The sequence below is a fragment of the Kineococcus sp. G2 genome, assembly GCF_037154035.1.
Lineage (GTDB): Bacteria > Actinomycetota > Actinomycetes > Actinomycetales > Kineococcaceae > Kineococcus.
Genome location: NZ_JBBBEM010000021.1, coordinates 1 through 57,671, shown reverse-complemented (window position 1 = coordinate 57,671; position 57,671 = coordinate 1). Strand labels below are relative to the sequence as shown.

Annotated in this window: 51 protein-coding genes and 1 riboswitch (1 of these 52 running past the window's edge); of the genes, 36 read left to right on the top strand and 15 right to left on the bottom strand. The window is 76.4% G+C overall.

The features are described from left to right. From sucC to V9U69_RS05025, 3 genes are all read left to right on the top strand, one after another. Nucleotides 1–990 carry the 3' portion of an ADP-forming succinate--CoA ligase subunit beta gene (gene sucC / locus V9U69_RS05035; protein ID WP_337060214.1) on the top strand. It extends 186 nt beyond the left edge of the window, so 990 of the gene's 1,176 nt are visible here — the last part of the coding sequence; the start codon falls outside the window, past its left edge; the stop codon is at nt 988–990. Nucleotides 991–993: 3 nt separating this feature from the next. Beyond that, nucleotides 994–1,899 carry a succinate--CoA ligase subunit alpha gene (gene sucD, locus V9U69_RS05030; protein WP_337060213.1) on the top strand — a complete coding sequence of 302 codons (906 nt, stop codon included), beginning with the start codon at nt 994–996 and terminating at the stop codon, nt 1,897–1,899. A 123-nt stretch (nt 1,900–2,022) separates the two neighbouring features. After that, complete coding sequence (locus V9U69_RS05025; RefSeq protein WP_337060212.1) at nt 2,023–3,402, top strand: cell division protein PerM; 1,380 nt, start codon at nt 2,023–2,025, stop codon at nt 3,400–3,402. An 88-nt stretch (nt 3,403–3,490) separates the two neighbouring features. On the opposite strand, the gene V9U69_RS05020 is transcribed toward V9U69_RS05025, so the two are convergent. Continuing rightward, nucleotides 3,491–4,342, bottom strand: a complete 852-nt coding sequence (locus V9U69_RS05020; protein ID WP_442907595.1) for a sulfurtransferase — start codon at nt 4,340–4,342, stop codon at nt 3,491–3,493. Between the two features lie 69 nt (nt 4,343–4,411). On the opposite strand from V9U69_RS05020, the gene purN reads away from it, so the two are divergent. The 7 genes from purN to idi all read left to right on the top strand — a co-directional run bounded on the left by purN (nt 4,412) and on the right by idi (nt 9,934). Further along, entirely contained in the window at nt 4,412–4,996 is a 585-nt protein-coding gene (purN, locus tag V9U69_RS05015) for a phosphoribosylglycinamide formyltransferase (protein WP_337060210.1), read from the top strand. Nucleotides 4,997–5,028: 32 nt separating this feature from the next. Beyond that, entirely contained in the window at nt 5,029–6,618 is a 1,590-nt protein-coding gene (gene purH, locus V9U69_RS05010) for a bifunctional phosphoribosylaminoimidazolecarboxamide formyltransferase/IMP cyclohydrolase (protein WP_337060209.1), read from the top strand. Nucleotides 6,619–6,659: 41 nt separating this feature from the next. After that, nucleotides 6,660–6,944: a DUF3017 domain-containing protein gene (locus tag V9U69_RS05005; RefSeq protein ID WP_337060208.1), complete on the top strand. Its 285-nt coding sequence runs from the start codon at nt 6,660–6,662 to the stop codon at nt 6,942–6,944. A gap of 32 nt (nt 6,945–6,976) precedes the next feature. Next, complete coding sequence (locus tag V9U69_RS05000; protein ID WP_337060207.1) at nt 6,977–7,726, top strand: AzlC family ABC transporter permease; 750 nt, start codon at nt 6,977–6,979, stop codon at nt 7,724–7,726. After that, nucleotides 7,723–8,037: an AzlD domain-containing protein gene (locus V9U69_RS04995; RefSeq protein WP_337060206.1), complete on the top strand. Its 315-nt coding sequence runs from the start codon at nt 7,723–7,725 to the stop codon at nt 8,035–8,037. The genes V9U69_RS05000 and V9U69_RS04995 overlap by 4 nt, the downstream gene beginning before the upstream one ends. Nucleotides 8,038–8,098: 61 nt before the next feature. Continuing rightward, nucleotides 8,099–8,187: riboswitch (SAM riboswitch) on the top strand. 9 nt (nt 8,188–8,196) lie between these two features. Continuing rightward, entirely contained in the window at nt 8,197–9,336 is a 1,140-nt protein-coding gene (gene sfnG, locus V9U69_RS04990) for a dimethylsulfone monooxygenase SfnG (protein ID WP_337060205.1), read from the top strand. 43 nt (nt 9,337–9,379) lie between these two features. Continuing rightward, a complete protein-coding gene (gene idi / locus V9U69_RS04985; RefSeq protein WP_337060204.1) occupies nt 9,380–9,934 on the top strand; it encodes an isopentenyl-diphosphate Delta-isomerase in 555 nt (184 codons plus the stop codon). Nucleotides 9,935–10,037: 103 nt separating this feature from the next. On the opposite strand, the gene V9U69_RS04980 is transcribed toward idi, so the two are convergent. Continuing rightward, on the bottom strand, nt 10,038–11,066 hold the full coding sequence (locus tag V9U69_RS04980; protein ID WP_337060203.1) for a LacI family DNA-binding transcriptional regulator: 1,029 nt from the start codon (nt 11,064–11,066) through the stop codon (nt 10,038–10,040). Between the two features lie 132 nt (nt 11,067–11,198). Between V9U69_RS04980 and V9U69_RS04975 the strand changes: the two genes are divergently transcribed. The 3 genes from V9U69_RS04975 to V9U69_RS04965 are packed head-to-tail and all read left to right on the top strand — an operon-like array spanning nt 11,199 to nt 14,421. Then, the gene (locus tag V9U69_RS04975) at nt 11,199–12,389 is read left to right on the top strand and encodes a phytanoyl-CoA dioxygenase family protein (protein WP_337060202.1); all 1,191 of its coding nucleotides are present in this window, start codon (nt 11,199–11,201) and stop codon (nt 12,387–12,389) included. Then, nucleotides 12,386–13,384, top strand: coding sequence for a Gfo/Idh/MocA family protein (locus V9U69_RS04970; protein WP_337060201.1), 999 nt, complete (start codon nt 12,386–12,388; stop codon nt 13,382–13,384). The genes V9U69_RS04975 and V9U69_RS04970 overlap by 4 nt, the downstream gene beginning before the upstream one ends. Then, nucleotides 13,381–14,421: a Gfo/Idh/MocA family protein gene (locus V9U69_RS04965; protein WP_337060200.1), complete on the top strand. Its 1,041-nt coding sequence runs from the start codon at nt 13,381–13,383 to the stop codon at nt 14,419–14,421. The genes V9U69_RS04970 and V9U69_RS04965 overlap by 4 nt, the downstream gene beginning before the upstream one ends. Nucleotides 14,422–14,443: 22 nt before the next feature. On the opposite strand, the gene V9U69_RS04960 is transcribed toward V9U69_RS04965, so the two are convergent. From V9U69_RS04960 to V9U69_RS04945, 4 genes are read right to left on the bottom strand one after another with little or no spacing between them, the layout of a single operon-like run. After that, nucleotides 14,444–18,097 carry an AAA family ATPase gene (locus V9U69_RS04960; RefSeq protein ID WP_337060199.1) on the bottom strand — a complete coding sequence of 1,218 codons (3,654 nt, stop codon included), beginning with the start codon at nt 18,095–18,097 and terminating at the stop codon, nt 14,444–14,446. After that, nucleotides 18,097–19,359, bottom strand: a complete 1,263-nt coding sequence (locus V9U69_RS04955) for a metallophosphoesterase family protein (RefSeq protein ID WP_337060198.1) — start codon at nt 19,357–19,359, stop codon at nt 18,097–18,099. Before V9U69_RS04955 ends, V9U69_RS04960 begins: the two co-directional genes overlap by 1 nt. An 18-nt stretch (nt 19,360–19,377) precedes the next feature. Further along, the gene (locus V9U69_RS04950) at nt 19,378–19,644 is read right to left on the bottom strand and encodes an acyl-CoA carboxylase epsilon subunit (RefSeq protein ID WP_337060197.1); all 267 of its coding nucleotides are present in this window, start codon (nt 19,642–19,644) and stop codon (nt 19,378–19,380) included. Next, complete coding sequence (locus V9U69_RS04945; protein WP_442907600.1) at nt 19,641–21,266, bottom strand: acyl-CoA carboxylase subunit beta; 1,626 nt, start codon at nt 21,264–21,266, stop codon at nt 19,641–19,643. The genes V9U69_RS04950 and V9U69_RS04945 overlap by 4 nt, the downstream gene beginning before the upstream one ends. Before the next feature lie 176 nt (nt 21,267–21,442). Between V9U69_RS04945 and V9U69_RS04940 the strand changes: the two genes are divergently transcribed. The 6 genes from V9U69_RS04940 to V9U69_RS04915 all read left to right on the top strand — a co-directional run bounded on the left by V9U69_RS04940 (nt 21,443) and on the right by V9U69_RS04915 (nt 27,157). After that, entirely contained in the window at nt 21,443–22,657 is a 1,215-nt protein-coding gene (locus V9U69_RS04940; RefSeq protein ID WP_337060195.1) for an NADP-dependent isocitrate dehydrogenase, read from the top strand. 89 nt (nt 22,658–22,746) lie between these two features. Next, a complete protein-coding gene (locus V9U69_RS04935; RefSeq protein WP_337060194.1) occupies nt 22,747–23,541 on the top strand; it encodes a tyrosine-protein phosphatase in 795 nt (264 codons plus the stop codon). A 94-nt stretch (nt 23,542–23,635) separates the two neighbouring features. Further along, on the top strand, nt 23,636–24,724 hold the full coding sequence (locus V9U69_RS04930; RefSeq protein WP_337060193.1) for a CDP-glycerol glycerophosphotransferase family protein: 1,089 nt from the start codon (nt 23,636–23,638) through the stop codon (nt 24,722–24,724). A gap of 71 nt (nt 24,725–24,795) precedes the next feature. Then, nucleotides 24,796–25,518, top strand: a complete 723-nt coding sequence (locus tag V9U69_RS04925; RefSeq protein ID WP_442907599.1) for a phosphocholine cytidylyltransferase family protein — start codon at nt 24,796–24,798, stop codon at nt 25,516–25,518. After that, nucleotides 25,515–26,597 (top strand): CDP-glycerol glycerophosphotransferase family protein, encoded by a 1,083-nt coding sequence (locus tag V9U69_RS04920; RefSeq protein ID WP_337060191.1) that lies wholly within the window; start codon nt 25,515–25,517, stop codon nt 26,595–26,597. The genes V9U69_RS04925 and V9U69_RS04920 overlap by 4 nt, the downstream gene beginning before the upstream one ends. Beyond that, nucleotides 26,594–27,157, top strand: coding sequence for a DUF488 domain-containing protein (locus V9U69_RS04915; protein ID WP_442907598.1), 564 nt, complete (start codon nt 26,594–26,596; stop codon nt 27,155–27,157). Before V9U69_RS04920 ends, V9U69_RS04915 begins: the two co-directional genes overlap by 4 nt. Before the next feature lie 25 nt (nt 27,158–27,182). Here the strand turns inward: V9U69_RS04915 and mprF are convergent, their stop codons facing one another. Next, a complete protein-coding gene (mprF, locus tag V9U69_RS04910) occupies nt 27,183–29,750 on the bottom strand; it encodes a bifunctional lysylphosphatidylglycerol flippase/synthetase MprF (RefSeq protein ID WP_337060190.1) in 2,568 nt (855 codons plus the stop codon). A 64-nt stretch (nt 29,751–29,814) separates the two neighbouring features. Beyond that, a complete protein-coding gene (purU, locus tag V9U69_RS04905) occupies nt 29,815–30,672 on the bottom strand; it encodes a formyltetrahydrofolate deformylase (RefSeq protein ID WP_337060189.1) in 858 nt (285 codons plus the stop codon). Nucleotides 30,673–30,696: 24 nt separating this feature from the next. Here purU and V9U69_RS04900 point away from each other — a divergent pair, with 24 nt between their 5' ends. The 10 genes from V9U69_RS04900 to V9U69_RS04855 all read left to right on the top strand — a co-directional run bounded on the left by V9U69_RS04900 (nt 30,697) and on the right by V9U69_RS04855 (nt 40,617). Continuing rightward, nucleotides 30,697–31,830, top strand: coding sequence for an isochorismate synthase (locus V9U69_RS04900; RefSeq protein WP_337060188.1), 1,134 nt, complete (start codon nt 30,697–30,699; stop codon nt 31,828–31,830). A 175-nt stretch (nt 31,831–32,005) separates the two neighbouring features. After that, nucleotides 32,006–33,310: a serine hydroxymethyltransferase gene (gene glyA / locus V9U69_RS04895; protein ID WP_337060187.1), complete on the top strand. Its 1,305-nt coding sequence runs from the start codon at nt 32,006–32,008 to the stop codon at nt 33,308–33,310. Beyond that, the gene (locus V9U69_RS04890; protein ID WP_337060186.1) at nt 33,307–34,194 is read left to right on the top strand and encodes a bifunctional methylenetetrahydrofolate dehydrogenase/methenyltetrahydrofolate cyclohydrolase; all 888 of its coding nucleotides are present in this window, start codon (nt 33,307–33,309) and stop codon (nt 34,192–34,194) included. Before glyA ends, V9U69_RS04890 begins: the two co-directional genes overlap by 4 nt. Nucleotides 34,195–34,307: 113 nt before the next feature. Beyond that, on the top strand, nt 34,308–34,775 hold the full coding sequence (locus V9U69_RS04885) for a hypothetical protein (RefSeq protein WP_337060185.1): 468 nt from the start codon (nt 34,308–34,310) through the stop codon (nt 34,773–34,775). Nucleotides 34,776–34,819: 44 nt separating this feature from the next. Beyond that, nucleotides 34,820–35,653 carry an exodeoxyribonuclease III gene (locus V9U69_RS04880; RefSeq protein WP_337060184.1) on the top strand — a complete coding sequence of 278 codons (834 nt, stop codon included), beginning with the start codon at nt 34,820–34,822 and terminating at the stop codon, nt 35,651–35,653. Nucleotides 35,654–35,829: 176 nt separating this feature from the next. Beyond that, nucleotides 35,830–36,786 (top strand): ABC transporter ATP-binding protein, encoded by a 957-nt coding sequence (locus tag V9U69_RS04875; RefSeq protein ID WP_337060183.1) that lies wholly within the window; start codon nt 35,830–35,832, stop codon nt 36,784–36,786. Next, complete coding sequence (locus tag V9U69_RS04870) at nt 36,767–37,708, top strand: hypothetical protein (protein ID WP_337060182.1); 942 nt, start codon at nt 36,767–36,769, stop codon at nt 37,706–37,708. Before V9U69_RS04875 ends, V9U69_RS04870 begins: the two co-directional genes overlap by 20 nt. Further along, nucleotides 37,705–38,700 carry an ABC transporter ATP-binding protein gene (locus tag V9U69_RS04865; protein WP_337060181.1) on the top strand — a complete coding sequence of 332 codons (996 nt, stop codon included), beginning with the start codon at nt 37,705–37,707 and terminating at the stop codon, nt 38,698–38,700. The genes V9U69_RS04870 and V9U69_RS04865 overlap by 4 nt, the downstream gene beginning before the upstream one ends. Continuing rightward, on the top strand, nt 38,697–39,494 hold the full coding sequence (locus V9U69_RS04860; RefSeq protein ID WP_337060180.1) for an ABC transporter permease subunit: 798 nt from the start codon (nt 38,697–38,699) through the stop codon (nt 39,492–39,494). The genes V9U69_RS04865 and V9U69_RS04860 overlap by 4 nt, the downstream gene beginning before the upstream one ends. Before the next feature lie 61 nt (nt 39,495–39,555). Then, complete coding sequence (locus tag V9U69_RS04855) at nt 39,556–40,617, top strand: ATP-binding protein (RefSeq protein WP_337060179.1); 1,062 nt, start codon at nt 39,556–39,558, stop codon at nt 40,615–40,617. A 24-nt stretch (nt 40,618–40,641) separates the two neighbouring features. On the opposite strand, the gene V9U69_RS04850 is transcribed toward V9U69_RS04855, so the two are convergent. From V9U69_RS04850 to V9U69_RS04830, 5 genes are all read right to left on the bottom strand, one after another. Then, on the bottom strand, nt 40,642–40,920 hold the full coding sequence (locus tag V9U69_RS04850) for a hypothetical protein (RefSeq protein ID WP_337060178.1): 279 nt from the start codon (nt 40,918–40,920) through the stop codon (nt 40,642–40,644). A gap of 92 nt (nt 40,921–41,012) precedes the next feature. Further along, nucleotides 41,013–42,122 carry a sensor domain-containing diguanylate cyclase gene (locus V9U69_RS04845; protein WP_337060177.1) on the bottom strand — a complete coding sequence of 370 codons (1,110 nt, stop codon included), beginning with the start codon at nt 42,120–42,122 and terminating at the stop codon, nt 41,013–41,015. A gap of 128 nt (nt 42,123–42,250) precedes the next feature. Next, on the bottom strand, nt 42,251–43,450 hold the full coding sequence (gene galK / locus V9U69_RS04840) for a galactokinase (protein ID WP_337060176.1): 1,200 nt from the start codon (nt 43,448–43,450) through the stop codon (nt 42,251–42,253). Beyond that, the gene (gene galT, locus V9U69_RS04835; RefSeq protein ID WP_442907597.1) at nt 43,447–44,547 is read right to left on the bottom strand and encodes a galactose-1-phosphate uridylyltransferase; all 1,101 of its coding nucleotides are present in this window, start codon (nt 44,545–44,547) and stop codon (nt 43,447–43,449) included. Before galT ends, galK begins: the two co-directional genes overlap by 4 nt. 68 nt (nt 44,548–44,615) lie before the next feature. After that, the gene (locus V9U69_RS04830; RefSeq protein ID WP_337060174.1) at nt 44,616–45,419 is read right to left on the bottom strand and encodes a DeoR/GlpR family DNA-binding transcription regulator; all 804 of its coding nucleotides are present in this window, start codon (nt 45,417–45,419) and stop codon (nt 44,616–44,618) included. 152 nt (nt 45,420–45,571) lie between these two features. Between V9U69_RS04830 and V9U69_RS04825 the strand changes: the two genes are divergently transcribed. Next, nucleotides 45,572–48,529 (top strand): glycoside hydrolase family 2 TIM barrel-domain containing protein, encoded by a 2,958-nt coding sequence (locus tag V9U69_RS04825; RefSeq protein WP_337060173.1) that lies wholly within the window; start codon nt 45,572–45,574, stop codon nt 48,527–48,529. 21 nt (nt 48,530–48,550) lie between these two features. Here V9U69_RS04825 and V9U69_RS04820 read toward each other — a convergent pair whose 3' ends face one another. Together V9U69_RS04820 and V9U69_RS04815 are read right to left on the bottom strand one after the other, a co-directional pair. Next, the gene (locus V9U69_RS04820) at nt 48,551–49,765 is read right to left on the bottom strand and encodes a pyridoxal phosphate-dependent aminotransferase (protein ID WP_442907596.1); all 1,215 of its coding nucleotides are present in this window, start codon (nt 49,763–49,765) and stop codon (nt 48,551–48,553) included. Nucleotides 49,766–49,855: 90 nt separating this feature from the next. Then, nucleotides 49,856–51,886 (bottom strand): beta-galactosidase, encoded by a 2,031-nt coding sequence (locus V9U69_RS04815; RefSeq protein ID WP_337060171.1) that lies wholly within the window; start codon nt 51,884–51,886, stop codon nt 49,856–49,858. Between the two features lie 62 nt (nt 51,887–51,948). On the opposite strand from V9U69_RS04815, the gene trpS reads away from it, so the two are divergent. The 6 genes from trpS (at nt 51,949) to V9U69_RS04785 (ending at nt 57,629) form a co-directional block, all read left to right on the top strand. Continuing rightward, nucleotides 51,949–52,983 carry a tryptophan--tRNA ligase gene (gene trpS, locus V9U69_RS04810; protein ID WP_337060170.1) on the top strand — a complete coding sequence of 345 codons (1,035 nt, stop codon included), beginning with the start codon at nt 51,949–51,951 and terminating at the stop codon, nt 52,981–52,983. Between the two features lie 71 nt (nt 52,984–53,054). Next, nucleotides 53,055–53,555: a 2'-5' RNA ligase family protein gene (locus V9U69_RS04805; protein WP_337060169.1), complete on the top strand. Its 501-nt coding sequence runs from the start codon at nt 53,055–53,057 to the stop codon at nt 53,553–53,555. Between the two features lie 17 nt (nt 53,556–53,572). Then, on the top strand, nt 53,573–54,682 hold the full coding sequence (locus V9U69_RS04800; RefSeq protein WP_337060168.1) for a YihY/virulence factor BrkB family protein: 1,110 nt from the start codon (nt 53,573–53,575) through the stop codon (nt 54,680–54,682). Between the two features lie 59 nt (nt 54,683–54,741). Beyond that, on the top strand, nt 54,742–54,972 hold the full coding sequence (locus V9U69_RS04795) for an SCO4848 family membrane protein (RefSeq protein WP_337060167.1): 231 nt from the start codon (nt 54,742–54,744) through the stop codon (nt 54,970–54,972). Between the two features lie 40 nt (nt 54,973–55,012). Further along, nucleotides 55,013–56,029 carry a LacI family DNA-binding transcriptional regulator gene (locus V9U69_RS04790; RefSeq protein ID WP_337060166.1) on the top strand — a complete coding sequence of 339 codons (1,017 nt, stop codon included), beginning with the start codon at nt 55,013–55,015 and terminating at the stop codon, nt 56,027–56,029. A 292-nt stretch (nt 56,030–56,321) separates the two neighbouring features. Further along, nucleotides 56,322–57,629: an ABC transporter substrate-binding protein gene (locus tag V9U69_RS04785; RefSeq protein ID WP_337060165.1), complete on the top strand. Its 1,308-nt coding sequence runs from the start codon at nt 56,322–56,324 to the stop codon at nt 57,627–57,629. Nucleotides 57,630–57,671: the final 42 nt, after the last annotated feature.

Sequence of the window (57,671 nt, the reverse complement as noted above, 5' to 3'; positions counted from 1 at the left end):
GCCCACTCCCCGCAGGAGGCCGCCGAGCGCGCCCGCGAGATCCTCGGCATGGACATCAAGGGCCACACCGTGCACCAGGTGATGATCGCCCAGGGCGCGAAGATCGCCGAGGAGTTCTACTTCTCCGTGCTGCTCGACCGCTCCAACCGCACCTACCTGGCGATGGCCAGCGTCGAGGGCGGCGTGGAGATCGAGCAGCTGGCCGTGGAGCGCCCCGAGGCGCTGGCCCGCGTGCCCGTGGACGCCCGCACCGGCATCGACGCCGCCAAGGCCGCCGAGATCGTGGAGAAGGCCGGGTTCGCACCCGAGCTGCGCGAGGCCGTCGCCGACGTCGTGCAGAAGCTGTGGGGCGTGTTCACCGCCGAGGACGCCACCCTCGTCGAGGTCAACCCGCTGGTGCGCACCGAGGACGGGAAGATCGTCGCCCTCGACGGCAAGGTCACGCTCGACGAGAACGCCGACTTCCGCCACCCCGGCCACGCCGAGCTGGCCGACGCCGCCGCGGCCGACCCGCTCGAGGCCAAGGCGAAGGAGATGAACCTCAACTACGTCAAGCTCGACGGCGAGGTCGGCATCATCGGCAACGGCGCCGGGCTCGTCATGAGCACCCTGGACGTCGTCGCCTACGCCGGCGAGGAGTTCGGCGGGGTGAAGCCCGCGAACTTCCTCGACATCGGAGGCGGCGCCTCCGCGCAGGTCATGGCCAACGGCCTGGACGTCATCCTGGGCGACGCGCAGGTCAAGAGCGTGTTCGTCAACGTCTTCGGCGGCATCACCGCCTGCGACGAGGTCGCCAAGGGCATCGTCTCCGCCCTGGGCATCCTCGGCGACGAGGCCACCAAGCCGCTCGTGGTCCGCCTGGACGGCAACAACGTCGAGGAGGGCCGGCGCATCCTCGCCGAGGCGGACCACCCGCTGGTGACCGTCGTCGACACCATGGACGGCGCGGCCGCCAAGGCCGCCGAACTCGCGAGCACCGGAAAGGCCTGATCCGTGGCGATCTTCCTGAACTCCGACAGCAAGGTCCTCGTGCAGGGCATGACCGGCTCCGAGGGCCGCAAGCACACCCAGCGGATGCTCGCCTCCGGCACGAACGTCGTCGGCGGCGTCAACCCGAGCAAGGCCGGGCAGAGCGTCGACTTCACCGGCGCGGACGGCTCGCCCGTGCAGGTGCCGGTGTTCGGCACCGTCGCCGAGGCCCGCGAGGCCACCGGCGCCGACGTCAGCGTGATCTTCGTCCCGGCGAAGTTCACCAAGGCCGCCGCGGTGGAGGCCATCGAGGCCGAGACGCCCCTCGTGGTCGTCATCACCGAGGGCGTGCCGGTGCACGACAGCGCGGAGTTCTACGCGCTGGCCGCCGCCGGCGGCAAGACCCGCCTCATCGGCCCGAACTGCCCCGGCCTGATCAGCCCCGGCAAGTCGAACGTCGGCATCATCCCCGCCGACATCACCCCGCCCGGGCGCATCGGCCTGGTGTCCAAGTCCGGCACGCTGACGTACCAGATGATGTACGAGCTGCGCGACATCGGCTTCTCCTCCGCCGTGGGCATCGGCGGCGACCCCGTCATCGGCACCACGCACATCGACGCGCTCCAGGCGTTCCAGGACGACCCGGAGACCGACGTCATCGTGATGATCGGCGAGATCGGCGGCGACGCCGAGGAGCGCGCGGCCAAGTTCATCGAGGCCAACGTCACCAAGCCCGTCGTCGGCTACGTCGCCGGGTTCACCGCGCCCGAGGGCAAGACGATGGGCCACGCCGGCGCCATCGTGTCCGGCTCGGCCGGCACCGCGCAGGCCAAGAAGGAGGCCCTCGAGGCCGCCGGCGTCAAGGTCGGCAAGACGCCCAGCGAGACCGCGAAGCTGGCCCGGGAGATCTTCCAGAACCTGGGGAAGTGATCCCCGCGGCGCCCCGCGCCGCCTGATCGAGGGCCCCCGCCGGTCACGCCGGCGGGGGCCCTCGCGCGCGCACCGGGCGCGTCGCGGACCGGAGGGGCCGTGCGCCGGGGGAGCATGGGGACGATGTCCACGCTCGTCGACCGCCCCGCCGGTACCCCGCCGCCGCCCGCCACCCCCGCCGACCTGCTGCCGCTGCTGACCGCGGCCGTGCGCGCCGTGCTGACCCTGCTGCTGCCGATCGCCGTGCTCACGCTCGTGGCGTGGCTCGGCGCCGTGCGCTCGACCTCCTCCCTCGCGGCCGTGGTCCGCGTCGGTGCCGACGTGTGGCTGCTCGGCCACGGCGCCCCCGTGGCCGTCGTCGGCGGCGCCCTCGCCGTCGCCCCGCTGGGCGTGACGCTGCTCGCCGTCGCCTCGGCGGTGCGGGCCGTGCGGACGTGGGTGCGCGACCAGGCCGACGCCGAGCGCGGTGTGCCGTTCTGGCCCGGCGCGGCGGTGTTCGCCGGCGGCTACGGCGTCCTCGCGCTGCTGCTGGCGCTGGTCACCCGCAGCGGCGTGGCCGCGGCAGGCCCCCTGCACGCCCTGCTCGGCGGCCTCGCCGTCGGCGCCGTCGGCTTCGCCGTCGCCGCGCGCGCCCACCGGCCGGCCCCGCCGGCGCGGGTGCCGGCCGTCGTGGCCGCCGCGCTGCGCCCGGCGCTGGCGTGCACGGCGGCGCTGCTGGCCCTGGGCTCGCTGGTGCTGGCCGTCGCGCTCGTGCACGGCCGCGCCGACGTGCTGCTGCTGCACCGCTCGCTGGAGCCGGGCTGGCTGGGCGGGGCGCTGCTGACCCTGGCGCAGCTGCTGCTGCTGCCCACCCTGGCGGTGTGGGCGCTCGCCTGGGTCGCCGGCCCGGGCTTCGCCGTGGGCACCGCCACCTCCGTCGCGCCCGGCGGCACGACCCTGGCGACGCTGCCCGCCGTTCCGGTGCTCGGCGCGCTGCCCCCGCCGGGCGCCACCCCGGTCGCGGCGTGGCTCGTGGTGGCGCTGCCGGTGCTCACCGGAGCCGGTGCCGCGCTGCTGCACCGCCACCGCGCCGCCGCGCCGTCGCACCGCCTCGCCGTGGCCGGTGCGACCGGCGCGCTGACCGGCCTCGCCGTCGCGGTGCTCGCCGCCCTGGCGTCCGGGCCGCTGGGCCGGGACCGGATGAGCGAGCTGGGCCCCGACCCGCTGCTGACGGGCCTGGCCGTGGCGGTGGAGGTCGCCGCCGGCGGCGCGCTGGCGGTGCTGCTGCACCGAGCCTGGACCTCGTGGCGCGGCACCCGCGTCCCCGCGGACCTGCCCGCCGGCGCGAGCGCCCCCGCCGGCGGCCTGCTGGGCGCAGCGGCCGCCCGCCGCGGCGGGCGCTCCGGCGCGGGAACCGGCGAGGACCCCGGTGCGGGCCCCGCCGAGGGCCCCGCCGACGCCCCGGGCGGGGAACCGGGTCGGGGAGCGCGCCCGGCCGGCCGGCGCCCCCGGAAGCGCACCTGACACCCCGCCCCACCCCCTGCGGTGATCAAGGAAGTGGCAACTTCCTTGATCACCGCAGGGGGTGGGGTGGGGTGGGGGTGAGCAGGTGTCAGGGGGTGGGGCCGGTGGCGACGGGACGCGCAGGGTCCGCCGACCACTGCGACCACGACCCCGGCCACAGCGCCGCGTCCACCCCCGCCGCCGCGAGCTGCGCCACGGTCAGGCTCGCGAACACCCCGGACCCGCACGACGCCACCACCGGCACCCCCGGCCCCACGCCCGCGGCCGCCAGCCGTTCCCGCAGCGCCGCCGGCGGCAGCAGCAGCCCCGCACCGTCCACGAGGGAACCCGGCGGCAGGTTGCGCGCCCCCGGCACGTGCCCGGCGCGCGGGTCCACCGGTTCCACCTCACCGCGGTAGCGCTCCGGGGCCCGCGCGTCCAGCAGCACCCCGCGGGCGGGAGCGGCGGCCGCCTCCTCCGCGTCGACCGCGGGCAGCGCACCGCCCGGCCCCAGCTCCACGTCACCCGGCGCGGGCACCACCTCCCCGCCCTCCAGCGGCAGCCCCGCCGCCCGCCACGCCGCCAGCCCGCCGTCCAGCAGCTCCACCCGGGCGAAGCCCGCCCAGCGCAGCACCCACCAGGCGCGCGCGGCCGCCGCGCCACCGGAGTCGTCGAGGGCCACGACGCGCGAACCGGCGCGCAGCCCCCACCGGCGGGCGGCGCGCTGCAGGTCCGCCACCGCCGGCAGCGGGTGCCGGCCCGCCGCGGGCGAGGGCGGTGCGGACAGCTCGGCGTCCAGGTCCACGAACACCGCGCCGGGCAGGTGCCCGGCGCGGTGCTGCTCGCGGCCGGTGGTCTCGCCGAGGCGCCAGCGCACGTCCAGCAGGACCAGGTCGGGGTCGTCCAGGCGCGCCGCGAGGTCGGCGGCGCTCACGAAGGGCGGGGTGCTCACCCGCGACATCCTGGCCCCCGCCCGCCCGCGGGGCCGCGCGTCGGGGTGCGCTCACCGCGACGGCTATCGTCTGCGCACGTGCCAGCGCGCGTCGTCGTCCTCGCCTCCGGATCCGGGTCCACCCTCCAGGCGCTCCTCGACGCCCGCGGGGACGCCTTCACCGTCGTCGCCGTCGGCTCCGACAAGCCCGGTGCCGCCGCCCTGGAGCGCGCCCGCACCGCCGGGGCCGCGACGTTCACCGTCCCGCCCGCCGAGCACCCCGACCGCGCCGCCTGGGACGAGGCGCTGGCCGCCGCCGTCGCCGCCCACCACCCCGACCTCGTCGTCCTCGCCGGGTTCATGCGCATCGTCGGCGCCCCGCTGCTGGACGCCTTCGGCGGCCGCCTCGTCAACACCCACCCCGCGCTGCTGCCGTCGTTCCCCGGCGCCCACGGCGTGCGCGACGCCCTCGCCCACGGCGTGAAGGTCACCGGCTGCACCGTGCACCTCGTCGACGCCGGCGTGGACACCGGCCCGATCCTCGACCAGGCCGCCGTGCGCGTCCTCGACGACGACGACGAGGCGAGCCTGCACGAGCGCATCAAGGACGCCGAGCGCCACCTGCTCGTCGACGTCGTCGCCCGCCTCGCCCGCGGCGAGCTGCCCACCACCCGCCCGAGCTGACCCGCCCCACCCCGAGAGGACGACCCCAGCCGATGGCCGAGAACCCGACCGCCGAGCAGACCGCGCAGCGCCACCCCGTGCGGCGCGCCCTCGTCAGCGTCTACGACAAGACGGGCCTGGAGGAGCTCGCCACCGGCCTGCACGCCGCCGGCGTCGCGATCGTCTCCACCGGCTCCACCGCCTCGCGCATCGCCGCCGCCGGGGTGCCGGTGACGCCCGTGGAGGAGCTGACCGGTTTCCCCGAGTGCCTGGACGGGCGGGTCAAGACCCTGCACCCGCGCGTGCACGCCGGGATCCTCGCCGACCGCCGCCTGCCCGAGCACGTGCGCCAGCTCGCCGACCTCGGCGTGGAGCCGTTCGACCTGGTGGTGGTGAACCTCTACCCGTTCCGCGAGACCGTCGCCTCCGGCGCCGGCTTCGACGACGTCGTCGAGCAGATCGACATCGGCGGGCCCTCGATGGTGCGGGCCGCGGCGAAGAACCACCCCAGCGTCGCCGTCGTCACCGACCCCGCCCGCTACGGCGACGCCCTCGAGGCCGTGGGCGCCGGCGGTTTCACCCTCGCCCAGCGCCGCCGCCTGGCCGCGGAGGCGTTCGCCCACACCGCCTCCTACGACACCGCGGTCGCCGGCTGGTTCGCGCAGCAGACCCTCGACGAGAGCGACGAGGGCTGGCCCGCCGTCACCGGCACCGCGCTGGAACGCACCTCGGTGCTGCGCTACGGCGAGAACCCGCACCAGCGCGCCGCCGTCTACGCCGACCCGGCCGCCGCCCCCGGCATCGCGCAGGCCGTCCAGCTGCACGGCAAGGCCATGTCCTACAACAACTACGTCGACGCCGACGCCGCCCTGCGCGCCGCGTTCGACTTCACCGCCCCGGCGGTGGCGGTCATCAAGCACGCCAACCCGTGCGGCATCGCGGTCGGCGCTGACGTCGCCGACGCGCACGCCAAGGCCCACGCGTGCGACCCGGTGTCCGCCTACGGCGGCGTCATCGCCGCCAACCGCGTCGTCACCGCCGCGATGGCCGCGCAGGTCGCCGACGTGTTCACCGAGGTCGTCGTCGCTCCCGGTTTCGAGCCGGAGGCGCTGGAGGTGCTGCAGCGCAAGAAGAACGTGCGCCTGCTGCAGCTGCCCGAGGGGTACGCGCGCGCCGGCGCCGAGGCCCGTCCCGTCTCCGGCGGCGTCCTCGTGCAGGACCTCGACCGCATCGACGCCGAGGGCGACTCCCCGGCGGACTGGACCCTCGCCGCCGGCGAGGCCGCCGACGAGGCGACCCTGGCGGACCTGGAGTTCGCCTGGCGCGCGGTCCGCTCCGTGCGCTCCAACGCGATCCTGCTCGCCAGGGACGGCGCCTCCGTCGGCGTCGGCATGGGCCAGGTGAACCGGGTGGACTCCTGCCGCCTGGCCGTCGAGCGGGCCGGCGCCGAGCGCGCCCGCGGCGCGGTGGCCGCCTCCGACGCCTTCTTCCCCTTCGCCGACGGCGCGCGGATCCTCCTCGACGCCGGGGTGCGCGCGATCGTGCAGCCGGGCGGTTCCATCCGCGACGAGGAGGTCGTCGCCGCCGCCCGCGAGGCCGGCGTGACGATGTACTTCACCGGCGCGCGCCACTTCGCGCACTGACGTCCACCCCGCCGCGGGTCCCGGTCGGTAGCGTGCGCCCCGTGCCGACCGGGACCGAAGGACCCCCGCCCGCCCCCGGCGGTGCGGTCCTCGGCGCCCTCGCGGCCGGTGCGGGGCTCGCGCTGGTCCTCACCGTCGTCGCCGGGCCCGTCGCCGGCGGCCTCCTGCTCGGCGCCGACCTCGCGGTGGCCGCGGTCCTGCGGCTGGTGCTGCCCGTGCGGGTCGCCGGCGCGCTCGCGGTGCGCTCGCGGGCGGTGGACACCACCGTGCTGCTCGTGCTGTCGGTCTCGTGCACCGCGCTGACCTGGACGCTGCCGACGACGTGAGGCGTCGCTCCCGTCTGGTAGAGCTGTCCGGCGTGCCCGCCGACCCGTCCCGCACCGACCCGCCCCGGACGGCCGGTCCCGTCCGCTCCGCGCGCCGCCAGGGGCTCTCGGTGGGGGTGGCGACCGCCCTGTACGGCGTCAGCCTGGGGGCGCTGGCGGTCGCCAACGGCCTCAGCGTGGCGCAGGCGTGCGCCACGTCGCTGCTGATCTTCAGCGGGGGTTCGCAGTTCGCCCTCGTCGGCGTCCTCGGCGGCGGCGGCAGCGTGGCCGCCGCGGTGGCGGCCTCCTCCCTGCTGGGGGTGCGCAACGCCCTCTACGGCCTGCAGGTCGGCCCGTTCCTGCGGGTGCGCGGCGCGCGCCGGCTGCTCGCCGCCCACCTGACCATCGACGAGTCCACCGCCGTCGGTGCCGCGCAGGGCACGGACCCCGCCCGTCGCACCGGGTTCTGGGTCACCGGGGCGACCGTGTTCGTCGGCTGGAACCTGGCCACCCTGGCGGGGGCGCTGCTGGGTGACGCGCTGGGCGACCCGCGCCGGTGGGGCCTGGACGCGGCCGCGGCGGCGGCGTTCCTGGCGCTGCTGTGGCCGCGGCTGCGGCAGGGGCAGGCCGCCGCGGTCGCCGCGGTGGCCGCCCTGGTGGCGCTGCTGCTCGTGCCGGTGGTGCCGGTGGGGCTGCCGGTCGTCGCGGCGGCCCTGGTGGCGGCCGCCGCCGGGCTGCGCCCCGAGCGGCCGGGGGCGCGCACCGGCGAGCGGGGCGGGGACCGGGCGGGGGAGGACGCGTGAGCACCTGGGTGGCGGTCCTGGCCGCCGGCGCGATCGCCTACGCCCTCAAGCTCGCCGGGCACCTGGTCCCGGCCCGGCTGCTGGAGCACCCCCGCGCCCGCCGCGCCGGGGCCCTGCTGCCGGCGGCGCTGCTCGCCGCGCTCGTCGTGGTGCAGACCGCCAGCGACGGCGACCGCCTCGTCGCGGACGCGCGCCTGGTGGGCCTGGGCGTCGCGGCGGTGGCGCTGGCGCTGCGGGCGCCGTTCCTCGTGGTGATCGTGGCGGCGGCCGCGGCGGCCGCGGGCGTGCGGGCCCTGACCGGCTGGGGGTGAGCGGCCGGGGCGTCGTGCTCGTTCCGTGGCGGGCGCGCTCCGTGGCGGGTTACGCTCCCCGGGACCATCCAGAGCGGCCGAGAGACCTGGCTCGCAGACGTCGCAGCAACCACGGTGAACCGCTGGTGCTACCGCCAGGACCGATGGAGGAGCACGCGCATGCCCGTGAAGTTCGCCTACTGGGTCCCCAACGTCTCCGGCGGTCTCGTCGTCTCCACGATCGAGCAGCGCACGAGCCACGACCCCGCCTACAACGTCGAGGTCGCCCGTGCCGCGGAGCGGGTGGGCTTCGAGTACGCCCTGACGCAGGTGCGCTACCTGGCCTCCTACGGCGCGGACGCCCAGCACGAGTCCACCTCGTTCTCCCTGGCGCTGCTGCTGGCGACCGAGAAGCTGAAGGTCATCGCCGCCGTCCACCCCTTCTTCTGGCACCCCGGCGTGCTGGCCAAGTTCGCCGCGACCGCGCAGGAGATCACCGGCGGCCGCCTGGCCCTGAACGTCGTCTCCGGCTGGTTCAAGGACGAGGCCACGCAGCTGGGCATCACCTGGCACGAGCACGACGAGCGCTACCGGCAGTCCGAGGAGTTCATCAGCCTGCTGCGCGGGGTGTGGTCGCAGGACGGGTACTCCCAGGAGGGTGACTTCTTCTCCGCCCGGGACATCACGTTCCGCCCGCAGCCGAAGGTGCAGCCGGAGGTGTTCCAGGGCGGCAACTCCACCGCCGCGCAGGCGATGGCCGGCCGCGTCAGCGACTGGTACTTCATGAACGGCAGGTCCATCGCCGGCGCGGCCGAGCAGGTGCGCGAGGTCAGCGCCCTGGCCGCCGCGAACGGCCGCTCGATCCGCTTCGGGCTCAACGGCTTCGCGCTCGTCCGCGACACCCGCCAGGAGGCGGAGGCGGTGCTGGAGGAGATCGTCGCCAAGGCCGACGTCGCGAAGGTCGAGGGTTTCGGTGCCGCGGTGCAGGAGGCCGGCAACGCCACGAAGGACCGCAAGGGCATGTGGGCGGACAGCGAGTTCCGTGACCTCGTGCAGTACAACGACGGGTTCCGCACCGGCCTGGTCGGCACCCCCGACGAGGTGGCCCGCCGGGTCCTGGCGTACTCCCTGGTGGGGGTGGACCTGCTGCTGCTGGGGTTCCTGCACGTGAAGGAGGAGGTCGAGGCGTTCGGGGAGCTGGTGATCCCGCGAGTGCGGGAGCTGGAGCAGCGCCTCGCCGACGGCGAGGACCTCGCCCTGGGCGCCGAGCTGGACGAGGCGGTCGCCGCCGCGGGCGGCCGCGTGCCGTCGCCGGCCTGACGCGCGCCGGGCACGCCGCCCACCGGGCGCGTACGGTGCTCCGGTGACCGCCCCCACCACCTGCGCCACCGCCGGGAGCACCGAGCTCGTCGTCCTGCTCACCGAGGACGGCGCCCCGTGCGGGACCGCACCCAAGGCGAGCGTCCACCACGCCGCCACGCCCCTGCACCTGGCGTTCTCCTGCTGGGTCGTGGACGGCGCCGGGCGCACCCTGCTGACGCGACGCGCCGAGGTCAAGCGCACCTGGCCGGGGGTGTGGACGAACTCCTTCTGCGGCCACCCGGGGCCGGGGGAGGAGCCCGTGGACGCCGTGCACCGCCGCGCCGCCGACGAGCTGGGCACCTCGGTGGCGGACGTGCGACCGGTGCTGCCGCGGTTCCGCTACCGCGCCGAGATGGCCGACGGCACGGTGGAGAACGAGGTGTGCCCGGTGTTCACCGCGACCCTGGCCGCCGGCCTGGCGCCCGACCCCGCCGAGGTGGGCGACTGGCGCTGGGTCGGCCTGGACGAGCTGCGCGCCGAGGTGGAGCGCGACCCGTCCCCGTTCAGCCCGTGGCTGCTGCTGCAGCTGCCGCAGCTGCCCACCCCCCTGCGCTGAGTCCTCCCCCCGCCCCCACCCCGGCGGAAACCAGTGTTTCCGCCCTCCGAAGGGCCCCTGCCGGGGCGGAAACACTGGTTTCCGCCCCGGGGTGGGGGAGGGGTCAGGGGGCGGGCAGGGGCAGCGGCGGGTTGAACGGCGTGACGACCTGCACCGACGACGGCCACGAGTGCGGGGCGTCGGGCAGCTCCCCGCGCGCCTGCAGCAGCGCGTGGCAGGCCCGGCGCAGGTCCCCGGGCAGGTCGTGGTGCAGCACCGCGTCCATCTCCCCGGTGCGCAGCAGGTGCTCGTGCTCGGGGTGCAGGTCGTGCCCGACGAACAGCCGGCAGGTGCGCCCCGCCTCCGCGAACGCCTCCCGGACGCCCGCCGAGCTGCCCGAGGCGTACATCGAGTAGACGGCGTCCACACCCGGGTCCTCGCGCAGCGCGGCGCGCACCAGCTCCGCCAGCGGGGCCCCGTCGGCGGCCTGGCGCACCGCGATCCGCGGGGAGCGCTCGGCCAGGGTGCGGCGGAACCCCTCGAACCGGGCGTCCTCCCCCTCGAACGTGGAGCGGCCCCGGGCCACCAGCACCGTCCCCGCGCCCGGCCCGCCCCAGCGGCCCACCAGGTACGCCGCGGTCGCGCCGGCCGCCCGGTTGTCGATGCCGACGTAGGCGACGCGCGCGCTGCCCGGCAGGTCGGTGACCAGGGTGACCACCGGCACCCCGCGCTCGCGCAGGCGGTCCACCGCCGCCACCACGTCCGGGTGCTCGGGCGCCTTGAGCACCACGCCGTGCGAGCCGCGCCGCGCCGCGCGCAGCAGGCGCTGCGCCACCTGCTCACCGGGCGCCTCGTCGGAGAAGTCGAACCGGCAGCGCAGCACGGCCGGGCGCAGCACCGGCAGGGTGCGCTCCAGCGCGTCGCGCACCGCGGAGGTGAAGCGCTCGGGGGCGTCCACGACGACGTCCACGACGAACGTGCGCCCGGTCAGGCGCAGCTGGGTGCGCTGCCGCTGGAGGTCCTCGATCGCCCGGTGCACCTCGTCGACGGTGGTGGCGCGCACCCCCGGCCGGCCGTTGAGGACGCGGTCCACGGTGGTCTCCGACACCCCCGCCTGCCAGGCGATGTCGCGGACGCGGAAGGTGCGGGGCACGGGGCGAGGATGGTGGGAAAATGACGGATCGGCAAGGTCCGCGCCGCTCGTGCGCGCCGTAGCGTCGCCGGCGTGGCCCTCACCGGCGAGCGGCCACCGGCCGCACCGGCCGCCGAGCCGAGGAGGTTCCCCGTGACCGCACCCACCACCCGCCGTCCCACCACCTGGCTGACCCGCGAGGACTGCGACCTGGACGAGTTCCGCCGCCTCGTCGAAGCCGGGACCGACCCGGACGAGGTGCCCCTGGCCGACCGCGTCGAGCGCGGCGTGCCCGTCTACGGCGAGCGACTGCGCGCCCACCTCGCCGGCGGCGGCGAGGCCGCCCGCCGCGAGGCGCAGGACGAGATCGCCCGCGTCCTCGCCGACGGCGCCGGCATCGCGGTGTTCGCCGGTGCGTTCGAGGACGCCGTCGTCGACCGCGCCACCGCCGCCTACCAGCGGATGATCGACGAGCAGCACGCCTCCGGCATCACCGGCGGCGACCACTTCGCCAAGCCCGGGGCGAACGACCGCGTGTGGGGCGCGCTGGAGAAGCTCGCCCGTCAGGACCCGGAGGTGTTCTGCGACTACTTCGCCACCGACGTCGTCGACCTGGTCTCCACGGCCTGGCTGGGGCCGCAGTACCAGGTGATCTCCGACCTCAACGTCGTCAACCCCGGCGGCACCGCGCAGACCCCGCACCGCGACTACCACCTGGGGTTCATGCCCCTGGAGACGGCGGAGCGGTTCCCCGCGCACGTGCACCGCCTGTCCCCGGTGATGACGCTGCAGGGCGCCGTCGCGCACGTCGACATGCCCGTGGAGTCCGGGCCGACGATGTACCTGCCGCACTCGCAGAAGTACGAGCCCGGCTACCTGGCGGTGGTGCTGCCGGAGTTCCGCGCCTACTTCGACGAGCACCACGTGCAGCTGCCGCTGCGCAAGGGCGACGCGGTGTTCTTCAACCCCGCCCTGTTCCACTGCGCCGGTTCCAACGTCTCCGCGGACGTGCAGCGCATGGCGAACCTGCTGCAGGTCTCCTCCGCGTTCGGCCGTTCCCTGGAGGTCGTGGACCGCCTGGCGGTGTGCGAGGCGCTGTACCCGGAGCTGCGCGCCCGCCGCGCCGCCGGCGTCCCCGACGAGGTGCTGGACAACGTGATCGCCGCCTCCGCCGAGGGGTACCCGTTCCCCACCGACCTGGACCTGGACCAGCCCGTCGGGCGGATCAACCCGCCCTCGCAGGCGGAGGTGCTGCGCGACTGCCTGCGCGAGGACGCCGCCGTCGACGACGCCGTCGCGCGCCTGCGCGAGCACGCCGCCCGCCGCCGCGAGGCGCGCGCGTGACGCAGCACGTCCTGCGGGTGGGCGTGGCCGGCGCCGGGGTCATGGGCGCCGACCACGCCCGCACGCTGCACCGGTTCGTCAGCGGCGCCGTCGTCACGGCCGTGGCCGATCCCGACACCGCCCGGGCCGCCGCCGCGGCCGCCGACGCCGGGGGAGCGCGCGTGCTCGCCGACCCGCGCGAACTCGTCGCCGCCGGCGACGTGGACGCCGTCGTCGTCGCCTCGCCCGACGCCACCCACCCGGAACTGGCCACCGCCGCGCTGGCCGCGGGCAAACCCGTGCTGTGCGAGAAACCCCTCGCCCCCACGCTGGACGGCGCCCTGGAGGTGGCCGCCGCGGCGGCGGTGCCGGGTGCGCCGCTGTTCGCGGTGGGGTTCATGCGCCGCTTCGACCCCGGTTACGTCGCCCTGGCGCGAGCCCTGCGCGCCGGCGAGCTGGGCCGGCCCGTGCTCGTGCACCACGTCAGCCGCGGCGTGGCCCCCGGGCCCGGCGCCACGTCGGAGTCCTCGGTGACCGGTTCGGCGATCCACGACCTCGACGTCGTGCCGTGGCTGCTGGGCAGCGAGGCCGTGGAGGTGTCCTGGCACGCGCCCGCCGCCGCGACGGCGGGGGAGCCGGCGCTGGTGGACCCGCAGGTGCTGCTGCTGCGCACCGCCGACGGCGCCCTGACCACCGTGGAGGTCTTCCTCGCGGCCCGCTACGGGTACGACGTGCGCTGCGAGGTCGTCGGTTCCGAGGGGGCCGCGACGCTGCCGGTGCCCGCCCGCCTGGAGGTCGACCGCGACCTGCGGCACGCGCGCGGCCACGACCCCGACTGGCGCCCGAGGTTCGCCGACGCCTACCGCCTGCAGCTGCAGGCGTGGGTGGACGCCGCCCGCGGCGGCCCGGTGGACCCCGCCCTGGCGAGCGCCGCCGACGGCGTGGCCGCCCAGCGGGTCGCCGCCGCGGCGATCGCCTCCACGCGCTCCGGCCGCCCCGAGGCGGTGGCCCGGTGAGCGCCGCCCGCACCCTGCCGCCCCCGCGCCGGCGGGACGAGCGCGTGCCCGCGCTGCGCTGGGGGGTGCTCGGCACCGGGTGGATCGCGCAGCGCTTCACCGCCGCCCTGGCCGCCTCCACCGACCAGCGCGTGGTCGCCGTCGGCTCGCGGGGGCGGGCCTCCGCGCAGCGGTTCGCCGACGCGGCCGGTGTCGAGGTCGCCCACGGCTCCTGCGCGGCGCTGCTGGCCGACCCGTCCGTGGACGTCGTCTACGTCGCCACCCCGCACCACACGCACCGCGACCTGGCACTGCTGGCGGTCGAGGCCGGCAAGCACGTCCTGGTGGAGAAGCCCCTCGGCCTGGACGCCGCCCAGGCGGCGGAGGTGTCCGCGGCGGCCGCCGCGCGCGGGGTGTTCTGCGCGGAGGCGATGTGGACGCTGTACCTGCCGCGCTTCGACGTGGTCCGCCAGGTCCTGGACCGCGGGCTGCTGGGCGAGGTGCGCACCGTGGTCGCCGACCACGGCGAGCACTTCGAGCCCGGTCACCGCATCCTCGACCCCGCCCTGGCCGGCGGCACCCTGCTCGACCTGGGCAGCTACCTCACCGCCCTGGCGGCGTGGGTGCTGGGACCGGCCGAGGCGGTGCAGGCCTCCGGTGAGGACGCCCCCACCGGCGTCAACGGGCAGGCCTCCGCGCTGCTCGCGCACGCCGGTGGCCGGCAGTCGGTGCTGCACACCACCCTGTTCAGCGTCACCCCCTGCACGGCCGTGATCGCCGGGACGGAGGCGACCCTGGTGCTGCCCCGGCGGTTCTTCACCCCCGGCGACGTCGAGCTGCTCGCCGCCGACGGCACCGTGCTGGACCGCTGGAGCGACCCCGAACCCCACGACCACGGCGGCCTGCACCACCAGGCCACCGAGGTCGCCGCGTGCATCGGGGCGGGGCGCACCACCACGCCGCTGCGGCCCGCCGCCGACGTCGTGGCCGGGACGCGCGCCCTGGACGAGATCGCCGCCCGGCTCGGGGTCTCGTACGCGGCCGCCGGGGCGGGCTGAGCGCCCAGGACGGCCGGCCGGCTCAGGACAGGTCGTGCGCGGCGAGGTAGTCCAGCACCAGCTGCTCGCTGACCCGCCCGCGGTCGGCGACCGGCAGCCCCTGCCCGCGCGCCCACGCCCGCACCAGCTGCGGGTCCGCGCCGGTGCCGCGCGACGGCCTCGCCGCGCGGGCCGGCGCCGCCGCCCCGGCGGCGAGGTCGCCGGCCGACGGGGGGGCGGGCAGCCGCGTCACCGTCACGTCGTGGCCGTCGCCGGCCAGGCCCGCCGCCCGCTCGGCGACGTCCGCGTGGTGGGTGAGCAGCACCACCTGCACGTCGCGGGCCAGCTCCGCCAGCGCCGCCAGCGCCGCACCCGTGCGGGGCTCGTCGAACGTCATCAGCACGTCGTCGAGCACGACGGGCAGCGGCCCCCGCCCGGCGTCCACGAGGCGGCGGTGCTCGGCGGCGATCGCCGCCAGCCGCAGCGCCAGGAACACCTGGTCGGCGGTCCCCTCGGACAGCCCCTCCACGCCCTCCAGGACCTCCCCGTCGCCGCGGCGCACCGCCAGGCGGCGGCTGCCGCCGTCGTCGACGGCGCTCAGGCCCGTCCAGCGCCCCGCCGTCAGCACCGCCAGGACCCGGCCCGCCTCCACCAGCAGCGGGTTCTCCCGCGCCGCGGAGAACTCCTCCAGCTGCCGGCGCAGCACCGTGCGCTGCAGGTCCACCTGCACGTACCGCTCCGTGGCGGCGTGCAGCTCCGCGAGCGCCTCCGCGCGCCGCGCCGCCAGCACGTTGGCGTCCGCACCGCTGGTGAGGCGCTCCAGCTCCGTCTCCGCGCGGCCCACCGCCTCGCGCGCCTGCGCCCACGCCTCGTGCGCCGCCTCGGCGGCGGCGGCCAGCTGCTCGGCGTCCGTGCGCAGGTCCGCGTCGGTGCGCGAGCCCACCTCCCGAAGCAGGCGCGCCACGGCGTCCCGGTCGCCCACCTCGGCAGCCAGGGCCGCCAGCTCCGCCTCCTCGGCGGCGCGCGCGGCCAGCAGCCCGGCGCTGCGCGCGGCGCGCTCGGCCAGCGCGGGCAGCTCCTCGCCGTCGCCCCGCAGCGCCGCCAGCTGCGCCTCGGCGGCGTCGCCGCGGGCCCGCTCCCGGTCGCGCTCGTCCGCCACCTCGGCCAGCTGCCGCTCCAGGGCGGCGGCGGTGCCCGCGTCGGCGCGGCTGGTGCGCAGCCGTTCCGCCAGCGCCGACAGCGCCGCGCCCACCGACTCCGCCCGCCCGGCCTCGCACGCGACGCCCAGGCGGGCGGCGACGTCCGCGACGGCCGCGGCGAACGCCCCGGCGCGCTCCTCGCGCGCGAGCGCGCGGGCCAGCTCCGCACCCGCCGCGTCCGCGCGCTCCACCGCCACCTGCAGGGTCCGCGCGCGCGCCGCCCAGCCCTGCGGCCCCAGCCCGTCCGGCAGCCCGGCGGCGACCGCGGCCGCGGTGAAGGCCCGCGCGGCCCGTTCGGCGTCCTCCGCCCGGTGCGCGCACCGCTCGGCGGCCTCCTGCGCGGTGCGCTCGCGCTCGGTGCTGCGGGCCCGCTCCTCGGCGGCGGTGGCCGCGGCGGCGAGCACCGCCCGGGCCGTCTCCAGCGCCGGCTCCAGCCCGGCGTCGGCGGCGCCGGTGCGCCCGCAGCGCTCCAGCACCACCGTCAGCCGCTCCAGCTGGGCGTCGGCGTCGGCGCGCAGCTCGCGCGCGCGCCCGTCGGCGGCGGCGGCCGCGGCCCGCTCGGCGCCCAGCTGCGCCAGCGCGGCCAGCGCTGGGGAGGGGTCCTGCGCGCAGGGCCGCACCCCGGCGGCGGTGAACAGCTCGTCCCGGGCGGCGCGGGCCCGCTCGGCGGCGTGCCGGGCGGCCTGCTCGGCGGCGATCGCGTCGCGCTCCTCGGCGGCGGCGCGCTCGGCCTCGCGGCGCAGCTGGCGCAGCCGGGCGGCGGCCTCGGCGTGCTCCAGCAGGGCGTCGGCGGCGTCGTCGGCGCGGGCGACCGCCGCCAGCAGGGCGCCGGCGGCGGCGTCGTCCAGCGCGGCGCCGGCGCGCACCGGCTCCAGGGCGGCGTCGCGGGCGGCGCGGGCCGCCTCCAGCTCCTCCTCGCCGGCGCCCCCGGCGCCGGAGGACGCCTCGGCCAGCTCGGCCTCGGCCGCGCGGGCCGCGCGTTCGCACCGCTCGCGCCCGGCGACGGCCAGCTCCAGCTCCGCACCGGCGGCCAGCAGCGCCGCGTGGCGCTGCCGCACGAGGGCGTCGTCCAGCGCGGGCTGCTCCAGGACGGCCGCGTCCGGGTCCACGGCGCCGACGGCGACGGCGGCGGCGCGGGCCGCGGCGGTGCGCGCGTCCCGCTCGGCCAGCGCCGTCCGCCACGCGCGCAGCGCGGAGCCCTCCCGCTCGGCCGCGCCGACCAGCTCGCGCAGCAGCGCCGCGTCGTCCTCGGCGACCTCGGCGGTGACGGCGGAGCGGGCCGCGGCGGTGCGCGCGGCGGCCAGGTCGTCGCGCGCGCGGGCCAGCTCGGCGTCGGCGTCCGCGCACGCCGCCGCCCGCGCGGACAGGTCCGCGGCGCGGTCGGCGGGCACCCGCAGCCGCGCCAGCACGGCCGGCACGACCTCCTCCAGGGCGCCCTCGGGCACCGGGCCGAGCTCCGTCAGCGCCGCGCGGGCCTGCCGCAGGGCCTCGGCGGCCGCGCGCCGCGCCGCGGCGGCCTCGTCCGCGTCCTGGGCGCGGGCCTGGCGCGCCTGCAGCAGCGCGTCCAGCTCCTCGCCGGCGGCCAGGACGTCCTCCTCGACGGTGCAGCGCGCCCGGTCGGCGCTCAGCCGCTGCGCCCGCTGCTCCAGCACCACCAGCGCGTCCGCGGAGGCGTCGCGGGCGGCGACGGCGGCCGCGTGCGCGTCCACGGCCGCCGCGCCCAGCGCACCGCCCGCGTCGGCCAGCTCCGCCGCCAGCTCCGCCGACCGGGCCCGCTCGCGCAGCGCGGTGCGCACCCGCGGCGCCAGCCGCACCCGCACCTCCGCGGCCTCGTGCCGCGCCCGCTCGGCCCGCCAGCGCTCCAGCGCCCGCTCGGACGCCTCCCGCGCGGCCTCCAGCGCGGCGCGGGCCGCCTCGACCTCCCCGGCGCGCACGGCGGTGCGCGCCAGTTCGGCGTCCAGCCCCTCCACCGCCGCCAGGTGGTCCTTGAGCACCGAGCGGCCGCGCGGGCGCCACAGCCCCTCCGCCTCGGCGTCCAGCGACTCCAGCAGCTCCTGCGCGCCGCTGCCGTGGTGGGCGGTGAACACCAGGGCCGCGAGGTCCCCGGCGCCGCGCAGCACCAGCCGGCCCCCCGCGCGCAGCCGCTCGTGGTCCAGGCCCAGGCGCTGCGCCCACGCGGTGCGGTCCCAGCCGTCCTGCGCCCACGGCGCCGGCACCGGCTCGTCCCCGTCGCCGGCCAGCAGGCCGCGCGAGGAGCGCACCAGCTCCCGCGCCCCGCTGCCGTCGTCCCAGCGGGCGTGCACCCGCAGCCGGGCGCGGGCGTGCGCGAACGCGTACCGCGGGCTCTTCTCGAACCCGAACAGCAGGTCCTCCACCGCCGCCAGCAGCGTGGACTTGCCCGACTCGTTGGGCCCCACCACGACCGTCAGCCCCGGACCCAGGGCGATCTCGGCCGCCTCGAACGCGCCGTAGGGCGCCAGGCGCACGTGCCGCAGCATCAGCGGCCCCCCGCCAGGCGGGTGGTGAGGTCCTCCGCGGCGCGCTCGGCCAGCGCGCGCAGCGCGCGCGGGTCGCCCAGGTCCAGCAGGTCCGCCTCCTTCAGCAGCCGCCCCACGTCGTTGCGCACGCCCCGCACGTGCTGCGTCAGCGCCGGGTCGCCCGCCAGCGCCTGCGCCGCGCGGCGCACCGCCTCCAGCAGTTCCGGGTCGTCGCCCCCACCGGCGCGCGGCGGGCGGGCGCGGGACTCCACCTTCTCCAGCACCACGCCGGCGGCCTCGGCGGCCTGCTCCGCCTCCTGCCGCAGCCGCTCGGTGTCGGCCAGGGCCGCGGCCGCCGCGGTGGGCCCGTGCAGACGGGCGCGCACCACCACGGGCCGGTCCCCGGCTGCCTCCCGGGCACCGAGCATCTCCCGGTGCAGCGCCCCGGCGACCTCCGCGACGTCCGCGGCCCCGGTGACGTCCACGTCCAGCGACTCCCAGCGCGCCACGTCCAGGGCGTGGAAGTCCAGGCGCGCCCGCTCCCCGGGCACCAGGTCCACCACGTAGGCGCCCTTCGCGCCGGTCTCGCGCGGGTGCCGGCCCTGCAGGTTGCCCGAGTACGCCACCGTGGTCGCGCCCTCGGCGAGCACCTCGCGGGCGTGCACGTGCCCCAGCGCGACGTACTCGTAGCCCAGCGCGGTCAGGTCCGTCACCGAGCACGGCGCGTACCGCTCGTGCTCGCCCTGGCTGCCGTCGACGGTGGCGTGCAGCAGCCCCACGTTCACCACGCCGGGCACCCGGCCGGGGTAGCCGGCCGCGAGGTTCGCCGAGACCGCGCGCGTGCGGTACCCCTGCCCGTGCACGGCCAGGCCCAGGTGCTCCTCCACGACGGTCTCCGGCGCGTCCACCGACAGGCGGTGCACGTTGGGCGGCAGCGTCAGCGAGTGCGTGATCTGGCTCTCGGCGTCGTGGTTGCCGGAGACCACGAAGACCCGCACGCCGGAGTCGGCCAGCCGCTGCACCTGCCGCGTGAAGAACCGCCCGGTGGCGTAGTCGTGCCAGGTGCCGTCGTAGAGGTCACCCGCCAGCAGCAGGGCGTCCGCGCCGCTGTCCTCGCACAGCGCCACGAGGCGCTCCAGCGCCCCGCGGGTGGCGGCGCGCAGCGTGGCCGCCACCGCGTCGTCGCCCAGGCGCCGCAGGCCGCGCAGCGGGGAGTCCAGGTGGACGTCGGCGGCGTGCACCACGCGCACCGCGCCCGGCGGGCGGGGCGCCGGCGCGCTCACCTCTCGCTCACCCGGCGCTCACCTCGGCAGCGCGCTGGCCCGCCAGCCGCCGGGCCCGGGCGCCGGCGGCAGCCCCAGCGCGTGGCGGCGGTCCGCCCAGCGCGAGCGCGGCGCCGGTGGCGGGGGAGCGGCCGGCGCGGCGGTCAGCCGGGTCAGCACGACGGTCAGCGCCGCCAGCTCCTCCGGCTCCGGGTGGCCGCGCTCGATGCGCAGGGCCGTCAGCAGGTCCACCGCGGCGGCTGCGGGCGAGGGGTCGGGCTCGGGGGCGATCGGCTGCGCGCTCACAGGGGGATGTTCCCGTGCTTCTTCGCCGGCAGCGAGGCGCGCTTGGTGGCCAGCGCCCGCAGCGCCCGCACGATCTGCACCCGCGTCTGCGACGGGGCGATGACGGCGTCGACGAAACCGCGCTCGGCGGCCACGTACGGGTTCGCCAGCTCGTCCTCGTACTCGGTGACCAGCTCGGCGCGGCGCGCCTCCACGTCGGCGCCGTCGGCCTCGGCCTGCTTCAGGGTGCCGCGGTGCAGGATGTTCACCGCCCCCTGCGCGCCCATGACCGCGATCTGCGCGGTCGGCCACGCCAGGCACAGGTCCGCGCCCATCTCCTTGGAACCCATGACGATGTACGCGCCGCCGTACGCCTTGCGGGTGATCACCGTCACCAGCGGCACCGTGGCCTCCGCGTAGGCGTGCAGCAGCTTCGCGCCGCGGCGGATGATCCCGCCGTGCTCCTGGCCGACCCCGGGCAGGAAGCCGGGCACGTCCACGAACGTCAGCACCGGCACGTTGAAGGCGTCGCAGGTGCGCACGAAGCGCGCCGCCTTCTCCGAGGCGTCGATGTCCAGCGTGCCCGCCAGCTGCGAGGGCTGGTTGGCGACGATCCCGACCGTGCGGCCCTCCACCCGCCCGAAGCCGGTGAGCACGTTGGGCGCGAACAGCTCGTGGACCTGCAGGAACTCGGCGTCGTCCACGACCGCGGCGATCACCGCGGTCATGTCGTACGGCTGGTTCGCCGAGTCCGGCACCAGCACGTCCAGATCCAGGTCGTGCTCGTCGACCTCCAGGCCGCGCGCGTCCTCCGCGGGCAGCACCGGCGGCTCGGAGAGGTTGTTGCTCGGCAGGAACGACAGCAGGTCGCGCACGTAGCCGAACGCCTCGTCCTCGTCCTCGGCCAGGTGGTGCGCCACGCCCGAGCGGGTGCTGTGGGTGCGCCCGCCGCCCAGCTCCTCGAAGCCGACGTCCTCACCGGTGACGGTGCGGATCACGTCCGGGCCGGTGACGAACATGTGGCTGGTGCCGTCGACCATGACCGTGAAGTCCGTCAGGGCCGGGGAGTACACCGCCCCGCCCGCGCAGGGCCCCGCGATCAGCGAGATCTGCGGCACCACCCCGGAGGCGTGCACGTTGCGGCGGAAGATCCGCGCGTACTGCACCAGGGACGCCACGCCCTCCTGGATGCGCGCCCCGCCGCCGTCGTTGATGCCCACCACGGGGCAGCCGTTCGTCGCCGCCCACTCCTGCAGGTGGGCGATCTTCGCCCCGTGCACCTCGCCCAGCGAGCCGCCGAAGGCGGTGAAGTCCTGCGCGTACACGGCCACCGGGCGCCCGTCGACCGTGCCGTAGCCGGTGACGACGCCGTCGCCGTCGACGTGCTTGGCCGCCATCCCGAAGGCCGTGGCGCGCGAGCGCGCGAAGCCGCCCAGCTCCACGAACGAGCCCTCGTCCACCAGGGCGGCGATGCGCTCGCGGGCGGTCTTCTTGCCCCGCGGGTGCTGCTTGGCCGCGGCGCGCTCGTCGGCGGCGGCCACGGCGGCGTCGGCGCGGCGGTGCAGCTCGGCCAGCTTGCCGGCGGTGCTGCGCGGGTCCGGGGCCGCGGGGTGCGCGGGGCCCGTGGGGGCGGGGTCGTGCACGGGCGCGTCGGGACCACTCACGGGGCGGCAGCGTACCCACCCCGGGGCCCGCCGCCCGAACGGCACCGCGGGGGGTGGCGCCACCGCGGGTGGCGCCCGGTAGCTTGACGTCGAGACGAAGCCGAGACGAAGCCGTCCCGCAGCGGGCCGGCCCACTTCTCAGGAGGAGAGCGCACGTGCCCAAGATCAAGGTGCAGGGACCGGTCGTCGAGCTCGACGGCGACGAGATGACCCGGATCATCTGGCAGTTCATCAAGGACCGCCTGATCCACCCCTACCTCGACGTCGACCTGCAGTACTTCGACCTCGGCATGGAGAACCGCGACGCCACCGACGACCAGGTGACGATCGACGCCGCGCACGCCATCCAGAAGGCGGGCGTCGGCGTGAAGTGCGCCACCATCACGCCGGACGAGGCGCGGGTGGAGGAGTTCGGCCTGAAGAAGATGTGGCGCTCGCCCAACGGGACGATCCGCAACATCCTCGGCGGCGTCATCTTCCGCGAGCCGATCATCATCTCCAACGTGCCGCGCCTGGTGCCGGGCTGGACCAAGCCGATCATCGTCGGCCGCCACGCCTTCGGCGACCAGTACCGCGCCACCGACTTCAAGTTCCCCGGCGAGGGCACCCTGACGGTGACCTTCACCCCCAAGGACGGCTCCGAGCCGATCGAGCACGAGGTCTTCCAGGCCCCCGGTGCCGGCGTGTCCCTGTCGATGTACAACCTCGACAGCTCCATCTACGACTTCGCCCGCGCCTCCCTCAACTACGGCCTGGCGCGCGGCTACCCGGTGTACCTGTCCACGAAGAACACGATCCTGAAGGCCTACGACGGCCGCTTCAAGGACATCTTCGCCGAGGTCTTCGAGACCGAGTTCAAGGAGAAGTTCGACGAGGCGGGCATCACCTACGAGCACCGCCTCATCGACGACATGGTCGCCGCGTCCCTGAAGTGGGAGGGCGGCTACGTGTGGGCCTGCAAGAACTACGACGGCGACGTGCAGTCCGACACCGTCGCGCAGGGCTTCGGCTCCCTGGGCCTGATGACGTCCGTGCTGACCACCCCGGACGGCTCCGTGGTGGAGGCCGAGGCCGCGCACGGCACCGTGACCCGCCACTACCGCCAGCACCAGCAGGGCAAGCCGACCTCCACCAACCCCATCGCGTCGATCTACGCGTGGACCCGGGGCCTGGCGCACCGCGGCAAGCTGGACTCCACCCCCGAGGTGACCGGCTTCGCCGAGACCCTCGAGGACGTCGTCATCAAGTCCGTCGAGAGCGGCAAGATGACCAAGGACCTCGCCCTGCTCGTCGGCGAGGGCCAGGAGTGGCAGACCACCGAGGAGTTCCTCGGCACCCTCGACGAGAACCTGCGCGCCCGCCTGGCCTGAGCGGCGGCGCCCACCGGGAGCCCCCCGCACCCGCACCGGGGTGCGGGGGCTCTCGCGCGCCCGGGCCCCGGCGTAGCACCATCGGCCGCGTGAACGCCCCGCACCGACCCCTGGACCCGCAGCTGGCCGAGCTGATGCACGGCGCCCCCGGACCCGCCGCCCCGCCGGAGGCGGCCGGGCCCGAACCGGTGGAGACCGTCGCGAACCTGCGCGACGTCGCCCACTGCGACCCGCGCCTGGAGCCGGGCGTGCTGTGGCGCAGCGCGCAGCCCCTGGCGGGCGACGGCGCCCCCGCGCAGGTCACCTCCTGGCCGCCGGCGACGGTGGTGGACCTGCGCTCGGCCGCCGAGGTCCCGGACGGCGAGCACCCCCTCCGGGCGGAGGGCACCCGGGTGCACTCCGTGGAGCTGCTCGACGACGCCGGCGACCCCGCCGCGCTCGCCGGCGGCCCGCCGCCGCTGCGCGAGGTGCACCTGGCGATGCTCGAGCCGGGCACCGGCCTGGTGCGGGCGGTGGAGCTCGTCGCCGCAAGCCCCGCACCCGTCCTGGTGCACTGCGCCGCCGGGAAGGACCGCACCGGGGTGGTGGTGGCGCTGGCGCTGCGCCTGGTGGACGTGCCGCGCACGGCGGTCCTGGCGGACTTCGCGCTGACCACCGGGCACCTGCCGGAGGTGCTGCGCCGGCTGGTGGCCGCCTCGCCGCTGCCCACCGGCGTGGACCTGGCCACCCTGCCGCGGGAGTACTTCACCGCCCCCACCGCGGCCCTGGACGCCGTGCTGGACGTCTGGGACGCCCACGAGGGCGGTGCGGCGGGGTGGGCGCGGGCGCACGGCGCGTCCGCTGACCTGCCCGAACGGCTGAGCGCGCTGCTCCGCCGGGCCTGAGCGGCTCCCGGGGCACGGCTGAGCGGGCATCATGAGGGTCCCGCCGCGGGCGGGCCGACCACCGGCCCGTCCCGCCCCGAACGACAGGAACACCGTGAAGATCGCCTACTACAGCTTCGGAGGACGCTACTCCGACAACCCGAGGGCCCTGCACCAGCGACTGCTGGCCCGCGGTGACGTCGACGCCGAGCACGTCTGGCTGGCCGGTCCGCAGCACGCCGGGAGCTTCCCGGCGGGCACCACCACGGTGCCGCTGGGCACCCCTGAGGCCCTCGCCGCCCTGGAGGCGGCCGACCTCGTGGTCGCCGACAACCACCTGCCGGCGTGGGACAAGCGCTCCGGCACCACGTACCTGCAGACCTGGCACGGCACGCCCCTGAAGCGCATCCACCGCGACGCGCGCTCCACCCAGCCGGAGGGCGAGGCCGTCATGTCCCGCCTGGACGACGACATCACCCGGTGGGACGTGCTGCTCGCGCCCAGCGAGGCCGCCGCCGTGCCGCTGCGCGCCGCGTTCCGCTTCAGCGGCCCCGTGCCGGTGACCGGCTACCCGCGCAACGACGCCCTGCTCGCCCCCGACGTCGCGCGGCGCCGGGCGCGGGTGCGCGCCGCGCTGGGGGTGCCTGAGGACCGCACCGCCGTGCTGTACGCGCCGACGTGGCGCGACGACGACCGCTTCGGCGACGGGCCGGACTTCCGCCTGCGGCTGGACCTGGAGCGGTTCGCCCAGCGCCTCGGCGGCAGCCACGTGCTGCTGCTGCGCCTGCACTACCTGGTGCCCGACGCGCTGCGTGGCCTGCACGTGCCGGGCGTCGTGGACGTCTCCCACCACCCGGACGTCAACGACCTCTACCTCGCCGCGGACGTCCTGGTGACCGACTACTCCTCCGCGATGTTCGACTTCGCGGTCACGGGCAAGCCGATCGTGTCGTTCACCTACGACTTCGAGCACTACCGCGACGTGCTGCGCGGCTTCTACTTCGACCTGCACGGCATCGCGCCCGGCCCGGTGCTGACGACCTCCGAGGAGCTCCTCGACGCGGTGGCGGACCCGGAGGAGCTGCGGGTCGCCTGCAAGGAGCGCTACGAGCTGTTCCAGGAGACGTTCTGCCACGCCGAGGACGGGCGCGCCGCCGACCGCGTCCTCGATCTCGTCCTGAACCACCCGGAGGTGCGACCGTGACCCACGAACCGACCAGCGAGACGGACCCCGGCGTGGACCGCGGTGCCCCGCGGCCCCGCGGCGTGCAGGTGGTGATCCTCGCCGCCGGGCTGGGCACCCGCCTCGGCCGGCCCCTGCCGAAGTCGCAGACCCCCCTGCGCGACGGCCGCACGATCATGCAGCAGCAGGTCGACAACGTCCGCGCCGTCCTCGGTGCGGACGTGCCGATCACGGTGGTGGTGGGCTTCAAGGCGATGGTCGTGATGGAGGCCCACCCGGACCTGCTGTTCGCCTACAACGAGCTGTTCGACTCCACGAACACCTCCAAGAGCCTGCTGCGCGCGCTGGACACCTCCCAGCCGGGCGGGGTGCTGTGGATGAACGGCGACGTCGTCTTCGACCCGCGCGTGCTGCGCAGGGTGCAGCCGTGGCTGGAGCGCGACGAGACGTTCGTGTGCGTGAACACCGCCGCCGTGGGCGAGGAGGAGGTGAAGTACACCGTCGACGCGGAGGGTTTCGTCCGCGAGCTGTCCAAGACCGTCACCGGGGGCCTGGGCGAGGCGGTGGGCATCAACTTCGTCTCCTCCGCCGACAAGGCGGTGCTCGTGGAGGAGCTGCGGGCCTGCGCCGACACCGACTACTTCGAGCGCGGCCTGGAGACGGCGGTCGCCCGGGGGGTGCGGGTGGCACCCGTGGACGTCTCGGACTTCGACGTCGTGGAGGTCGACTTCGAGGACGACCTGGTGCGCGCCGACAGCATCGACGTCGAGCACCTGCGGCTGGGACCGGCCACGACCGGCGGGGGCACGGCGTGAAGGTCGTCTACCACAGCTTCGAGGGGCGGTACTCGGACAACCCGCGGGCGCTGCACCAGCGCCTGCTGGCGCGCGGCGGGCGCGACGTGGAGCACCTGTGGCTGTCCACCCCCGCCCACGCGCACGGGTTCCCCGCGGGCACCGCCACCGTCGACATCGACTCGCCCGCCGCGGTCGAGGCCCTCCAGGACGCCGACCTGGTGGTCTCCAACACGCACCTCGACTTCGACTGGGACAAGCGTCCCGGCACCACGTACCTGCAGACGTGGCACGGCACGCCGCTGAAGCGCATCCACCGCGACGTCCTGTTCGCCCCCGCCGGGCGCCTGGACCGCCTGGACCGCGACGTGGCGCGCTGGGACCTGCTGCTGTCCCCGAACGACGCCAGCACGGGCCCGCTGACGGGCGCGTTCCGCTTCACCGGCCCGGTGCACGTGACCGGGTACCCGCGCAACGACGCCCTGAGCGCTCCGGACGCGCAGGAGCGCCGCGCCCGCGTGCGCGAGGAGCTCGGCATCGCCGAGGGCACCACCGCCGTGCTCTACACGCCGACGTGGCGCGACGACGACAAGTTCGGCGACGGCCCGGACTTCCGCCTCGCCCTGGACCTGGAGCGCTTCACCGAGCGGCTGGGACAGGACCACGTCCTGCTGCTGCGGCTGCACTACATGGTCTCCGCGGCCCTGCAGGGCCTGGACGTGCCCGGCGTGCTGGACCTGTCCTTCCACCCCGACATCAGCGACCTCTACCTGGCCGCCGACGCCATGGTGACCGACTACTCCTCCACGCAGTTCGACTTCGCGATCACGGGCAAGCCGATCGTCTACTACGTGTACGACCTGGACCGCTACCGCGACGTGCTGCGCGGTTTCTACTTCGACCCGCACGAGATCGCCCCCGGGCCGATGGTCGCCGAGTCCGAGGAGGTCCTGGACGCCCTCGCGGACCTGGACGGGGTGCGCTCGCGGTTCGCGGACCGGTACGCGGCGTTCCGGGAGACGTTCTGCCACGCCGAGGACGGGCACGCCGCCGACCGCGTGCTCGACCTCGTCCTGCCCGCGGGCGGGGGGCGTCCCTGACCCGCCCCCTGCTGACCGTCGGCCACGGCCGCACCGATCGCGGTGAGCTGGGCCGCCGCCTCACCGACGCCGGGGTGGAGCTGCTGGTGGACGTGCGCCGCTTCCCCGGCAGCCGCACCTCGCCGGACGTCGCCCGCGACGCCCTGGCGGACTGGCTGCCGGGGGCGGGGGTCGGCTACCGCTGGGAGCCGCGCCTCGGCGGGCGCCGCCACGTGCCGGCCGGCACGCCCGAGCCGGACACGTGGTGGACGGTGGCGGCGTTCCGCGCGTACGCGGCGCACACCCGCACCCCGGAGTTCACCGGGGCCCTGGACGAGCTGCTCACCGACGCCGCCGCGACCCGGACGGCGGTGATGTGCAGCGAGGGCGTGTGGTGGCGCTGCCACCGCCGCCTCATCGCCGACGTGGCCGTGCTGGGGCGCGGGGTGGCCGTCGAGCACGTCATGCCGGACGGGCGGACGGCCCCGCACCCGGTGGCGGCCGGCGCGCGCAGGCAGCCGGACGGTCTCCTGGTCTGGGACGGGGCTCAGGACGCGTCCCGCGGGCCGGGTGGTCGCTGAGCGGTGCTCCGCCCGCTCCCTCGGGTCAGCCCCGGACGACCCCGCGGACCCCGCCGCCGACCAGCGTCGCCACGTCCCGCATCGCGTTCGGCAGGGCCAGCCCGCCGGGGGCGGCCACGTAGCAGGTCCGCCAGCGGGGGTCGAAGCCGTGCTTGAACGTCCGCAGGCCCCGGAAGTTGTAGAACCTCTCGCCGCGGCTCCACAGCAGGTGCCCGATCCGGTCCCAGAGGGGGGCGGTGGCGTCGGTCCGCAGCCCGGACAGGGGGGCCATCCCCAGGTTGAACGACGTGAAGCCGTTCTCCCTGGCCCACGAGAGGCACTCGACGAACAGGAAGGTCATCACGGTGCGGGGCCCGTCGGGCAGGCGGCGCATCAGGTCGACCTGCACCTCCCGGCCGTCGCCGCTGACCCACAGGGTCGCGAAGGCGACGATCCGCTCCTCCTGGCGCACCACGACCAGCGGGAAGCGGCGGACGTACTCCTCGTCGAAGGCGCCCAGGGAGAAGCGCTTCTCCTTGCCGTTGCGGTGCGCGAGCCAGGCGTCGGACACCTCGCGCAGGGCGGGCAGCAGCGGCTCGACGTCCTCCGGCGCGACGAACTCGACCCTCAGGCCCAGGCGCTGGGACTTGTTGCGGCAGTTGCGCAGGTTCACCCTCGCCCTGCCGGCGAGGGTGAACTCCGCGAGCGGGACGACGGCCTCCTCCCCGAGCTTGGCCAGGCTCAGCCCGCACTCGCGGTACAGGTCGGCGTGGTCGGGGAGCACGTTGTAGAAGACGGGCCGGCCACCGTGCCGGTCGACCTCCTCGACGAAGCCGCGGACCAGTTCCCGGAAGTCCGCCGGGTCGCCGACCGGGTCCCCCATCACCACCCAGCTGCGCCCCTGCACCTGGTGCATGAGGAAGGCCGTGCCGCCGGGGCTGAAGCGGAAGCGCTTGTCGCCGGTGAAGGCCAGGTGCGAGGTGCAGCGCCCCCACCGTGCGACGACGTCGCTCACCCGGGCCATCTCCTCCTCGTCCGCGGTCCGCGGTCCGGGGGGCGCCGGCACGAAGGCGCGGCGCCCGCCGATGAGGACGCCGACGGCGCCCGCGGCCATCGCGATCCGGTCCGCTCCCGTCGTGCCGCCGGAGAAGGACGCCACCAACAGGGGCGCGTCGACCGCGCCGCAGGAGCCGCTGAACTCGTGCCACCAGACGGACGCCCCGACCAGCAGGGCCGCGGTCACCGGCGGGAGCGGGCTGCGCGGCCGGGCCAGGAGGGCGCCGCGGTGGAACGCCGGGCGCGCCGGCACCAGCAGGAGGGCGAGCGCGGCGGTCACGGCGGCGAGCACCAGGTCGCCGTGGGCGGCGGCGACCGCCGTCACGCCGGCCAGGAGCACCAGGGTGGCCGCCCAGGCGGCCTTCAGCCGCCGGTGCAGCCCGCGGGCCGTGAGCAGGGCCGCCAGCCCCGCCAGGCTGATGGTGACTGCCGACAGGTCCAGCTCGCGGCGGCCCGGCAGGTCCCCCACCACCACCATGAACACCCCGGCGGTGGCGACGCCCAGCGCGAGCACGGCCGGCGTGAGCGCGGACGGGGCGAGCGCACGGGTCAGCGCGGACGGGGCGGGGGCGGGCGGGGTGGGCGCGGGGGCGGGGCGCACCGGGCGGCACGCCGCCAGGAGCGGGCGGGCCTCGTGCGCGACGAGGAGCACGGCCGCCAGCAGCAGCGGCAGCACGAAGTAGCAGAGCCGGTAGGCCACCAGCGCCACCGCGAGCCCCGCGGGCGAGGTCGTCGACCCGATCAGCACCACCAGCGTCGTCTCGAAGACCCCCAGCCCACCGGGCACGCTGGACACCAGCCCGGCGAGGGTCGCGATCGAGAAGGCGACGGCGAACGCCAGGAACGGCATCCTGCCCTCGGCGGGCAGCAGGACGTGCAGGGCCGCGGCCATCGTCAGCCACTCGAACGTCGACAGCGCGACCTGCGCCACCGCCAGGCCGGGGGAGGGCCGGTCGACGCACCGGCCGCGCCAGCCGATCGGGCGCCCGGCGCCGGCCCACACGAGGTAGCCCGCCACCGACGCCAGCATCAGCGACCCGGCGACCAGGACCGCGGTGGCGGGCAGGTGCAGCGCCTCGCCGGTCCCCGCCGGGTCGTGCACCATGCCGCCGCCGGCCAGGACCGCGGCCCCGAGCGCCAGGGTGAGCACGTTGAAGCCGATGATCCGGGTGATGGCGGCGCCGGGCACCCCCCACCGGGAGTAGACGCGGGCCCGCAGCGCCGCCCCCACCACCGCGGAGGCGCCCAGGTTGTTGCCGAAGGCGGTGGCGACGAACGACGCGAGGCCGTAGCGGCGGTAGGGCAGGGGGTGCCCGACGTAGCGCAGCGCCAGCGCGTCGTAGCCGGTCATCGCCAGGTACGAGACCGCCGTCGCGCCGAGGGCGGCGAGCGCGACGCCCGGGCCGAGCGCCAGCAGGTCGCCACCCAGCTCCGCCCACGAGTAGTGGCGGAAGGTGCGGTGCAGCAGCGCCCCGGCCGCGGCGAGCAGCCCCACCACGACGAGGGGGGCGAGCAGGTGACGCGCGGGACCGGCCGGCCGCCTGGGCGAGGAGCTCACCGCTCAGCAGTCGGCACCCCGGCGCCCGGCCTTGAAGCGGTGGCGGGCGGGCGGTGCCCGCCCGTCAGCGGAAGACGACCGTGCGGTGCCCGTCCAGCAGGACGCGGTGCTCGGCGTGCCAGCGCACCGCGCGCGCCAGGGTGCGCGCCTCGACGTCCTGGCCCAGGCGCACCAGCTCGGCGGGCGTGTGGCGGTGGTCCACCCGCTCGATCTCCTGCTCGATGATCGGCCCCTCGTCGAGGTCGGCCGTCACGTAGTGCGCGGTCGCGCCGATGATCTTCACGCCGCGGGCGTGCGCCTGGTGGTAGGGGCGCGCGCCCTTGAAGCTCGGCAGGAACGAGTGGTGGATGTTGATCGCCCGCCCCGACAGCTCCCGGCACAGCGCGTCGGACAGGATCTGCATGTAGCGCGCCAGCACCACCAGCTCCACGTCCAGCTGCGCCACCAGCTCCAGCAGCCGCGCCTCGCCCGCCTCCTTGGAGGCCGCGTCGCCGGTGGTCACCGGCACGTGGTGGAAGGGCACCCCGTAGAACTCCGCCAGCGGGGCCAGGTCGGTGTGGTTGGACACCACGCCGACCACGTCCACGGGCAGGTCGCCGGAGCGGTGCCGGAAGAGCAGGTCGTTCAGGCAGTGGCCCTGCTTGGAGCACAGCACGAGGGTGCGCACCCGCTCGGCGGCGTCGCGCAGGTCCCACGTCAGCCCGAAGCGGGCGGCGACCACCCCGAGCGTCTCGCGCAGCGCCTCGTCGCTGGCGGCGGCGTCGAAGGCGACGCGCATGAAGAAGAGGCCGGTGTCCGGGTCCCCGTACTGCTGGCTCTCGGTGATGTTGGCGTCCAGCGCCACGAGGGAACCCGTGACGGCGTGGACGATGCCGGGGCGGTCGGGGCAGGACAGGGTCAGGACCCTCGGGCGTGCGCTCACGAGCGGCAAGCCTAGGGTGGGCGCGTGCCAGAACCCGCCGCGGCGGTCCTCGCGCTGCGTGCCGGCGCCACCGTCTTCTCCGACGCCAAGAGCACCCTGGTGCAGACGGGGCCGCGCCCGCTCGTGCCCGGCGGCTCCGGCGCCGAGCAGCTGCGGTGCACCGCCCGCGCGCTGGAGGACGAGCCGGAGGGCGTCCTCGTCGCCGGGGCGGTGCCCTTCGACCTGGCCGCGCCGGGTGCGCTGCGGGTGGGCCCGGCGGTGCGCACCCCGGGGCCGCTGGCGCCCGTGCCCGGCCGGCTGCCGGCCCCGGTGACGGTGGCGCGCAGCCGCCCGTGGCCCACCCCGGCCCGGTACGCGGCGAGCGTGCGCGCGGCGCTGGAGCGCATCGACGCCGGCGAGGTGCAGAAGGTGGTGCTGGCCCGCTCGCTGGAGCTGACGGCCCTGGGGGACTGGTCGGTGCCGCAGCTCGTCGCCGAGCTGGCCGCGCGCAACCCCGCCGCCACGACCCTCGCGGTGCCGGTGGACGACCCGGCGCTGCCCGGCGGGCGCTGGCTGGTGGGCGCCAGCCCGGAGCTGCTGCTGCGCCGCCGCGGCCCCAGCGTGCTGCTGCGCCCGCTGGCGGGGTCGGTGCCGCGCTCGCCGGAGCCGGCGGAGGACCTGCGCCGCGCCGACGCCCTGATGGCCTCCGACAAGGACCGCCGCGAGCACGCCTACGTGGTGGAGGCCGTGGTGGAGACGCTGCGGCCGCTGTGCCGCACGGTCAGCGCCCCGGAGCCGGAGCTGCTGGCCACCCCCACCGTGTGGCACCTGGCCACGCGCGTCACCGCCCTGCTCAACGACACGGGGACCACGTCGGTGGACCTCGTGGCGGCCCTGCACCCCACGCCCGCCGTCGGCGGCTCCCCGCGCCGCGCCGCCGCGCAGGTGATCCGCGAGGTGGAGGAGGTCGACCGCGGCTGCTACGCCGGCGCGGTCGGCTGGCAGGACGGCGACGGCGACGGCGAGTGGGTGGTGGGGGTGCGCTGCGCCGAGGTCGCCGGCAACCTGCTGCGCATCCTGGGCGGTGCGGGCATCGTCGCCGGCTCCGACCCGGAGGCCGAGGTGCGCGAGACGGCGGCGAAGATGCGCACGGTCCTGGAGGCCGCCGCCCGGCGCTGAAGGGCCCACCGGGCCGTCGGGCCGCTGGGCTAGGCTGGCGCTGCCGCGACTGGCGAGGGTGGTCACCACCGGGGAGCGGCAACGGGTGGTCCGCGGAGCGGGTCCGCCCGCCGTTCACGGGGTCGTCCGCCTGGGCCTCGCGTCGCCACCGCCGCCCGAGCCAGAGGAGCGATACGTGACCGACGTCCTGCCCACCCCCACCGCGCCCGCCGGGGTCACCGACCGGCCGCTCGCCGAGGTCGACCCCGAGATCGCCGCGGTCCTCGACGCCGAGCTGGGCCGCCAGCGCGACACCCTGGAGATGATCGCCAGCGAGAACTTCGCGCCCCGCGCGGTCCTGCAGGCGCAGGGTTCGGTGCTGACCAACAAGTACGCCGAGGGCTACCCGGGCAAGCGCTACTACGGCGGCTGCGAGCACGTCGACGTCGCCGAGGAGCTGGCCCGCACCCGGGCCAAGGAGCTGTTCGGCGCCGAGCACGCCAACGTGCAGCCGCACTCCGGCGCCAGCGCGAACGCGGCGGCCATGCACGCGTTCATCCGCGGCGGCGACGGCATCCTGGGCCTGGAGCTGGCCCACGGCGGTCACCTCACCCACGGCATGAAGATCAACTTCTCGGGCCGCATGTACGACGTCTCCGCCTACGGGGTGGACCCGCAGACGTTCCGCGTGGACATGGACGTCGTGCGCGCCACCGCCCTGTCGGCCCGGCCCAAGCTGATCATCGCCGGCTGGTCGGCGTACCCGCGCCAGCTGGACTTCGCCGCGTTCCGCGAGATCGCCGACGAGGTCGGCGCGCACCTCATGGTCGACATGGCGCACTTCGCGGGCCTCGTCGCCGCCGGGCTGCACCCCTCGCCGGTGCCGCACGCGCACGTGGTCACCTCCACCGTGCACAAGACGCTCGCCGGGCCCCGCTCGGGCCTGATCCTCACCACGGGCGAGTTCGCGAAGAAGGTCGACTCGGCGGTGTTCCCCGGCCAGCAGGGCGGCCCGCTCATGCACGTCGTGGCCGCCAAGGCCGTGGCGTTCAAGGTGGCCGGCTCGGAGGAGTTCCGCGAGCGCCAGGAACGCACCCTGGAGGGCGCGAAGATCATCGCCGAGCGCCTCACCGCGGCCGACGCGAAGGAGGCCGGCGTGTCCGTCCTGACCGGCGGCACCGACGTGCACCTGGTGCTGGTGGACCTGCGCGAGTCGCAGCTGGACGGCCAGCAGGCCGAGGACCGCCTGCACGAGGTCGGCATCACCGTGAACCGCAACGCGGTGCCGTTCGACCCGCGCCCGCCGATGGTCACCTCCGGCCTGCGCATCGGCACCCCGGCGCTGGCCACCCGCGGCTTCGGCGCGGCGGAGTTCACCGAGGTCGCCGACGTCATCGCGCAGGCGCTGAAGCCGACCTTCGACGCCGAGGCGCTGCGTGCGCGCGTGGCGGCGCTGACCGAGCGCTTCCCGCTGTACCCGGCCGCGGAGACCTTCGCGTGAGCGCGGTCGTCCTCGACGGCAAGGCCGCCGCGGCGGCGGTCAAGGCCGACCTGGCCGAGCGCGTGGCGGTGCTGCGCGAGCGCGGCGTCGTGCCGGGCCTGGGCACCGTCCTGGTCGGCGACGACCCCGGCTCGGCGTCGTACGTGCGCGGCAAGCACCGCGACTGCGCCGAGGTCGGCATCTCCTCGATCCAGGTGGAGCTGCCCGCCACCGCCACCCAGGGCGAGATCGAGTCGGAGATCGCGCAGCTGAACGCGAACCCGGACTGCACCGGGTTCATCGTGCAGCTGCCGCTGCCGAAGGGCGTCGACGCCAACCGGGTGCTGGAGGCGGTGGACCCCGCCAAGGACGCCGACGGCCTGCACCCGACGAACCTGGGCCGGCTGGTGCTGCGGGTCGGTGAGGAGATCACCTCCCCCCTGCCGTGCACCCCGCGCGGAGTCATCGACCTGCTGCTGCGCCACGACGTCCCCCTGGACGGCGCGGAGGTCGTCGTGGTGGGCCGCGGGGTCACGGTGGGCCGCCCCATCGGTCTGCTGCTGACCCGCCGGCACCCCAACGCCACGGTCACCCTCTGCCACACCGGCACGAGGGACCTCGCCGCGCACCTGCGCCGCGCCGACGTGGTCGTCGCCGCGGCGGGCGTGCCCGGCCTGGTGACGAGGGACGTCGTCAAGCCCGGTGCCGCGGTGCTCGACGTGGGCGTCTCGCGCGTCCTGGACCCGGTCACGGGCAAGGCGAAGCTCACCGGGGACGTCGCCCTCGACGTCGCCGAGGTCGCCGGGTTCGTGGCCCCCAACCCCGGCGGGGTGGGGCCGATGACGCGGGCGCTGCTGCTGACGAACGTCGTGGAGTCCGCCGAGCGGGCCGCGGGCCTGCGCTGACGCACCGCGGGGGCGGGCCGTCGCCCGGCCCGCCCCCGTGCTGCCGGTGGCCCGGGGAGGCGGCCGCGGCCCAGGATGCCCACCGTCCGCGTCCCGTCCCCGAGGAGCCCGTCGTGCCCGTGCCGGTCAGCCACCCCCACCAGCGCTACAGCGTCAGCGGGTACCGGGAGGAGGAGTCGGGCGGGCGCGTCGCCTGGTCGTGCGACCTGCTGCGCCACGGGCAGAGCTTCGGCCTGGTCGCCCACGACGGCGGCGACGGCGGCAACCGGTACACCTTCACCGACGACGCGCGCGGCGAGGAGTTCCTCACCGCCGCCCGCGGCCTGCACCCGCGGGCGGCCGCCCCCGCCGACGCCCTGGTGGACGAGCTGATCACGATCCGGCAGATGAACGCCCTCGACCAGGTCGCCTACTGCTTCGCGGAGGACCGGTTCGAGGAGACCGGGCAGCACCGCGTCGCGGACCCGGGCCTGACGTTCGAGCAGGTCCGCGAGCTGCTCGCCACCCGGTACGCCGAGCGCGGCCCCCGCGTCTGGGACAGGAGCCGTTCGGCGATGGTGCCCGTCGCGCCCGCCGGCTGAACCCGCACCGCCGCCCCGGCCGGCCCCGGGTAGCGTGCCGCCCCGTGCCCGCAGCGAAGACCCCGCAGCAGCAGTTCACCGTCGCCACCGTCAACGTCAACGGCATCCGCGCCGCCGTGCGCCGCGGCATGGGGGCCTGGCTCGCCGAGCGCGACCCGGACGTGCTGTGCCTGCAGGAGGTGCGCGCCCCCGACGAGGTGCTGGGGGCCCTGCTCGACGAGGCCCTCGGCGACGGCTGGCACATCGCCCACTGCGAGCCCACCGACGCCGGCACGAAGGGCCGCGCCGGTGTCGCGGTGGCCACCCGGTTGCCGGCGGGGGAGCAGCGCAGCGCGCTGCACCCGCGCTTCGACGGCGCCGGCCGCTGGGTGGAGCTGGACGTCGAGACGCCGGCGGGCACGGTGACCGTGGTGTCGGTGTACGTGCACACCGGCGAGGCGGGCACCGAGAAGCAGGACGACAAGACGGCGTTCCTCGACGCGGTGACGGCGCGGCTGGAGCAGCTGCGGCGCAGCGGGAACCACGCCCTCGTGTGCGGGGACTACAACGTCGCCCACCGCAACGAGGACATCAGGAACTGGAAGGGGAACCTGAAGAAGGCGGGTTTCCTGCCCGAGGAGCGCGCCTACTACGACCGCTGGTTCGCCGCCGGGTGGGTGGACGTGGTGCGCTCGCTCCACCCGGGCGTCGAGGGGCCCTACTCGTGGTGGAGCTGGCGCGGCCAGGCGTTCGACCGGGACACCGGCTGGCGCATCGACCTGCACGTCGCCACCGGGGAGCTCGCCGCGCGCGCGACGGGCGCCGTGGTCGACCGCGCCCCCTCCTACGCGGAGCGGTTCAGCGACCACGCGCCCGTGGTCGTCACCTACGGCGCCTGACCCGACCGCGCCGGGCCCGCCGCGAGGAGCACCGCGGTCGCGGCGCCGGCGACGGCGCGCACCGGCCCCCGTGTCCGCCCGTCGCACGGCCGGCGCACAGGATCACCACCGAACGTCCGACCTACCCGCGCCGCACGACCGACCCGCGAGGGCCCGCGGAGTGGTTGTCTGGCCGCGTGACGACGACGGACCCCCCGGCGATCGAGTGCACCGGGCTCAGCAGGACCTTCGGCGAGGTGCGGGCGCTGGACGGCCTGACGGTCGCGTTCACCGCGCCCGCCACGGGCCTGCTCGGCGCGAACGGCGCCGGCAAGTCCACGTTCATGCGGGTGGCCCTGGGACTGGTGCGCCCGGACTCCGGGACGCTGCGCGTGCTGGGGATGGACGCGGCCCGCGAGCGCGACGAGGTGCGCCGGCGGGTGGGGTTCATGCCGGAGCACCCGTGCCTGCCGCTGGACATGTCGGCGCAGGAGGTGTGCGTGCACCTGGCGCGCCTGCGCGGGCTGGGGCACCGGGACGCGGTGCGCCGGGCCAGCGAGGTGCTGTTCGCGGTCGGGCTGGAGGAGGAGCGCCGCCGCCCGGTGGGCACCTACTCCCTGGGCATGCAGCAGCGCACGAAGCTCGCGCAGGCCCTCGTGCACGGCCCCGAGCTGGTGCTGCTGGACGAGCCGACGTCGGGGCTGGACCCGGCGGGGCGCGAGGAGATGCTGCAGCTGGTGCGGCGGCTCTCGCGCGACCTGGGCGTGCGCGTGGTGACCAGCTCCCACGTGCTCGACGACGTGGAGCGCACCTGCGACGAGGTGGTGGTGCTGCGCGCCGGCGCGCTGGCCGCGCAGCGTCCCGTGGCGGTCGGCCACGACCCCGGCGGCGCGGTCCACGTGCGCGTCGGCGGGGACCCCGCGGAGTTCGCGGCCGCGCTGGCGCCGCGGCTGGCGCCGCTGGGGGTGCGGGTGGCGCCGACACCGGCCGGCGACGTGGGGATCAGCGCCGGCACGGACGCGGCGCTGGACGTCGTGCGGGACCTGGCCGCCGAGCAGGGGCGGGCGCTGGTGCGGCTGGTGGCCGACGGCCGCGGGCTGGAGGACGTGGTGCTGGACGCGATGGAGGGGCGGGGTGAGCGGACCGGTGGCTGAGGTGTCCAGCGAGGTGCCCGGCGGGGTGTCCGGCGGGGGCGCGGGCGGTGGACCCCGCGGGGCGGGGGCGCCGCGGGCGGTGCTGCACGACGTGCGGTACTCGCGGTTCACGGGCGCGCTGCGCCCGCGGCGCAGCGCGGTGGCCGCGCTGGTGGCGGCCGGGGTGCGCCGGCCGCTGGGGCTGCGGCGCAGCGCGGGCTCGAAGGTGTGGCCGTTCCTGCTGCTGGCGGCGGCGTACCTGCCGGCGCTGGCGGTGGTGGCGGTGCCGCTGCTCGTCCCCCAGGTGGACGTGCAGCCGACCGAGCTCATCGGCTACCCGCAGCTGCTGGCGACGAACTCGGTGGTGGTGCTGGCGTTCGTCGCCACCGCGGTGCCGACGGTCCTCACCCGGGACCGGCGCGACCGGGTGCTCTCGCTGTACTTCGCCACGGCGCTCTCGCGCGCGGAGTACGTGCTGGGGGCGGCGCTGTCGGCGGTGTCGCTGCTGCTGCTGATCGTGCTGGGGCCGGCGCTGGTGCTGTTCGTCGGCTCGATCGCCACGGCCGGCGACCCGGGCGGCTGGTTCGCCGAGCACGTCGGCGACCTGCCCCGCATCCTGCTGGCCTCGCTGGTGGTGGTGCTGCCGAACGCGGCGCTGGGGCTGGCGGTGGCGTCGCTGACGTCGCGGCGGATCGTGGCCGTGGGCGGCTACCTGGCGGTGGTGCTGGTGGGGCCGGTGCTGAGCCGCCTGGTGGCGGTGGTGGTCGAGGCGGACTGGCCGCTGGCGTTCGACCCCGCGGGTGGGCCGGTGCTGCTGGCCACGGCGGTGGTGGACGGTGCGCCGGCGCCGCAGGGCGCGCTGGCGTGGGTGGTGTGGGCGGCGCTGGTCGTCGCGGGCTCGGCCGTGCTCGTCGGCCGCTACGGCAGGGGGGGCGACGCGTGAGCGCGACGGTGGGCGGTGCGGTTCAGGCGGGTGCGGCTGCGGGTGCGGCGGCTGGGGCCGTGGTGGAGGTGGACCGCGTCAGCCGCTGGTTCGGCGACACGGTGGCGCTCTCGGACGTCTCGTTCACCCTCGGGCCGGGCGTCACCGGCCTGCTGGGGCACAACGGCGCGGGCAAGTCCACGGTGCTGTCGCTGCTGGCGGGCTCGGTGCGCCCCAGCCAGGGCCGGGTGCGGGTCCTCGGCGGCGACCCCCACGCCGAGGTGGGCGTGCACCGGGCGCTGGGCGTCGTGCCCGACGGGGAGGGCACCTGGTCGCACGCCACCGCCCACGCGCAGGTGGCGTTCCTGGCCCGCCAGCGCGGGGTGCGCGACGCCTCCGCGGCAGCGAGCGCCGTGCTGGACCGGGTGGGCCTGGGCGCGGCCGCGCACCGGCGGGTGGGGGGCTTCTCCAAGGGGATGCGCCAGCGGGTGCGCCTGGCCCAGGCCCTCGTGCACGACCCGCGGGTGCTGCTGCTGGACGAGCCGTTCAACGGCCTGGACCCCGCGCAGCGGCGCGCCGACGTGGACCTGGTGGCCTCGCTGGGCGAGGAGGGCCGCACGGTGCTGGTGTCCTCCCACGTGCTGGCCGAGGTGGAGCGGATGGCGAGCCGGGTGCTGGTGGTCGTCAACGGCCGCCTCGTCGCCGAGGGCGAGCCGGCCGCGATCCGGGACCTGCTGGTGGACCGGCCCCGCACCGTGCACCTGGACGGCCCGCGCGTGCTGGAGCTGGCGGGGCTGCTGCTGGCGGAGGGCGTCGTGGAGTCCGTGCAGCGCGACACCACCGGCCGCGGCGGCGTGCTGGTGCAGGCGCCGCGCGCCACCGCGCTGGCCGAGGCGGTGCCGGCGCTGGCGCGGCGGGTGGGCGCCACCCTGCGGCGGGTGGAGCCGGTGGGTGAGGACCTGGAGAGCACGTTCGCGCACCTGGTGCGCCGGGCGAGGGGAGCGGGCCGGTGAGCGGGACGACGCGGGAGAGTGCGCGGGAGAGCGCGCGGGGGGCGGGGGGCGGTTCCGGCGGGTTCTCCACGACCCTGTTCGGCTTCTCGCTGCGCGCGGTGCTGCTGCGCGGGCGCACCGCGGCGCTGGCGCTGCTGCCGCTGGCGGTGGCGGCGGTGGCGGTGGTGGTGCTGGCCGCCACCAGCGTGCCCGCGCGCTACGGGCTGCAGACCACGCTGGCCGGCGACCTGCTGGTGGGGCTGGTGGTGCCGATCGTGGCGCTGGTGCTGGGCACCGGTGCGTTCGGCGACGAGCGCGAGAGCGGCACGCTGCCGCTGCTGCGGGCCCTGGTGCGGCCCCGCTGGCACGTCGTGGTGGCGCGCGCCGCGGCGGCGTGGGTGTCGACGGTCGTGGTGTGCGTCCCGGCGGTCGTGGCCTGCGCGGTGGTGGGCGTCTCGATCAACCTGCCCGCCGGTGAGGTCGTGGCCGGTCTGGTGCTGGCCACGGCGCTGACCGCGGCGGCGTACTGCGCCCTGTTCGTGCTGCTGTCGCTGCTGGCGCGGCGCGGCCTGCTGGCGGGCCTGGCCTACGTGGTGCTGTGGGAGACGTTCCTGGCGGGGCTGGCGCCGGCGCTGCGGGGGCTGTCGATCGGCTCCTACGGCCGCCGCGTCGCCACCCTCGCCACGCCCGGGGACGTGCCGCTGGGCACGGTCGCCGCCACGGGGGTGACGACGTCGGCGCTGGTGCTCGCCGGGGTGGCGGTGGTGGCGGTGGCGCTGTCGTCGTGGCGCCTGCAGCGCATGGACGTGACGTGACGCGGTGCGGCGCGCCACCCCGCCCCGGTCGTGCGCGCCGCCGCCGTGCCACGCTGGGCGGGTGGCTGGTGACGCGACGACCGGTGCCCCCTCGGACGGTGCCCCGACGGTGCGGGTGCACCTGCTCGGCCTGCCGCTGCGCACGCGGGAGCGGTTGAGCACGCACGTGGAGGGGCTGCTGCGGGAGCTGGCGCTCGTCCGGATCGGTGAGGAGCGCAGCACCGGCTCCACGCTGCCCGGGCGCCTGCTGGAGCTGGCCGTGGAGCTGCACACCACCTACGCCCCGTACCGGGCCCAGCGCGCCGGGGCCATGGAGGAGGCGCTGGCGGCGGGGGAGGAGTTCTTCGACGCCGTCTACGACGCCTCACCGGCGTCGGCCGGGTACGTGCAGCGCCTGCTGGACGCGCTGGAGGAGGCCGACGGGTTCTGCCGCGACCGGCGCCACCTGCTGACCCTGCCGGCCTCCGAGGAGCTGGTGACGTTCCGGCGCTGGCTGTTCGGGGAGATCCTGCGCCAGCTCGCGGGCGGCTCCCCGCGCCCCTGGCACGGGCCCTCCCGGCGCGACGAACCGGCCGACATCGCCCCGCTCCCGCCCGCTCCCGCCCGGCCCGTCCCGGCGCCGCTGCCGGAGGAGCCCGCCGTCGCGGGCGGTGCACCGGCCGGCCGGGTGGTGGGCGACCCGCTCGTGCTGGAGTCGGTGGCCAGCGCGGTCTCCGCCGCCCGCCGCCACGTGCGGCGGGCGCTGGCCGAGCTCGGCGCCGGGGCGGTGGAGGAGTCCGCCGAGCTGGCGGTCTCGGAGCTGGTGACGAACGCGCTGCTGCACGCCGGCACCGCGTTCACGGTCGCGGTGCGGGAGGTGCCCGGCGGGCGGGTGCGCGTGGAGGTCACCGACTCCTCGCCCGTGCCGGTGCAGCAGCGCCACCTCGGCGCCGCCGCCACCACCGGGCGGGGCCTGCACCTGGTGGCGGCCGCCTGCACGCGATGGGGGGTGGACCCCCTGCCGACCGGTGCGGGACCCGGCAAGACGGTGTGGTGCGAACCGCGCGAGAGCGCGGGGGACGAGGAGGACGCCGACGGCCTCCACGCCGCGGCGTGGGCCGGGGAGCTCGAGGGGCTGCTGTAGCGGGCGGCCGCAGCAGCGGCGGGTTCAGCGGCGGGAGCGGTCACCCGGGCGCGCCGCCGCGTCCTGCTCGGCCAGGTCCAGCAGGAACGAGCCGTCCGGGGCCAGGTCCCCGGTGAGCACCAGGCGCCAGGCCGCCGGGACGGGCGGCGCCTGGCCCGGATCGACGCCGCGGGCGCGCAGCCAGCGCCGGTCGGCGTCCACGCGCGCGCGCCACGCCCGCCGGTTCAGCCACCACGAGCCGCCCAGGACCGCGCCGGACAGCAGCGCCGACAGCGCCACCGCGACGACCCCCCACCCCTGCACGGGGGCGATGCTGCCCACCGCGCCCCGCGCCCGGGCCACCGCGGAGCGGACGGACGGTGAACCGCGGGCGAACGCGGGGGACGAGGTGCCGCTCACCAGGTCGCGGCGGTGGGCTCCGTCGCGTCGTCGCCGGCGCTGAACAGCGCGTACCGGCCGCGGCCCGCGCGCTTCGCCTCGTACATGGCGGCGTCGGCGCGCGAGACGAGGTGGTCCGCGAGGCGCCCGTCGGCACCCTCGTCGCGGACGGCCGTGACGGCGACGCCGATGCTGGCCGACGGCTGCACCTCCACGTCGTCCAGCGACGCCGGCGCCGCGAACTCGCGCACCACGCGCCCGGCGATCGCCGAGGCCTGGGCGGGCGAGCGCAGGTCGCGCAGCAGCACGAGGAACTCGTCGCCGCCCACCCGCGCCACCACGTCGCGCGGGCGCACGGCCCGCTCCAGCCGGCGCGCGCTGGCGCGGATCAGCTGGTCCCCGGCCAGGTGCCCGCGGGTGTCGTTGGTGTGCTTGAGGCCGTCCAGGTCCACGAACATCACGCCCAGCAGGCGACCCGGCCGCAGGGTGCGCAGGGCCTCGACCAGCGCCGCGACGAACACGTGCCGCACGGGCAGGCCGGTCAGGGCGTCGTGGGCGACGCGGTACGTCAGGTCCTCCCGGGCTCGCCGGGTCTCCTCGCGGTCGCGGGCCGCCGCCAGGCAGCACGCGGCCAGGTCGGCGAAGGCGTCCGCCACCGCCAGCTCCGCGCCGCTCCAGCGGTGCGGTTCGCGGCGGTAGAGGTCCAGGACGCCCAGCCCCTCGCCCCCGCTGCGCAGCGGCAGCGCGCACACCCCGTGCAGACCGGCCTCGGCGGCGCGCCGCTGGAAGCGCGGCCAGTCGCCCTCCACCGCGAGGTCCGCGGACAGGACCGCGCCGCCGCGCTCGTGCGCGTCCCAGCAGGGGCCCTCGCGCAGCAGCTCCTGCGCGGCCTCGACCTCGGCGACGGCGCCGCCACCGGCGACGGAGGCCAGCCGCAGCAGCCCGCCCTCGCCGGGCACGACGACACCGGCCCCGTCGGCCCCCAGGACGCCGACGGCGGCCCGGGCCAGCTCCTGCAGCACGTCGGCCGCACCGGAGGCACCGGTCAGGTGGCGGGCCACGCGCTGGACGTGCTGCAGCAGCTCGGCGGGTGCGGGCGCGGCGGCACCCGGCACCGGCGTGCTCACCAAGGCTCCTCCCGGTGAGACGGGCGTGCCCCCGCAGCTGGAGGCGGTCAGGCGACCGTACCCCCGCGGGGCGCCCGCGCACGGGTCCTCGGCGGAAGATCCCGCCCGAGGACCCGCGGCCGGCCGCCTCAGGCGTCGCGCCCGGCGCCCTCCGACGGCAGCGCGGCCAGGAACTGCGGCGCGCGCAGCTCCTCGCGGGCGAACGCGTCGCGCACCGCGGCCGCCACCTCCGGCACCGCGTCGCGCTCGACCAGCGCGATCGCCGACCCGCCGAAACCGCCCCCGGTCATCCGCGCGCCCAGCGCCCCGGCGGCGCGGGCGGTGTCCACCACGAGGTCCAGCTCGCGGGCGGAGACCTCGTAGTCGTGGCGCAGCGACTCGTGCGAGGCGTCCATCAGCGCACCGATCTCCCGCACCCGGCCGGCGCGCAGCAGCTGCGCGGTGCGGGCGACCCGGTCGATCTCGGTGACCGCGTGCCGCACGCGCCGCTGCAGCACCTGCGCCCCCTCCTCGCCGGCCAGCCGCGCCAGGGCGTCCTCCAGGCCGTCGGCCGCGACGGCCCGCAGGTCCGGCACCCCGAGCACGCGCGCGGCGCGCTCCACGTCGGCGCGGCGCGCGCCGTACTCGCCGCCGGAGTGGGAGTGCGCGGCGCGGGTGTCCACGACGAGCAGCGCCAGCCCGGCGCCGGCCAGGTCCAGCGGCAGGTGCGTCACGGAGTCGTCGCGGGTGTCCAGCAGGATCGCCTGCCCCTCGCGGCAGCGCAGCGACGCGGCCTGGTCCATCCCGCCGGTGTTCGCCCCGGCGACGACGTTCTCCGCCTGCACGCACGCCCCGGCCAGCTCCGCCCGCCCCGCGTCGTCGGTGGGCAGGTCGTCCAGGTCGGCCAGCGCGATCGCCACCGCGCACTCCAGCGCCGCCGACGACGACAGGCCGGAACCCAGCGGCACGTGCCCGTCGACGACGGCGTCGAAGCCGTGCCCGGACCCCATCGCCCACGGCACCCCGGCGACGTACGCGGCCCACCCGTCCGGCGAGCCCGGCCCGACGCCGGCCAGGGACCCCTCCCAGTCGGCGCCGGCCTCCTGCGCCGAGCGGACCCGCACCACGTCGTCGTGGCGGGGGCTGAGCGCGACGAACGTGCGGTGCGGCAGCGCCAGCGGCAGGCACAGCCCGCCGGTGTAGTCGACGTGCTCGCCGATGAGGTTCACCCGGCCCGGTGCCGACCACACGCCCTCCGGCGTCTCGCCGAAGGCGTCGCGGTACGCGTCGGCGGCGGCCTCGGCGGCCTCGGCCCGCGCGGGGGCCTCGAAGAACGGCGGGGTGCTCACGCGGCCACCTCCCGCAGCCGCGCGGCGATCCGCTCCGGGGTGGTGTCGTTGATCCAGGCGGCCATCGCGGACTCCGAACCGGCCAGGTACTTCACCTTGCCGGGGCCGCGCAGCACGCTGAAGACCTGCAGGTGCAAGCGGAACTCCTCACGCCCGGTGCGCACCGGGGCCTGGTGCCAGCCGGCGATGTACGGCAGCGGGTGGTCGTCGGGGTAGTAGCGGTCCAGCCTGCCCAGCAGGTCCAGGTAGGCGGTGACCAGGTCGGCGCGCTCGGCGTCGTCCAGGGCCGGCAGGTCGGGCACGTCGCGGTGCGGGGCGAGGTGCACCTCGACCGGCCAGCGGGCCGCCGCCGGCACGTACGCCGTCCAGTGCTCCGTCTCCAGCACGACGCGGGTGCCGGCGCGGCGCTCGGCGTCGAGCACGTCGCGGAACAGGTTGCGGCCCGTGGCCGCGCGGTGCTCGGTGGCCCGGCGCAGCATCGTCGCCGTCCGCGGCGTGGTGAACGGGTAGCCGTAGATCTGCCCGTGCGGGTGGGGGAGGGTGACCCCGATCTCCTCGCCGCGGTTCTCGAAGCAGAACACCTGCTCCACGCCCGGCACCCGGGCCAGGCCCTCGGTGCGGTCCACCCACGCCTCCACGACCGTGCGGGCGCGGCGCGGGTCCAGCGTCCCGAACGAGCCGGACGCCTCGCTGGTGAAGCAGATGACCTCCGTGCGCCCGGCGCCGGGGCGCACCGGCCACAGCTCCTCCCCGTCCACGAGACCCGGCTCGCCGCCCACGCGGGTGGAGAACGACGGGAACCGGTTCTCGAACACCACGACGTCGTAGGCGTCGTCGGGGATCTCGGTGGGGAAACCGCCCGGGACCGTGGGTGCCAGGGGGTCCTGGTCCGGCGGCGGCATGAGGGTGCGGTCGTTGCGGTGCGAGGCCATCGCGATCCAGTCGCCCGTCAGCGGGTCGCGGCGCACCTGCGAGCCGCCGCGCACCACCTCGTCGGCCGGCGGCAGCGGCCGGTGGTCGACCGCGTCGCGGGCGCGCTCGCCGGACAGCCACGGCTCGGTGTCGTCGAAGTAGATCAGCTCGCGGCCGTCGGCCATGCGGGCCGTGCTGCGCCGGTACGCGTGGGTGGCGCTGCGGTGCACGCCGTCCGCGCCGGGGGTGCTGCTCACGGTTCCTCCTGGTGGGGTGCGGTGGTGCTCGCGGGGACGTCCGCCAGCAGCAGCCGGCCGGTGCGCTCGGCGAGCACCCGGCGGGCGGCGGCGGGCAGGCCGTCGTCGCTGACGAGGACGTCGACCTCCTCCAGCGCGGCGATCGTGGTCAGGCCCACGACGCCCCACTTGGTGGCGTCGGCGACCACCACCACGGAGGAGGCGGCGGCGACGAGGGCCCGGTCGGTCTCGCCCTCGACGAGGTTCGGGGTGGTCAGCCCCGCGCGCGCGTGCAGGCCGTGCACGCCGAGGAACAGGTGGTCCACGTGCAGGTCCTGCAGGCTGCGCACCGCCACCGGCCCGACGAGGGCGTCGGAGGGGGTGCGGATGCCGCCGGTGAGCACGACGGTGCGGTCGCCGCGGGCGGGGTCGTGCAGGAGCTCGGCGGCGGGCGGGGAGTTCGTCACCACGGTCAGGCCGGGCACGTCGCGCAGCTGCCGGGCGACCTCGACGGTGGTGGTGCCCGCGGACAGGGCCACGGACGCGCCGGGCTCGACGAGGGAGGCGGCCAGCGCGGCGATGGCGCGCTTCTGCGCCGTCTGCACCGTGGACTTCGCGGCGAAGCCGGGCTCTGTGCTGCTGCCGGGGGCGGCGGCGCCGCCGTGGACGCGGTCCACCAGACCGCGCCGGGACAGCTCGGCGATGTCGCGGCGCACCGTCATGTCGGAGACGCCGAGCTGGTCGACGAGGTCGGCGACGCGGACGCTGCCGCGCCGGCGCACGGCGTCGAGGATCGCCTCCTGGCGGCTGCGGGCGAGCACGTCGGGCACTCCTCCCTCCGGGCCGGCGACCGGTCGAGGATGCCGTGCGCGACCCGGTGAGTCAACACGCTCGAACAGGAGCGCACAGCACTTGTGTTCGGACGTGTGCGGACGTGGTTGACGCGGTGCGCCCGGTGGGGGAGGGTCGACGGGTGACGCAGGCACCGGACGACGTCGTTCGCACGAGCTGGTTCGAGGGGCACGCCCCCTCGCGAGGCGCCCTGGCCCCGAGGGCGTGGACGCGCACCGACGCGCCCGCGCTGTCGCTGAACGGCCGCTGGCGCTTCCGGGGCGCCGAGCGCGCCGACACCCCCGCCGACCTGGCCGACCCCGACCTCGACGACGCCGCGTGGGGCTCGATCACCGTCCCCGGGCACTGGCAGCTGCAGGGATTCGGCGCCCCCGCCTACACCAACGTCGTCTACCCCTTCCCCGTCGAGCCGCCGCGCGTGCCGGAGGAGAACCCCACCGGCGACCACCGCCGCGCCTTCACCCTGCCCGCGGGGTTCCTCGACGGCGCCCGGGCCGTGCTGCGCTTCGACGGCGTGGACTCCGCCTTCACCGCCTGGGTGGACGGCGTGGAGGTCGGCCGCTCGGTGGGCAGCCGGCTCGTCGTGGAGTTCGACGTCACCGACGCGCTCACCGCCCGTGGCGCCGGCGGCGATCACGTCCTGGCCGTGCGGGTGCACCAGTGGTCCTCCGGCAGCTACCTGGAGGACCAGGACATGTGGTGGCTGTCGGGGATCTTCCGCGACGTCACGCTGCTGGCCCGGCCCGCCGGTGCCGCCGAGGACGTGTTCGTGCACGCCGACTTCGACGCCGCCACCGGCCGCGGGCGGCTGCGCGTGGACGCCACCGGCGCGGACGGGAACCCCGTCGGCGCTCGCGTGCTGCTGCCCGAGCTGGGCGTGGACGCCGCCGCGGGCGAGGACGTCGAGCTGGCGGCGGTGCAGCCGTGGTCGGCGGAGGTGCCGCGGCTGTACGACGCCGAGGTCGTCGCCGCCGGGGAGCGCACCCGCCTGCGCGTGGGTTTCCGGCGGGTGGAGATCGTCGACGGGGTGTTCACCGTCAACGGCCGCCCGGTGAAGCTGCGCGGCGTCAACCGGCACGAGTTCTCGCCCGACACCGGCCGCACCCTGACCGAGGAGGAGATGCTCGCCGACGTGCTGCTCATGAAGCGGCACAACGTCAACGCCGTCCGCACCAGCCACTACCCGCCGCACCCGCGGTTCCTGGAGCTGTGCGACGAGCACGGCCTGTGGGTGGTCCTGGAGTGCGACCTGGAGACGCACGGGTTCGTGTTCCTGGACTGGCGCGGCAACCCCTCCGACGACCCGGCGTGGGAGGAGGCGTACCTGGACCGCATCCGCCGCACCGTCGAGCGGGACAAGAACCACCCCTCGATCGTGCTGTGGTCGCTGGGCAACGAGTCCGGCACCGGGCGGAACCTGCGCGCGATGTCGGCGTGGCTGAAGGACCGCGACCCCTCCCGCCCCGTGCACTACGAGCACGACTGGGACAGCCCCTACGTCGACGTCTACTCGCGCATGTACGCCTCCCACGAGGAGGTCGCCGCGATCGCCGAGCGGGCCGAGGAGGCGCTGGCCGACGCCGACGCCGACACCCGCCGGCGCGCGATGCCGTTCGTGCAGTGCGAGTACGCGCACGCCATGGGCAACGGTCCCGGCGGCCTGGTGGAGTACCAGGACCTGTTCGAGTCCTCCGACCGCTGCATGGGCGGTTTCGTGTGGGAGTGGATCGACCACGGCCTGCGCCAGCGCGACGCCGCCGGGCGCGAGCGGTTCGCCTACGGCGGCGACTTCGGTGAGGAGCTGCACGACGGCAACTTCGTCGCCGACGGCCTGGTGCTGCCCGACCGCACCCCCTCGCCCGGCCTCCTCGACTACGCCGCGGTGATCTCCCAGGTGCGGTTCACCGTCGAGGAGACCCCCGCCGGGCAGCTGCTGCGGCTGACGAACCGCCACGACGTCGTGGACCTCGCCCACGTCGCGCTGACGTGGGCGGTGGAGGACGAGGGGGTCCGGGTGGCGGGCGGCGCGCTGCCGACGCCGACGCTGCCCGCCCGCGAGTCGGTGCTGCTCGAACTGCCAGAGGAGGTCCTCGCCCTGGCTCCGGCGGCGGGGGAGCGCTGGTTCACCGTCACCGCCGCGCTGGCCGCCGGCACCTCGTGGGCGCAGGCCGGTCACGTGCTCTCGCGCGGCCAGGTGCAGCTGAACCCGCCCGCACCGGCCCCGCGCGGCGGGAGCGTCGCCCCGGTGCGCCGCGGCGCCGACGTCCTGCTCGGTGCCGCCGTCCTCGACGCCCGCACCGGCGCGCTGCGCTCCCTGAGCGGCCTGGCCGTCGAGGAGGGGCCGGTGCTGGACCTGTTCCGCGCCCCCACCGACAACGACGCCGGCCTGCACGGCGAGGCGCTGGAGAGGACGTGGCGGCAGCTCGGCCTGGACCGGCTGCGCACCCGCACCGCCTCGGCCGTCGTGGACGGCGAGGAGTTCGTCGTCACCACCCGCACCGCCGCCGCCGGCACCGACACCGGGTTCGTCGCCGTGTTCCGCTGGTCCGCGGACACCACCGGGGCGGTGCGCGTGGCGGTGGAGTTCGCACCCGACCTCCCCACCGGCTCCCTCGGCGCCCCGCTGCCGCGGCTGGGGGTGCGGTTGCGGCTGCCGCACGGCCTGACGCGGGTGGCCTGGTTCGGCCGCGGCCCGGGGGAGGCGTACGCCGACACCGGCGCCGCCACCCGCGTCGGGCGGTTCACCGCGAGCGTGGAGGAGCTGCAGACGCCGTACGTGCGCCCGCAGGAGAACGGCCGCCGGGCCGACGCGCGGTGGGTGGAGCTGCGCGGTCCCGCCGGGGGGCTGCGCGTGGAGGGCGAGCCGCACGTCGCGTTCGCCGCGCGCCGGTGGAGCACCGCCGAGCTGGACGCCGCCACGCACACCCCGGAACTGGCCGACTCCGGCTCGGTGCACCTGCACCTGGACGTCGCCCAGCACGGCATCGGCACCGGTTCGTGCGGGCCGGGTGCGCTGCCGCAGCACCGTCTGGAGGCGGAGCCGCGCACGTTCTCGCTGGTGCTTCGGCCCCTGGGCTGAGGACGCAGCGCCCGGGGCGCCTCAGCCCCGGGCGCGGTCGCCCAGGAACTCCGCGATCCGGCCCACGGCCGTCTCCAGGTCCTCCACGCGCGGCAGCGTCACGATGCGGAAGTGGTCCGGCTTGGGCCAGTTGAAACCCGTGCCCTGCACCACGAAGACGTGCTGCTGCTCCAGCAGGTCCAGGATCAGCTGGTAGTCGTCGTCGACGCGGTGCACCTCGGGGTCCAGCCGCGGGAAGCAGTACAGCGCCCCGCGCGGGCGCACGCAGCTCACCCCGGGGATCTCGTTGAGCAGTTCCCACGTGCGCCGGGACTGCTCCGCGAGGCGCCCGCCCGGCAGCACCAGGTCGTTGATGGACTGGTGCCCGCCGAGCGCGGCCTGCACGGCGTGCTGCGCGGGCACGTTGGCGCACAGGCGCATGTTCGCCAGCAGGTCCAGGCCCTCGATGTAGCCGCGGGCGTGCCCGGTCGGGCCGGAGACCACCATCCACCCGGAGCGGAAACCCGCCACTCGGTACGCCTTCGAGAGCCCGTTGAACGTCAGGCACATCAGGTCCGGGGCCAGCGCCGCCGTCGAGACGTGGGTGGCGCCGTCGTAGAGGATCTTCTCGTAGATCTCGTCGGACAGGACGAGCAGGCCGTGCTCGCGGGCCACGCCGAGGATGTCCTGCAGCACCTCGGTGCCGTACACCGCACCGGTGGGGTTGTTGGGGTTGATGACCACCACGGCCTTGGTGCGCTCGGACACCTTCGAGCGCAGGTGCTCCACGTCCGGCATCCAGTCGGCCGACTCGTCGCACAGGTAGTGCACCGCGCGCCCGCCCGCCAGGCTGACCGCCGCCGTCCACAGCGGGTAGTCCGGCGCGGGCACCAGCACCTCGTCGCCCTCGTCCAGCAGCGCCTGCATCGCCATGACGATGAGCTCGCTGACGCCGTTGCCCATGTAGACGCCGTCGACGTCCACCCCGGTGACGCCCTTGGCCTCGGTGTGCTGCACCACGGCGCGCCGCGCCGACAACAGGCCCTTGCTGTCGCAGTAGCCCTGCGCCACCGGCAGGTTCGCGACGATGTCCTCGAGCAGTTCCGGCGGCGCCTCGAACCCGAACGGGGCGGGGTTGCCGATGTTCAGCTTCAGGACCCGGTGCCCGGCCTGCTCCAGCTCCGTGGCTCGCGTCAGGGCGGGACCGCGCACGTCGTAGAGGACGTCGGCGAGCTTGGAGGACTGACCCAGGTGCACCACGCCGCCATCCTGCCACCGCCCGCGCCCCCCCGCGCCGGAGCGGCGCGGGGGGCGCGAGGGGGAGGAGCGGTGGGGGTCCGGTGCGCGTCAGCGCTCGCGGACGACGGCGCTGCGCCCGGGGTCCAGGTCCAGCAGGCCGTCCACCTCGGTGCCGGTGACCTCGTCGTACCCGCTGACGCGCACCGCGGCGGGTTCCTCGCCGTGGTTGAGCGCGAACAGGAACGAGGTGCCGTCGGCCCGGCGGCGGCGCTGCACGTCCACCGGGCCGGACGCCTCCGCCACCGGCCGCACCCCGCCGGCGGCGCACACCTCGCGCAGCAGGCCGGCGAACGCCTCGTCGTCGGGCAGCGTGCCCAGGTACCAGGCGGCGCCGCCGCCCGGCAGCTCCCGCCGGGTGATCGCCGCGCACCCGGCGACCGCGCCGTCCGCGTAGCGGGCCAGCACCTCCACGTCCGCGTCCGCCGTGGCCAGCTCCGACCACACGTCGCCCACCGAGCCGTCGTCCAGCTCGCTCGCCACGCCCGGCAGCAGCGGGTGGAACTCCTCCACCCGCACGCCCAGCAGGTCCCGGAACGCGCCCGGGTAGCCGCCCAGGCGCACCCGGGCGGTCTCGTCGACGACACCGGAGAAGTACGTCACCAGCACCTGCGCGCCGCCCTCGGCCGCCGCCCGCACGGCCGCCGCCGTGGCGTCGTCGCACAGGTACAGCGTGGGCACCACGACGACGCGGTAGCGCGCCAGCGCCTGCGCGAGGTCGTCCGGGTGCGCACCCACCGGCACCACGTCCACCCCGACCTGCGCCGCGCGCAGCAGCCGGTGCGCGGTGCGGGCCACGTCCACCGGCCCCACCCGCTCCGACGGCAGCGTGGGCGCCTCCATCGCCCACGCGCTGACCCAGTCGACCAGGACCGCCACGTCGGCCTCGACGGCCGCGCCGCGCACGTCCCCCAGCCGCCCCAGCAGCGCGCCGAGCTCCACGACCTCGCGGAAGCGCTCGGAGTCCTCCCCGGCGTGCGGGACCATCGCCGAGTGCCACTGCTCGGCACCGCCGGCCGAGGCGCGCCACTGGAAGAAGCACACCCCGTCCGCGCCGCGCGCCACGTGCGCCAGCGAGTCCAGCAGCATCTCGCCGGGCGCCTTGGCCGGGTTGACCGGCTGCCAGTTCACCGCGCTCGTGGAGTGCTCCATCAGCAACCACGGGCCCCGCGCCGCCCCGCGGGTCAGGTCCGCGGAGAACGCCAGCTCCGCGCGCGGGTCCGCCACCGCGGTGGGGCCGGTGTGCAGCAGGTAGTGGTCGTTGGAGACGACGTCCTGCTCCAGCGCCCAGCGGCCGTAGTCCATGCCGCCCAGCCCGGCCGAGACCATGAAGTTCGTCGTCACCGGCACGTCCGGGGTCAGGCGGCGCAGCACCTCCTTCTCCGCCAGGTGCTGGCCCAGCAGCTCGTCGGAGCTGAAGCGGGCGAAGTCCAGCGCGTGCGCCGGGTTGGGGAAGGAGCTGGAGCGCGCTGGCACCTGCACCTGCTCGAAGGAGGTGTAGTGCTGGCTCCAGAAGGCGGTCGCCCACGCCTCGTTCAGCGCCGCCACGTCGCCGTACCGCTGCGTCAGCCAGCGGCGGAAGGCCGCGGCGCTGACGTCGCAGTAGCAGCGCGCGTTGTGGCAGCCCAGCTCGTTGCTCACGTGCCACATCCGCAGCGCCGGGTGACCGCCGAAGCGTCCCGCGAGCTCCTCCACCAGCCGCAGCGAGCGCTCCCGGAAGACGGGGGAGGAGGGGCACCAGCTCTGCCGGGAGCCGAAGACCACCCGGTGGCCCTCGTGGTCCACCGGCAGCACCTCGGGGTGGCGCTGCGAGAGCCACGCCGGCGGCGAGGCCGTCGCCGTGGCCAGGTCCACGCCCACCCCGCCGGCGTGCAGGTCGTCCAGCACGCGCTCCAGCCGGTCCAGCTCGAAGCGGCCCGGCTCCGGCTCCAGCAGGCCCCAGGCGAAGATCCCGACGGACACCAGCGTCACGCCGGCCTCGCGCATCAGGCGCACGTCCTCGGCGCGCACCTCCTCGGGCCACTGCTCGGGGTTGTAGTCCGCTCCGAAGGCCAGTCCCGGTCCCTTGATCCACTCGCGCACCACCGCAGCCTGGTGGCCGCCCCGCGGCCGGTCAACCGCTCCCCGGCTGGCAGGATGGGTCCATGCAGCAGTCACCGGTGCGGGGGACGGGGGCGCGCCCGCGCCTGCTGTCGGGGATGCAGCCGACCTCGGGGTCGCTGCACCTGGGCAACTACCTGGGGGCGCTGAAGCAGTGGGTGGCCCTGCAGGACACGCACGAGGCGCTGTACTGCGTCGTCGACCTGCACGCCCTGACCGTGGGCCCGGACCCGGCGGCCCTGCGCGAGCGCACCCGGATCACCGCCGCCCAGTACATCGCCGCGGGCGTGGACCCCGAGCGCTCGGCCCTCTTCGTGCAGAGCCACGTGCCCGCCCACGCCGAGCTGGCCTGGGTGCTCTCCTGCCTCACCGGCTTCGGCGAGGCGAGCCGGATGACCCAGTTCAAGGACAAGTCCGCCAAGCAGGGCGCCGAGGGCACCACCGTCGGGCTGTTCACCTACCCGGTGCTCATGGCCGCCGACATCCTGCTCTACCAGGCCGCCGAGGTCCCCGTCGGCGAGGACCAGCGCCAGCACCTGGAGCTGACCCGCGACCTCGCGCAGCGCTTCAACAGCCGCTACGGCGCCACCTTCACCGTGCCCGAGCCGTACATCCTGAAGGAGACGGCCAAGATCTACGACCTGCAGGAGCCGGGGTCGAAGATGAGCAAGTCCTCCTCCTCGCCGGGCGGCATCGTGGACGTCATGGACGAGGCGAGGGTCACGGCCAAGAAGATCCGCTCCGCCGTCACCGACACCGGCCGCGAGGTCCGCTACGACCCCGTCGAGAAGGCCGGCGTCTCCAACCTGCTGTCGATCCACTCGGCGCTGTCCGGGCGCAGCATCGCCCAGCTGGAGGAGGACTTCGCCGGCCGCGGCTACGGCGACCTGAAGAAGGAGCTCGCCGAGGTCGTCACCGACGCCCTGGGGCCCGTGCGCGAGCGCGCGCAGCAGCTCGCGGCCGACCCGGGCGCGCTGGACGAGATCCTCGCCCGCGGCGCCGAGCGGGCCAACGCCATCGCCGAGGAGACCCTCGCCCGCGTGTACGAGCGGGTGGGGCTCGTGGGCCGGAGGCGGTGAGCGCCCTCGGTCGGCCCCGCTCACCGGGGCGGCCCCTCACACCGGCCCGCGCCGGCACGCGCACCATCGGCGTGTCCATCCCGGTCCCCGAGCCGTACGCCGCCGAGCTGACCGCCCACCGGGCCGGCTTCGGCGACCCCGCCGCCCACGCGGTGCCGCCGCACATCACCCTGCTGCCGCCCAGCGAGCTGGCGGTGGACGCGCTCGACGAGGTGCGCCGGCACCTGCGGCGCACCGCCGCCCTGCACGCCCCGTTCGAGGTGCACCTGCGCGGCACGGCCACCTTCCGGCCCGTCTCGCCGGTGGTGTTCGTGCAGCTCTCGCACGGCATCTCCGAGTGCGAGCTGCTGCAGGGGCAGGTGCGCCGCGGCCCGCTCACCCGGGACCTGTCCTTCCCCTTCCACCCGCACGTCACCGTCGCCCACGACGTGCCCGAGGAGGCCCTGGACCGGGCCGAGCTCGTGTTGCGGGACTGGGAGGCGACCTTCACCGTGAAGGGGTTCAGCCTCTACGAGCACGGAGCCGACGGCGTCTGGCGGCCACGGGAGGAGTTCGGCTTCACCGCACCGTAGGGGAGGGCCCGGCACCGGTGGGCGTCGTGCAGCAGGTCACCGGCCGCGCCGGCAGGCTCGTCGCCCGCGTGAGGGCGACCCACCCGGGGCGCGCCTACCAGCGCTACGGCGACGCGCGCGGCAACGTCCTCGCCGGCGGCATCGCGTACTTCGCGTTCTTCTCCGTCTTCCCGGCGCTCGCGGTGGCGCTGACGCTGCTGGGCTTCACCATGCAGGGCTTCCCCGAGGTGCGCGACTACGTCGTGAGCAACCTCGTCGAGGGGGTGGACGACTACCTGCCGGGTCTCGTGCACCCGGGGTACGCGCCCGCCGGGGGCGGGACGGGCATCTACATCGACGAGTACCTCGACGACACCACCCTCACGCTCAGCCTGCTCGTCTCGCTGGGCACCCTGCTGTTCACCGGGCTGGGCTGGGTGGACGCCATGCGCCGCGGCATCCGGGCCGTCTTCGGCGAGTCCGCGCGCGCCGGCAACCCGGTGCTGCTGAAGGCGCGCGACCTCGTCGTCCTCGTCGTCATCGGCCTCGGCGTGGCGCTCAGCGTCACCTCGGTGGTCCTCACCCGGGGGGCGGGGGAGTGGCTGCTGGGGCTCCTCGACGTGGACAGCACCCCCGCCGGGCAGGCGCTGCTGACCGCCGCCGGCTTCGCCGTGGCCTTCTGCATCGACACCGCCACCTTCCTGGCCGTCTTCCGCGTGCTGCCCGGGGCCGACGTGCCGCTGCGCCGGCTGCTGTCCGGGGCCCTGCTGGGCGGGGTCGGCATCGGGCTGCTGAAGCAGTTCGGCATCGGCATCGCCAGCCGCAGCGCCCAGGGCAACGAGTTCCTCGGGGCCGCCGCGAGCCTCGTGGTGATCCTGGTCCTGATGAACCTCATCGGCCGGCTCATCCTGCTGGCCGCCGCCTGGGCCGCCACCCGGGCCGAGGACGCCGAGGCCCTGCTGGAGCGCGTCGTCGCGGAGTACCGGGTGCCGCTGGGGCCGATGCCGCCCGAGCACCCCGCCGAGGAGGCGCAGGACGCGGACGGGCGCCCGCGGGCCGCGGTGGCCTCGGCGGTGGCGGCCGGCACCTTCGGTGCCGGGGCGGTCGTCGCCGCCCGCCGGGCCGTGCGGGGCCTGCGACGCCGCTGATCCGCACCGCCGGGCCGTCGCCGCCCCGGACCGCGCGCGGGCTCTGCGAGGATGGGCCCGTGGTCCTCTCGGCGCGCACCAGCTGGTTCCTGATCGCGTTCGGGGTGTGGAGCTGGTTCATCTGGCCGAACTTCCTGCGCAACATCTGGAACGATCCGAGGTCGTTCGAGGACGGGCCGCAGCCCTTCCTCCTCGTCCACCTGGTGCTCGTGGTCGTCAGCCTCGTGCTGGGCACGGCCATCGCCCTGATCGGGGTGCGGGGGCTGCGCGGGACGCGCCGCCGCCGCTGACCCGCCCGCCGCCCGCGAGGGCCCGAGAACTGGAGGAGCCGTGCCGAGCGCGAGCGCGCCGACCCTGGAGTCCGTCGCCGCGCGCGCGGGCGTCTCCCGCGCCACCGCCGGGCGGGTCCTCGCCGGCTCGGCGCGGGTCAGCCCCGCTGCCCGCGAGGCCGTCCTGCGCGCCGCCTCCGAGCTGTCCTACGTGCCCAACCAGGCGGCCCGCTCGCTGGTCACCCGGCGCAGCGGGTCCGTGGCCCTCGTCGTCGTGGAGCCGGTGGAGCGCTTCTTCAACGACTCGTACTTCCCGCTCGTGCTCACCGGCGCGCAGGCCCTGCTGGCCGAGCGGGAGGTGCAGCTGGTGCTCGTGGTGCTGTCCACGGCGCGCGAGCGGGAGCGCTTCGAGCGCTACGCCCGCGGCGGGCACGTGGACGGCGCGATCCTCGTCTCGGTGCACGGGCGCGACCCGCTGCCGCAGCACCTGGCCGACGCCGGCATCCCCGTGGTGATGTCCGGCCAGCCGCTGGACCCGGCCTCGACGGTGCCGTACGTGTCGGCCGACAACGTCGGCGGCGCCCGCACCGCCACCCGGCACCTCATCGAGCGCGGCTGCCGTCGCGTCGTCACCGTCACCGGGCCGATGGACATGCGGGTGGGGCACGACCGCCTGGCCGGGTTCCGCGAGGAGCTGCGCGCGCACGGCCACCGGTTCAGCGCGAAGCTCGCCGAGGGCGGCGACTTCACGGTCGCCGGGGGGCGCGCGGCCACCGAGGCGCTGCTCGCGCGGGTCCCGGACCTGGACGGGGTGTTCGCCGCGAACGACCTGATGGCCGCCGGCGTCCTGCAGGCCCTGGCCGCCGCGGGCCTGGCGGTGCCCGGGCGGGTGCGGGTCGTCGGCTTCGACGACGCCCCGCTGGCCTCGGCCGCCACCCCGCCGCTGACGACGGTGCGTCAGCCGGTCGTCGAGATGGGCCGGGAGCTGGCCCGGATGCTGCTCGCGGTGATCGACGGCGAGCCTCCGGTGGCTCCGGTCGTGGCGCCCACCTCGCTCGTGCAGCGCGCCACCTCCTGACCGCCTCCCCGCCTCGTCGCCGACCCTCGCCCCACCCCCACCCCCCACCCCGCGGTGGTCTCGCCCCCGCGGTGATCAAGGAAGTTGTCACTTCCTTGATCACCGCGGGGCGGGGGTGGTGGAGAAGGGGGCGGTGACAGGGGGGCGTTGACAACCGGGTGTGTCAGGGGCCACTCTTTCCGCATCCCGTGAGAGCGCTCTCACTGCCTCGCAGCCGAGCTTGAGAGCGCTCTCACCAGCATGGTCCCGATCAACGTCGATCCGCCGCCGAGGCGGCCCCCGAGGAGCACCCATGACCAGCACCCGGAAGACGACCGCGGCCGCCGTGGCGATGGCTCTCAGCGGCACCCTGCTGCTGAGCGCGTGCAGCACCACCGACACCGGCTCGGCCGACGCGGCCGCCGCCGACGGCAAGACCCCGCTGACCGTCAGCCTCTTCGGCACCTTCGGCTACGAGGAGGCCGGGCTGTTCGACGAGTACGAGCAGCTCAACCCCGACGTCAGCATCCAGTACGAGTCCACCCAGGGCGAGAACAACTACTGGCCCGCGCTGCAGACCAAGCTGGCCTCCGGCAACGGTGCCGCGGACATCCAGGGCATCGAGGTCGGCCGCATCGCCGACGTCGTCGCCAACCAGCCCGACAAGTGGACCGACCTGTCCACCACCGCGGCCGGCGAGCAGGTGGAGAACTACCCCGAGTGGAAGTCCGCCGCCGCCACCACCGAGGACGGGAAGGTCCTCGGCATGGGTACCGACATCGGGCCGATGGGCCTGTGCTACCGCAGCGATCTGCTGGAGCAGGCCGGCCTGCCCGCCGACCCCGCCGAGCTCTCCGCCCGCCTGGGTTCCTGGGACGACTACGTGGCCCTCGGCCAGGAGTTCAAGGCCAAGGCGCCCGCGGGCACCGCCTGGATGGACTCCGCCGGCGGCTTCTACAACGCCATCATCTCCACCGAGGAGGAGATCTACTACGACGAGTCCGGGGAGCTGATCTGGGACAGCAACCCCGCCGTCAAGGAGGCCTTCGACACCGCTGCCACCGCGGCGGAGCAGGGCCTGACCGCGAAGCTCGAGCAGTTCGAGGACCCCGCCTGGGACACGGGTTTCGGTGCCGGGACCTTCGCCACGATCGCCTGCCCGGCGTGGATGGTCGGCTACATCAAGGGCAAGGCCGGTGACGCCGGCGCCGGCAAGTGGAACGTCACCTCGCTGCCCGGTGGTGCCGGTGGCAACTGGGGCGGCGCCTACCTCGGCATCCCCGCCTCCAGCGAGCACAAGGAGGAGGCCGCCGAGCTCGTGAAGTGGCTGACCGACCCCGAGCAGCAGGCCAAGGTGTTCGAGACCGGCGGGAACTTCCCCTCCAACACCCAGGCGTTCGACCTGGTCGCCGGCGCCACCGACGAGTACTTCCAGGGCGCACCCATCGGGAAGGTCTTCTCCGAGGCGGCCGAGGCGGCCCCGACCCAGGTCCTCGGCGAGGAGGACGCGGTCGTGAAGTCCGCCCTCGTGCAGGCGCTGCTGTCCGTGGAGACCAACGGCGTCAGCCCCGCGGACGCCTGGGAGAGCGCCTCCGGCGACCTCGCCAACCAGATCGGCTGACGCACCCCTGAACCGGGGCGGCCGCCGCGCGGCGGCCGCCCC

What these genes read in the sequence shown, in the direction of transcription:
- V9U69_RS05025 (WP_337060212.1), top strand. Translation starts at nt 2,023, where the DNA reads ATGTCCACGCTCGTCGACCGCCCCGCCGGTACCCCGCCGCCGCCCGCC.
- V9U69_RS05020 (WP_442907595.1), bottom strand. Translation starts at nt 4,342, where the DNA reads ATGTCGCGGGTGAGCACCCCGCCCTTCGTGAGCGCCGCCGACCTCGCG.
- purH (WP_337060209.1), top strand. Translation starts at nt 5,029, where the DNA reads ATGGCCGAGAACCCGACCGCCGAGCAGACCGCGCAGCGCCACCCCGTG.
- sfnG (WP_337060205.1), top strand. Translation starts at nt 8,197, where the DNA reads ATGCCCGTGAAGTTCGCCTACTGGGTCCCCAACGTCTCCGGCGGTCTC.
- V9U69_RS04960 (WP_337060199.1), bottom strand. Translation starts at nt 18,097, where the DNA reads ATGCTGCGGCACGTGCGCCTGGCGCCCTACGGCGCGTTCGAGGCGGCC.
- galT (WP_442907597.1), bottom strand. Translation starts at nt 44,547, where the DNA reads ATGGCCGACGGCCGCGAGCTGATCTACTTCGACGACACCGAGCCGTGG.
- trpS (WP_337060170.1), top strand. Translation starts at nt 51,949, where the DNA reads ATGCAGCAGTCACCGGTGCGGGGGACGGGGGCGCGCCCGCGCCTGCTG.
- V9U69_RS04785 (WP_337060165.1), top strand. Translation starts at nt 56,322, where the DNA reads ATGACCAGCACCCGGAAGACGACCGCGGCCGCCGTGGCGATGGCTCTC.